The 56503-nt window shown below is 60.8% G+C and carries 53 protein-coding genes and 2 pseudogenes; 32 read left to right on the top strand and 23 right to left on the bottom strand.

Annotated elements, in window-relative coordinates; genetic code table 11:
* Positions 1 to 186 precede the first annotated feature (186 nt).
* Together VNS12_RS06280 and VNS12_RS06275 are read left to right on the top strand one after the other, a co-directional pair.
* Positions 187 to 600, top strand: coding sequence for a helix-turn-helix domain-containing protein (locus VNS12_RS06280; protein WP_325486988.1), 414 nt, complete (start codon positions 187 to 189; stop codon positions 598 to 600).
* Positions 587 to 1078 carry a DUF6456 domain-containing protein gene (locus VNS12_RS06275; RefSeq protein WP_325486987.1) on the top strand — a complete coding sequence of 164 codons (492 nt, stop codon included), beginning with the start codon at positions 587 to 589 and terminating at the stop codon, positions 1076 to 1078. The genes VNS12_RS06280 and VNS12_RS06275 overlap by 14 nt, the downstream gene beginning before the upstream one ends.
* A gap of 8 nt (positions 1079 to 1086) precedes the next feature.
* Here VNS12_RS06275 and VNS12_RS06270 read toward each other — a convergent pair whose 3' ends face one another.
* Together VNS12_RS06270 and VNS12_RS06265 are read right to left on the bottom strand one after the other, a co-directional pair.
* Positions 1087 to 1518, bottom strand: a complete 432-nt coding sequence (locus VNS12_RS06270; RefSeq protein WP_325486986.1) for a SufE family protein — start codon at positions 1516 to 1518, stop codon at positions 1087 to 1089.
* A gap of 47 nt (positions 1519 to 1565) precedes the next feature.
* Complete coding sequence (locus VNS12_RS06265; protein WP_325486985.1) at positions 1566 to 1871, bottom strand: hypothetical protein; 306 nt, start codon at positions 1869 to 1871, stop codon at positions 1566 to 1568.
* 311 nt (positions 1872 to 2182) lie between these two features.
* Between VNS12_RS06265 and VNS12_RS06260 the strand changes: the two genes are divergently transcribed.
* Genes VNS12_RS06260 through VNS12_RS06250 form a run of 3 tightly spaced genes read left to right on the top strand, consistent with a single transcriptional unit; the run spans position 2183 to position 5363 of the window.
* A complete protein-coding gene (locus tag VNS12_RS06260) occupies positions 2183 to 3991 on the top strand; it encodes a PAS domain-containing sensor histidine kinase (protein ID WP_325486984.1) in 1809 nt (602 codons plus the stop codon).
* Positions 3955 to 4974 carry a peptidoglycan-binding domain-containing protein gene (locus tag VNS12_RS06255; protein ID WP_325486983.1) on the top strand — a complete coding sequence of 340 codons (1020 nt, stop codon included), beginning with the start codon at positions 3955 to 3957 and terminating at the stop codon, positions 4972 to 4974. The genes VNS12_RS06260 and VNS12_RS06255 overlap by 37 nt, the downstream gene beginning before the upstream one ends.
* A 53-nt stretch (positions 4975 to 5027) precedes the next feature.
* Positions 5028 to 5363, top strand: a complete 336-nt coding sequence (locus VNS12_RS06250) for a DUF1491 family protein (RefSeq protein ID WP_325486982.1) — start codon at positions 5028 to 5030, stop codon at positions 5361 to 5363.
* Between the two features lie 5 nt (positions 5364 to 5368).
* Here VNS12_RS06250 and VNS12_RS06245 read toward each other — a convergent pair whose 3' ends face one another.
* Complete coding sequence (locus VNS12_RS06245) at positions 5369 to 6559, bottom strand: DUF2336 domain-containing protein (protein ID WP_325486981.1); 1191 nt, start codon at positions 6557 to 6559, stop codon at positions 5369 to 5371.
* 348 nt (positions 6560 to 6907) lie between these two features.
* On the opposite strand from VNS12_RS06245, the gene VNS12_RS06240 reads away from it, so the two are divergent.
* Positions 6908 to 7738 carry a hypothetical protein gene (locus VNS12_RS06240; protein ID WP_325486980.1) on the top strand — a complete coding sequence of 277 codons (831 nt, stop codon included), beginning with the start codon at positions 6908 to 6910 and terminating at the stop codon, positions 7736 to 7738.
* A 21-nt stretch (positions 7739 to 7759) separates the two neighbouring features.
* Here VNS12_RS06240 and VNS12_RS06235 read toward each other — a convergent pair whose 3' ends face one another.
* From VNS12_RS06235 to VNS12_RS06225, 3 genes are read right to left on the bottom strand one after another with little or no spacing between them, the layout of a single operon-like run.
* Positions 7760 to 8305 carry a DUF1254 domain-containing protein gene (locus VNS12_RS06235; protein WP_325486979.1) on the bottom strand — a complete coding sequence of 182 codons (546 nt, stop codon included), beginning with the start codon at positions 8303 to 8305 and terminating at the stop codon, positions 7760 to 7762.
* A complete protein-coding gene (locus VNS12_RS06230) occupies positions 8302 to 8877 on the bottom strand; it encodes a DUF1214 domain-containing protein (protein WP_325486978.1) in 576 nt (191 codons plus the stop codon). The genes VNS12_RS06235 and VNS12_RS06230 overlap by 4 nt, the downstream gene beginning before the upstream one ends.
* A 4-nt stretch (positions 8878 to 8881) precedes the next feature.
* Complete coding sequence (locus VNS12_RS06225; RefSeq protein WP_325486977.1) at positions 8882 to 11038, bottom strand: transglycosylase domain-containing protein; 2157 nt, start codon at positions 11036 to 11038, stop codon at positions 8882 to 8884.
* 151 nt (positions 11039 to 11189) lie between these two features.
* Between VNS12_RS06225 and VNS12_RS06220 the strand changes: the two genes are divergently transcribed.
* The 7 genes and pseudogenes from VNS12_RS06220 (at position 11190) to VNS12_RS06195 (ending at position 15912) form a co-directional block, all read left to right on the top strand.
* Positions 11190 to 11639, top strand: coding sequence for a YcgN family cysteine cluster protein (locus VNS12_RS06220; protein WP_325486976.1), 450 nt, complete (start codon positions 11190 to 11192; stop codon positions 11637 to 11639).
* A 194-nt stretch (positions 11640 to 11833) separates the two neighbouring features.
* Positions 11834 to 12154, top strand: a pseudogene (locus VNS12_RS06215) (curlin); the annotation flags it as partial.
* A complete protein-coding gene (locus VNS12_RS15420) occupies positions 12085 to 12360 on the top strand; it encodes a hypothetical protein (protein ID WP_414693076.1) in 276 nt (91 codons plus the stop codon). The pseudogene VNS12_RS06215 and the gene VNS12_RS15420, both read left to right, overlap by 70 nt.
* Positions 12336 to 12746 (top strand): curli-like amyloid fiber formation chaperone CsgH, encoded by a 411-nt coding sequence (csgH, locus tag VNS12_RS06210; protein ID WP_325486974.1) that lies wholly within the window; start codon positions 12336 to 12338, stop codon positions 12744 to 12746. Before VNS12_RS15420 ends, csgH begins: the two co-directional genes overlap by 25 nt.
* Positions 12747 to 12871: 125 nt before the next feature.
* Positions 12872 to 13273 (top strand): curlin, encoded by a 402-nt coding sequence (locus tag VNS12_RS06205; RefSeq protein WP_325486973.1) that lies wholly within the window; start codon positions 12872 to 12874, stop codon positions 13271 to 13273.
* A 261-nt stretch (positions 13274 to 13534) separates the two neighbouring features.
* Positions 13535 to 14758, top strand: coding sequence for a lytic murein transglycosylase (locus VNS12_RS06200; protein ID WP_325486972.1), 1224 nt, complete (start codon positions 13535 to 13537; stop codon positions 14756 to 14758).
* 104 nt (positions 14759 to 14862) lie between these two features.
* The gene (locus tag VNS12_RS06195; protein WP_325486971.1) at positions 14863 to 15912 is read left to right on the top strand and encodes a GGDEF domain-containing protein; all 1050 of its coding nucleotides are present in this window, start codon (positions 14863 to 14865) and stop codon (positions 15910 to 15912) included.
* A 24-nt stretch (positions 15913 to 15936) separates the two neighbouring features.
* On the opposite strand, the gene VNS12_RS06190 is transcribed toward VNS12_RS06195, so the two are convergent.
* Both VNS12_RS06190 and ilvD read right to left on the bottom strand, forming a co-directional pair.
* Positions 15937 to 16869: a DMT family transporter gene (locus VNS12_RS06190; protein WP_325486970.1), complete on the bottom strand. Its 933-nt coding sequence runs from the start codon at positions 16867 to 16869 to the stop codon at positions 15937 to 15939.
* A 59-nt stretch (positions 16870 to 16928) separates the two neighbouring features.
* On the bottom strand, positions 16929 to 18773 hold the full coding sequence (ilvD, locus tag VNS12_RS06185; protein WP_325486969.1) for a dihydroxy-acid dehydratase: 1845 nt from the start codon (positions 18771 to 18773) through the stop codon (positions 16929 to 16931).
* A 222-nt stretch (positions 18774 to 18995) separates the two neighbouring features.
* Here ilvD and VNS12_RS06180 point away from each other — a divergent pair, with 222 nt between their 5' ends.
* Positions 18996 to 20306, top strand: a complete 1311-nt coding sequence (locus tag VNS12_RS06180; RefSeq protein ID WP_325486968.1) for a PQQ-dependent sugar dehydrogenase — start codon at positions 18996 to 18998, stop codon at positions 20304 to 20306.
* A gap of 21 nt (positions 20307 to 20327) precedes the next feature.
* Here the strand turns inward: VNS12_RS06180 and VNS12_RS06175 are convergent, their stop codons facing one another.
* The gene (locus VNS12_RS06175; protein WP_325486967.1) at positions 20328 to 23231 is read right to left on the bottom strand and encodes an insulinase family protein; all 2904 of its coding nucleotides are present in this window, start codon (positions 23229 to 23231) and stop codon (positions 20328 to 20330) included.
* Between the two features lie 192 nt (positions 23232 to 23423).
* Here VNS12_RS06175 and VNS12_RS06170 point away from each other — a divergent pair, with 192 nt between their 5' ends.
* On the top strand, positions 23424 to 24029 hold the full coding sequence (locus VNS12_RS06170; RefSeq protein WP_325486966.1) for a type VI secretion system-associated protein TagO: 606 nt from the start codon (positions 23424 to 23426) through the stop codon (positions 24027 to 24029).
* Positions 24030 to 24156: 127 nt separating this feature from the next.
* On the top strand, positions 24157 to 26010 hold the full coding sequence (locus VNS12_RS06165; RefSeq protein ID WP_325486965.1) for a glucose/sorbosone family PQQ-dependent dehydrogenase: 1854 nt from the start codon (positions 24157 to 24159) through the stop codon (positions 26008 to 26010).
* 186 nt (positions 26011 to 26196) lie between these two features.
* Here VNS12_RS06165 and VNS12_RS06160 read toward each other — a convergent pair whose 3' ends face one another.
* The 4 genes from VNS12_RS06160 to ilvA all read right to left on the bottom strand — a co-directional run bounded on the left by VNS12_RS06160 (position 26197) and on the right by ilvA (position 29395).
* Positions 26197 to 26826, bottom strand: a complete 630-nt coding sequence (locus tag VNS12_RS06160) for an SCO family protein (RefSeq protein ID WP_325486964.1) — start codon at positions 26824 to 26826, stop codon at positions 26197 to 26199.
* A gap of 3 nt (positions 26827 to 26829) precedes the next feature.
* Positions 26830 to 27387, bottom strand: a complete 558-nt coding sequence (locus VNS12_RS06155; protein ID WP_325486963.1) for a copper chaperone PCu(A)C — start codon at positions 27385 to 27387, stop codon at positions 26830 to 26832.
* A 44-nt stretch (positions 27388 to 27431) separates the two neighbouring features.
* Entirely contained in the window at positions 27432 to 27791 is a 360-nt protein-coding gene (locus tag VNS12_RS06150) for a hypothetical protein (protein WP_325486962.1), read from the bottom strand.
* Between the two features lie 89 nt (positions 27792 to 27880).
* On the bottom strand, positions 27881 to 29395 hold the full coding sequence (gene ilvA / locus VNS12_RS06145) for a threonine ammonia-lyase, biosynthetic (RefSeq protein WP_325486961.1): 1515 nt from the start codon (positions 29393 to 29395) through the stop codon (positions 27881 to 27883).
* Between the two features lie 135 nt (positions 29396 to 29530).
* On the opposite strand from ilvA, the gene VNS12_RS06140 reads away from it, so the two are divergent.
* The 4 genes from VNS12_RS06140 to VNS12_RS06125 all read left to right on the top strand — a co-directional run bounded on the left by VNS12_RS06140 (position 29531) and on the right by VNS12_RS06125 (position 31682).
* Positions 29531 to 30016 (top strand): TlpA family protein disulfide reductase, encoded by a 486-nt coding sequence (locus VNS12_RS06140; RefSeq protein WP_325486960.1) that lies wholly within the window; start codon positions 29531 to 29533, stop codon positions 30014 to 30016.
* A gap of 192 nt (positions 30017 to 30208) precedes the next feature.
* Positions 30209 to 30394, top strand: coding sequence for a hypothetical protein (locus VNS12_RS06135; RefSeq protein ID WP_325486959.1), 186 nt, complete (start codon positions 30209 to 30211; stop codon positions 30392 to 30394).
* Between the two features lie 15 nt (positions 30395 to 30409).
* Complete coding sequence (locus tag VNS12_RS06130) at positions 30410 to 31243, top strand: hypothetical protein (protein WP_325486958.1); 834 nt, start codon at positions 30410 to 30412, stop codon at positions 31241 to 31243.
* Positions 31227 to 31682: a hypothetical protein gene (locus VNS12_RS06125; RefSeq protein WP_325486957.1), complete on the top strand. Its 456-nt coding sequence runs from the start codon at positions 31227 to 31229 to the stop codon at positions 31680 to 31682. The genes VNS12_RS06130 and VNS12_RS06125 overlap by 17 nt, the downstream gene beginning before the upstream one ends.
* Positions 31683 to 32320: 638 nt before the next feature.
* Here VNS12_RS06125 and VNS12_RS06120 read toward each other — a convergent pair.
* The 7 genes from VNS12_RS06120 to VNS12_RS06090 all read right to left on the bottom strand — a co-directional run bounded on the left by VNS12_RS06120 (position 32321) and on the right by VNS12_RS06090 (position 42698).
* Positions 32321 to 32827 carry a hypothetical protein gene (locus tag VNS12_RS06120; protein ID WP_325486956.1) on the bottom strand — a complete coding sequence of 169 codons (507 nt, stop codon included), beginning with the start codon at positions 32825 to 32827 and terminating at the stop codon, positions 32321 to 32323.
* Position 32828: 1 nt separating this feature from the next.
* Positions 32829 to 35810: a type III restriction-modification system endonuclease gene (locus VNS12_RS06115; protein ID WP_325486955.1), complete on the bottom strand. Its 2982-nt coding sequence runs from the start codon at positions 35808 to 35810 to the stop codon at positions 32829 to 32831.
* Positions 35807 to 36322: a gamma-glutamylcyclotransferase family protein gene (locus VNS12_RS06110; protein WP_325486954.1), complete on the bottom strand. Its 516-nt coding sequence runs from the start codon at positions 36320 to 36322 to the stop codon at positions 35807 to 35809. The genes VNS12_RS06115 and VNS12_RS06110 overlap by 4 nt, the downstream gene beginning before the upstream one ends.
* Positions 36322 to 38253: a site-specific DNA-methyltransferase gene (locus VNS12_RS06105; RefSeq protein WP_325486953.1), complete on the bottom strand. Its 1932-nt coding sequence runs from the start codon at positions 38251 to 38253 to the stop codon at positions 36322 to 36324. The genes VNS12_RS06110 and VNS12_RS06105 overlap by 1 nt, the downstream gene beginning before the upstream one ends.
* Positions 38254 to 38276: 23 nt before the next feature.
* The gene (locus tag VNS12_RS06100; RefSeq protein WP_325486952.1) at positions 38277 to 39050 is read right to left on the bottom strand and encodes a DUF4391 domain-containing protein; all 774 of its coding nucleotides are present in this window, start codon (positions 39048 to 39050) and stop codon (positions 38277 to 38279) included.
* Positions 39047 to 42247: a helicase-related protein gene (locus tag VNS12_RS06095; RefSeq protein WP_325486951.1), complete on the bottom strand. Its 3201-nt coding sequence runs from the start codon at positions 42245 to 42247 to the stop codon at positions 39047 to 39049. Before VNS12_RS06095 ends, VNS12_RS06100 begins: the two co-directional genes overlap by 4 nt.
* Positions 42248 to 42374: 127 nt before the next feature.
* Entirely contained in the window at positions 42375 to 42698 is a 324-nt protein-coding gene (locus VNS12_RS06090; RefSeq protein WP_325486950.1) for a HigA family addiction module antitoxin, read from the bottom strand.
* Positions 42699 to 43025: 327 nt separating this feature from the next.
* Here VNS12_RS06090 and VNS12_RS06085 point away from each other — a divergent pair, with 327 nt between their 5' ends.
* Entirely contained in the window at positions 43026 to 43304 is a 279-nt protein-coding gene (locus VNS12_RS06085; protein ID WP_325486949.1) for a phosphoglycerate kinase, read from the top strand.
* Positions 43305 to 43431: 127 nt separating this feature from the next.
* Here the strand turns inward: VNS12_RS06085 and VNS12_RS06080 are convergent, their stop codons facing one another.
* Positions 43432 to 43785, bottom strand: coding sequence for a hypothetical protein (locus VNS12_RS06080; RefSeq protein WP_325486948.1), 354 nt, complete (start codon positions 43783 to 43785; stop codon positions 43432 to 43434).
* A gap of 230 nt (positions 43786 to 44015) precedes the next feature.
* On the opposite strand from VNS12_RS06080, the gene VNS12_RS06075 reads away from it, so the two are divergent.
* The 10 genes from VNS12_RS06075 to VNS12_RS06030 all read left to right on the top strand — a co-directional run bounded on the left by VNS12_RS06075 (position 44016) and on the right by VNS12_RS06030 (position 53449).
* Entirely contained in the window at positions 44016 to 44504 is a 489-nt protein-coding gene (locus VNS12_RS06075) for a hypothetical protein (RefSeq protein WP_325486947.1), read from the top strand.
* Positions 44504 to 46561 (top strand): type IV secretory system conjugative DNA transfer family protein, encoded by a 2058-nt coding sequence (locus VNS12_RS06070; protein WP_325486946.1) that lies wholly within the window; start codon positions 44504 to 44506, stop codon positions 46559 to 46561. Before VNS12_RS06075 ends, VNS12_RS06070 begins: the two co-directional genes overlap by 1 nt.
* Before the next feature lie 621 nt (positions 46562 to 47182).
* Positions 47183 to 47344, top strand: coding sequence for a hypothetical protein (locus VNS12_RS06065; RefSeq protein ID WP_325486945.1), 162 nt, complete (start codon positions 47183 to 47185; stop codon positions 47342 to 47344).
* A complete protein-coding gene (locus tag VNS12_RS06060) occupies positions 47341 to 47799 on the top strand; it encodes a MobC family plasmid mobilization relaxosome protein (protein WP_325486944.1) in 459 nt (152 codons plus the stop codon). The genes VNS12_RS06065 and VNS12_RS06060 overlap by 4 nt, the downstream gene beginning before the upstream one ends.
* Positions 47800 to 47802: 3 nt before the next feature.
* Entirely contained in the window at positions 47803 to 48477 is a 675-nt protein-coding gene (locus tag VNS12_RS06055) for a relaxase/mobilization nuclease domain-containing protein (protein ID WP_325486943.1), read from the top strand.
* Positions 48441 to 49295, top strand: a complete 855-nt coding sequence (locus tag VNS12_RS06050) for a hypothetical protein (protein ID WP_325486942.1) — start codon at positions 48441 to 48443, stop codon at positions 49293 to 49295. The genes VNS12_RS06055 and VNS12_RS06050 overlap by 37 nt, the downstream gene beginning before the upstream one ends.
* A 14-nt stretch (positions 49296 to 49309) precedes the next feature.
* On the top strand, positions 49310 to 49759 hold the full coding sequence (locus tag VNS12_RS06045) for a hypothetical protein (RefSeq protein WP_325486941.1): 450 nt from the start codon (positions 49310 to 49312) through the stop codon (positions 49757 to 49759).
* Positions 49760 to 49833: 74 nt separating this feature from the next.
* Positions 49834 to 50145 (top strand): hypothetical protein, encoded by a 312-nt coding sequence (locus tag VNS12_RS06040; RefSeq protein ID WP_325486940.1) that lies wholly within the window; start codon positions 49834 to 49836, stop codon positions 50143 to 50145.
* A 200-nt stretch (positions 50146 to 50345) separates the two neighbouring features.
* Positions 50346 to 51383 carry a hypothetical protein gene (locus tag VNS12_RS06035; RefSeq protein WP_325486939.1) on the top strand — a complete coding sequence of 346 codons (1038 nt, stop codon included), beginning with the start codon at positions 50346 to 50348 and terminating at the stop codon, positions 51381 to 51383.
* 29 nt (positions 51384 to 51412) lie between these two features.
* Positions 51413 to 53449: a calcium-binding protein gene (locus VNS12_RS06030; protein ID WP_325486938.1), complete on the top strand. Its 2037-nt coding sequence runs from the start codon at positions 51413 to 51415 to the stop codon at positions 53447 to 53449.
* 65 nt (positions 53450 to 53514) lie between these two features.
* Here the strand turns inward: VNS12_RS06030 and VNS12_RS06025 are convergent, their stop codons facing one another.
* The gene (locus tag VNS12_RS06025; protein WP_325486937.1) at positions 53515 to 53703 is read right to left on the bottom strand and encodes a hypothetical protein; all 189 of its coding nucleotides are present in this window, start codon (positions 53701 to 53703) and stop codon (positions 53515 to 53517) included.
* Between the two features lie 634 nt (positions 53704 to 54337).
* On the opposite strand from VNS12_RS06025, the pseudogene VNS12_RS15415 reads away from it, so the two are divergent.
* Positions 54338 to 55237 (top strand): annotated as a pseudogene (locus VNS12_RS15415) (ArdC family protein).
* Between the two features lie 639 nt (positions 55238 to 55876).
* On the opposite strand, the gene VNS12_RS06010 reads toward VNS12_RS15415, so the two are convergent.
* Positions 55877 to 56368, bottom strand: coding sequence for a copper chaperone PCu(A)C (locus VNS12_RS06010; RefSeq protein WP_325486936.1), 492 nt, complete (start codon positions 56366 to 56368; stop codon positions 55877 to 55879).
* Positions 56369 to 56503: the final 135 nt, after the last annotated feature.

Here is a 56503-nt window from a genome sequence, read left to right as displayed (position 1 = left end):
TTTGATGACACTGCAAAAAAGGGCTGCGGCAGCGGCCCTTTTTTGTTGGCGATGGCAAGGCGGTTCGGGCGCAAGCAACCGCACCGTGCCGATTTGAACTCCAGCGCAAATTGGTAGGGGCACTTATCCCCGCGGCTCGCTCTCTCGGCTATAGGAATTATATCCTATTTATGAGAGAGTGTTCCTATGACGATTTGGGTGTCCACGACAAGCCGGATGGAGCGGAACCTGCTTTCGCCCGCTCTCCGGCGCGAGTGTCGGCTTGTTGTCCGCATTGTATCTTCTACCACTGGGGTGCGGTATCGGGATTTCTTCGCCCCCTCCCGCAAACAGCTCCCCACGGCGGCGGCCCGCCAACTGGCGATGTATCTGTGCAATGTGCTGCTGGGGATGACCATGACCCAGGTGGGACAGTTCTTCGGGCGAGACCGCACAACCGTGGCCTATGCTTGCGCCCAGATCGAAGATGCCCGCGACGAGGGCAGTCCGGAAGACATTCGAATCACCGCTTTGGAACAAGAGATCGAGAGGGCCAGACACTCCGGTCTGCGGTTCCCGCTCCATCCGGATTTGGCAGGAGCGATCCATGTCGGACGATAGCGTGCTGAAAAACGATACATTAAGATCGCTCGCGCGGCACAAGGCCGGTCTGCCCGGCTTTCTCCAACCCCACCATCTCGAAGCCGGGCAGCGCATTCAAGTCTTGTTTGAACGCAGTCAGTTACAGCCGCGGACCACGATGTATTACGGCCCGCGCGTCGGTGGCAACCGGGGAGGGGCAGGTGCGCACGACATCGGCGATATGGCAGCGGACGCGCGGCGCAAGCTGGCCGAAATCTGGAAACTCTTGCCCTCCGACTGCGCCGGAGTCCTGATCGATGTCTGCGGCTTCGACAAGGGCCTGCAACAGGTCGAAGTAGAGCGACGATGGCCGCGCCGCAGCGCAAAGCTGGTGCTGCGCATTGGATTGGAGGCAGCGGCAAGGCATTTCGGCCTCACATCAGACGCCGTGGGACTGCCTGCGACCGGAAACAGCAACTGGATGGAAGCCAGCGCAAGACCAAGCGAATTTGGCTGAGGGGCGGCTCAGGCCAGCGTGGCCGCCTGAGCATCCCCGCGAAGGCGGGCCACCATGGCGGCCAGGCCATTGGACCGCTGGGTGGACAGGTGTTCGCGCAGGCCGATCGAATCGAGGATCAGCAGGGCGTCGGTTGCGGCGATGTCCGCGGCGGTGCGGCCCGAATAGAGCGCCAGAATGATGGCGACCAGCCCCTTGACGATCATTGCATCGGAATCGCCGCGAAAGGTCAGTATGGTTCCGGTGTTACCAACGGTACTTTCGGTAACCAGCCAGACCTGCGATGCGCAGCCATGGACCTTGTTGTCCGCAATATATTCATTCGGAGACAGCGGCTTGAGGGCCTGGCCCAGTTCGATGATGTAGCGATACCGATCCTCCCAGTCGTCGAGCAGGGAGAGATTTTCGGCGATTTCATCAAATGCGGCTGTGGTGTTCATCCCCAATATCTAGCCCCTTGGCACCGGCAAGAAAAGGGGAAACCGGCTCAATATGCCCAATCCGGACGTGGGGGCGGGAAAGCGGCATATGCATCCGGCACGTCCGCAATAGTATCAAGCAAAACCGAAACCGGTTCACCCGCTTCTGCAACATGGCCGATGATGCTGCGGCCCACCACGCATTCGATGGCGGTGCAGCTTGCCGGCAGAAGAGTGTCGCCCACCATCTGCGCACCCTGACTGACCAGGTGTTCGCCGCCCGATCGGACCGACGCGCCCACGTCCATGCCAACGCCCGGCGCCATCACGATGAAGGCGGCGGTGAGCCAGAAGGCTGAGCGAACCAAAAACATGCACTTCCTTTCTTCGCTCGATGGCCGGCAGATCATTGCGCGCAGATTGCACGTCCCATGTGAAGCATTGGGCTCAAATTTGCTTAAAATTTTACACAAAGGCGATGCAGCCGATCAGGCGGCCATTAAGCAAGACTCTATTTACGCTACTCCGAGAAAGGCCCGCCAAACGTTGTCGGATGCGGGGGCAGAGGACCGGATGCCGTTCAGACTTAAGGGTGTTTTAGGGCTTGAATGGAAGGGTGGACCCGCCCGGACGATATTTCCGGATGCACTGCCGCAGCGTATCGCGGCATTCAGTTGAGTGTTTCATGCGTAACTCTTTCTCAGACTTGATCCCTAGTCACCTGGAGATGGCATCCGGCATCGCCGCAGCGGAGGCCGGTGCCGGGCTGCGTGGTGTGCTGGTCGGCAACACCGTGGCCATGATGGCGGGTCTCGGTCTGGCATTCGCATGTGCGCTGATGATTTTTGTAGATGGGAACGCCGCTCCCCTGTTTGCTGCCGTCGCCGCTCTGGCCTTCATGGTCCTGAGCGCTGTGCTGGTCGGCCGAAACGCATCTGAAGCGGCAATCGCCACCCATGTCGCCGCCCTTGCCATCGCGGGGTCGGGCCTTGCCTTGATGGACGGCGCGGTTATCAATTTCGGGGTTGGGCTTGGAGTGCTCGCTGGGGTGTATGGCGTGGCGCTGGGCCGTTCGCGTGTCCGGATGTTTGCCTGGGGCGCTCCTGCCATGGTCGTGGCGGTCAGCGGGTTTGGCAACTGGGCGTCAATTGCGCTGGGCGGGTGGCCCGCGAGTGTTTTCCCCGTTATCGCTATCGCTGTCGTTGCTGCCATGACGCTGATCACTTTTCGGCACCTCGATGCCGCGCGTCAACAGCTTGCCACTGATCAGACGCAGGTGTTTGCGACCCTCGCCGACACCATGCTGGGTGCCGTGGTGCGGTATCGCGAAAACGGTACGCCGACTTATATTTCCCGCTCAGCCAGCCAACTGCTGGGGTGCCGCCCGTTTGAACTGGACCATACCGGGCTTTTTGAACGCGTGCACGTGATGGACCGGCCAGCATACCGTAAGGCCATTGCCGATGTGTCGCGCAATCGCGTTCCGTTCGTTGTTGAATTGCGCCTGCGGCGCGACGATGCACAGGCCGGGGCAGGGGGGCGCTATATCTGGACGGAGTTGTCGCTGGCGCCATTGAGCCTGCCGACGGGATCGGACGATCAGCCTTGCGAAGTCCTGGGCGTCATGCGCAACATCAGTGTGCGCAAGGATGGCGAGAGCCAACTCGAAGCCGCCCGCCAGGAGGCCGTGGATGCCTCGGAGGCCAAGTCACGGTTCCTCGCCACCATCGGCCATGAACTGCGCACGCCGCTCAACGCCATTGTCGGCTTTTCCGACATGATGGCCGAGGGGATCGGGGGCGATCTATCGCCCACTCATCAGGAATATGCGGGCCATATCAGCCGCAGCGGTCACCATCTGATCGACGTGGTCAACATGCTGCTCGACATGTCGAAGATTGAAGCGGGCAAGTTCGAAGTCCACACAGAATTGTTTGCGCCGCAGGATCTGGTCGAGCCCTGCCTGCAAATGGTCGAGAAACTGGGCCGTGACCGCAGGATCGACATAGACGCCCGATTGCCGGAGCGCCTGCCCAATATCGTGGGTGATGAGCGGGCCTGCCGGCAGATCCTGATCAACCTGCTCTCCAACGCCCTTAAATTCAGCCACGAAGGCGGCAAGGTTATCCTTTCCGTCAAGCGGCAGGGTAAGATGCTCAACATTTCTGTGTCCGATGGCGGCATCGGTATGCACCCCGATACCATCCGACGGATCGGTGAGCCGTTCCTTCAAGCGCAGGCGGGATTGGCCCGCCGATACGAGGGGACCGGGTTGGGGTTGTCGATTGTGAAGGGGTTGGTGGCGCTGCATGGGGGGCGGCTGGAAGTGCTGTCGGAACAGGGGGTGGGCACGACTGTGACCGTGCTGCTGCCCATTGATGGCCCCCAAAGTTTGGCAAAAGTTGGCGGTACAATTGAGCACCTTCCCGCGAGAATGCGCAAAAATGACGAAGAAAAATGGCTAGAAGACGAAAGAAGAAGCGCAGCACTATGACCACCGGCATTGCTCAGATTCCCCTTGCGATTGGCGCCAGCGCGGCCGGGTTCGCCGCAAAAGGTTTTGCCTGGGGGTTCGCTCAGTTCGCGCGCTCGCCAATGGCCTCGACAGGTCTTGTGCTGGCTTCGGGGCTGATCCTGATGGCGGGGACCAATGCGCTGTTCCTGCAGGAGACGCGCCACCCGGCCCCCATGTTTGCAGCCGGGGCGCAAAAGAGCGTGGATATCCCCGAGCCCATCGCGCCCGTGGTGGTGCAGCCCGAAAGCGTGCCCGCGCGGCCCGCGATGGAACAGACAGCCAGCGTTGTGGCTGCAGAGCCGGCGCCGGTGCAGCCTGCGCCGGTGTCCGAACCTTCGGCCATCGGTAATCAGGATATTGCCGATTTGCAGGGCAAGCTAATGGCGCTGGGCATGTTCAACGGGACCGTCGACGGCTATTATGGCCCCAAGACCGCCGACGCTATCCGGCTGTTCGAATCCCGGTCCGGCTTGCCGCGGACCGGGGCGGCCACGCCGCAGGTGATCGAGGCTGTGAAAAGGGCACCTTTAGAAACGTCCCAGACGCCAGCGCCGGTGAACACGGCTCCGGCCCCGTTGGTGGCGGCGGAACCTGCCGCCGACGAACTTGGTCCGCTCATCGCCCAGATGCAGGAAGATTCGGCGACCGCCATGGCAGCAGCGGAGCGCCAGACAGTGGCGGACTTGTCCCCGGACGTCCCGCAGGCCGCTCAGGCCACAGCGCCAGTCACCGCCGCGCCGAGTCGGGCCGATGTGGCCCCGGTCCTCAACGAGGACCTGGTCAGCGAAATCCAGCGCGGTCTGACGCGGCTCGGGTTCCTGCAAGGGGCGGTAAACGGGGTTGCTGATGAAGCGACTGCCCGCGCCATCCGCCAGTTCCAGATCTTCAACAACTTTCGGCCCACCGGAGAGGTGAGCCCCATGTTGCGGCAGATGCTGGTCGAAGCGGGTGCTTTCCTCTAGGCTTTGGACGAGCGCGATTTGCCGCGTTCGCATCCGGGTCCAGTCTTATTGCCATGCAACAATTGCGTTCCGACATCTGGTGCGCCGCATTCGTGCGGCGGCATAACGACAACGGCAATTTCTGCGTGGTGTCACGGCGCGGTGATTCGATCGCGGGCCAGATCTGGATCGAGGTCGATCATCTGGACGGTACGGTATCGTTGTTTACGCCGGCACCGGGTGCCTTGCTCGATGAGCAACCTGTCGACCGGGTATTCCAAAAGCGCTTCGACCGTGTCGATCCGCTGACGGTGGTCGAGAGGATCGCGCAGGAAAGCAAATTCGATCCCGATTTCTGGGTGCTGTCGCTCGATATGCGCGGCGATGACCCGGGAATCGACCTAGTATAAGAAAATTATCCCGCCTGGCGCGAGGTGCTCAGCTGATCGAGCGCCTTGAGGGCCTCGTCGCCCGCAGAACGACTGCGCTGTGCAGGCCGAGTTTCACCCGCGCGCTGCCTGGAGGCGGGAACACCGGCATATTCAGGCCTGGCGAGTTCGGCGGGTTTCACGTCGCCACGCCACGCGCTCATCACATACACCATGGCGGAAACGCTGATCTCTTCGAACATGCGGGCGAAACCGGCCAACTGCCCCGAGCGATCCGAATCATGGCTGGTTGCATGAATGAGGACCTTGAGACCTTCCTTGGACGTGCATCCAAAGGCCCGGAGCACGACAAAGAGCGCGGCTCCATTGGTGTCGTGGGCAATCTCGGCGCAGCGGAATTCATCAAGGCCGGTGATCTGGGTCAACAGCCGGGTGATCCTGGGCCGCCGGTTTTCCGAAAACAGCTTCATCAGCGCACCGGTGAATTCATCGGTTGCGACCGAAATCTGCTCAAAGGTGCGCATCATCGGCGCTTGCGGCAGATTGCGCCCGGCATAGGCCCGCAGAACGCTGGTTCGGCCTTCTTCAGAAAGATCGAAGAATACATTGGTCAGCAGGGCGGCGTCGAAATCCCCGCGTTGTGCGAGGGTGGAGGCCACCTGATGATCCATTTCAGCAGAGCGCAACAGGGCATCGAGATGGGCCCCGCGCGGCGCGATGGCGGTGTTGGTTGCGAGGGCCCGATAGACCTTGCGGCTGTTGATGGCGAACAGCCGTGCCAACGCGCCATTGGAAAGATCGTCCCTGTGGGCGATGGCGGCGGCAACATCGATATTGCCCTTGTCGATCAGACGCAGCACGACATCATTGGACAGCGACGAGGCCTGCTCCACATGGGGGATCAACCCGGTGCCCAGATGCTCATAAACGAGGATTTCGAGAGCCGGTGTGAGGTGCCCGGCGCTGGCCAGGATGCCAGCGGCCCTGGCGCGTGCGGTTGGCGCGGCGGTGGGGAACAGCCGCTGGGCCAACACTTCGAACTGCTCGATCTCTGCGGCGAGTGGGCGAGCGCGGCGCGCATAGGCATCGCACGCGGCCACCAGCAGCGTGTTGGCCCGCTCGACACCGCCATTTTCAATCAGCAGTTGGAATGTTTCATATGGCTGAAAGCCGATCATCTGGTCTGAGCCGATCCGGTCCCCTGTCTCTATCGTCACTATTGACCGCAATTCGTTAGCGGACTGTTAACCTTGACGAAGTCTTAATGGCGTATGACAGGCGGGTCGCCGGACGTGGGACAGGGAAGAGCCACGCGCCGGAAAACTGCACCGAACGGATGAGGCCACACATGGGCAGGGTGCTCAAATTCAGTCTCAGGGAGGCGCGTTCAGCGCCGGTGACCGCCAAGGGTCATACGGCAAAAATCATACTGTTCATGGGCGTCCGCTATGAGCGCGCCACCGCTGTCTGCGAGTCGGCACAAAGGCCGCAGATGGGACGGACGCGAAAGGGCTGAACTGGTGATCTCCCGTTTCGTTTCATCGTTTCATCGTTCCACGGAAACGGTGAAACGAACCAAGCCGTTGTTTTTGCGCATGTCCTGGAATTGCTCTGGCGTTCTCATCGCCCTGGCTTGCCTTGCCGTTGCTGGCTGCGCCCGGCCCACGGGCGATTTCGGCCGGGCAGCACCAAGCGTGCTCCACGACGAACTGATGCCGCACATGGGGGCGGCGCAGGCCGCCGGGCGGGGCGAAGCGGTCTCTAATTTCAATCTCACCGACCAGGAACGGGAAATGGAAGATCGGGTGTGGCGGTTTCTGGTTGCGCCCCACAGCCGGGACTGGTTCTATGACACCGCGGTCGAACTGCAACGGACGCGCATATCCGCCGCGACCGATACGCAGTTTCTAGCTGATCGCTATTACCAGTATTTGCGCAGTACCCGCTTCCAGTCGTCCCGGGTGCGCTACAGCAAGATTGCCGACGATATCACTGCCGATATCGCCACCATTCCTGCGACCTTTGCCGCCATCTGCCGGGTGATCGAAGTGGACCGGCAGCGCCAGATTGCCGTGGGCAATGTCGGCCTGGCGGCCCCCGACGCCCCGCAACAGGTGGCGGCGCGCCGCATCGAAAATAACCGCAAAATCAATTGGTTCACGCGTGCGCTGGGCTATCGGCATCTGTCCTATTCAACGGCATTGGAGCGGTTGCTGGTCGAGACCCCGCACGAGGAAGCGCGTTCGGTCGATGCGCTGTTGACGCACATGGCCGCCTATGTGCAGCGCGCCGAGGCGGGGGATTTCTGCCTTGCCGGTGGCGGAGGCGTGGTGTTCAAGGACAGCGCGCTTGCCTCGCGATTTGAGCAGCCGGTGGAGGCGCTTGTCCGCAAATAGCGGCGCTTGTCGAAGGACGCCCTAGCGCAGCGTCCGGCAGGCAAGACCGGCGAGGATATCCCGATAGCGCTCTCGCATGGAGGGATGCGGCGGGGCCAGCCGGATAACGGCGATCGCGTCGTCGCCGCCGGTTTCCACAATCAGCAGGCCTTCGTTGATCTCGAAGCGCTGTTCGGCCAAGAGCCGCGTTTGGGACGGATTGAACAGCCCCATATCGAGCAAGTCGCCGGACCCGGACCGGTTGGTGGTCGAATAGATCACATGGCCGCTGGGATTGAAAACCGCAACAGACCAGAAGGCGAGGGGAAGCGGGCCGCTGACGATGCCGGGGCCATCGTTGAGCTCCAGCCGGCACACGCCATAGAGCAGTTCGGGGTCGAGCCCGAGCGGGTTGGGCGCATTGGGGCCGATATCGTCGATAACCACCAGCGTTTCCGCCGGGGCGATGGCGCTGAGCCGATTCCAGACGCCCCGCGTCGCCGCATCGGGCAGGGTGATGATGACGATGAGATGGATCAGCCCGCCCAGCACAAGGCCGCCCGCCGCCCAGAACAACAGCCGGCTCATGGGCACACCAGTTTGCGGATGGATGGCATATCGCCAAGTGCCGAATTGCCACCAGAAAAGGCGGTAGCATCATAGAGCGTGAGCAGGATCACGAATTCACCTTTGCCCGCCGTTTCCAGCCAGTTGCCGGGCGAAAGATGCGGGCCGACCGCAGCGACAAGGTCACCAGCGCCGCTGCGCGCGATCCGCTCGCTGTGAAGGGCGGGGAGGGCATCGGACGCGGCAATGTTGGTGCCGTCAAGGGCGGTGGCAACCAGCGTCCAGAAGCTGGCGCCGGGAACGGTGCCCCTTATTTCGTAAGTGCATCGGGCATCGAGGGCTTCGCCGTCATCATCGCTGAAGGCGGAGAACTGGATGCCTTCGGCATGGCCGAGTTGCAGGTGGCCGGTTCGGGCCAGATAGGCGCGGGTGTAGGGATTGGGCGCAGCCTGCCCGACATCGGGCCAGGCAACCCATGGGCCGACCCGGACAGCGGCAAGCAGCCGACCATCGGTCAGCGCGTAGTAACTGGCGCCGAACCCCGTGCCGAGTGCAATCGCAAGGCCGAACAGCAGTCGGAAAAGCAACCCCAAGACGTCAAAGACTTTCGTTTGTGTCCAGTGACGGGACCGCAGCCTGATCCAGTCCGGCACCAGTGCCAGTCTGTAGTGCCTGACGCATTTTTTCCGACAGATCAAGGAGCTTGAGGGCGGCAGCAGGGGTGAGATTGGGGGCGCGCATCACCGCAGCCTCGCCATCCTCGTCGCTGTCGGCGCTGGCGATGACAAACGGCCTCGGCTCCATAGCGACACCAAACAGGGGCTTCACCTCGATATTTGAGTGCGCGAAGTCCATGAATTTCTGCCAGCTCATGGCGGGCAGGGTGCCGCCGGTGAGGTTGTTCATCGCGGAGTAGTTATCGTTTCCATACCAGACGGCAGCGACGTAATTGCCGGTGTAGCCGACATACCAGGCGTCGCGATACGAACTGGTGGTGCCGGTTTTGCCCGCGCTGGGCACACCCTCGACCACAGCCCGGCCACCGGTGCCGCCATAATTGACCGCGTTGAGGATGTCGTTCATCGCCAGCACGATCTGCTCGTCGAGGACGCGCTCGTGCGAGTCCTGGGCTTCGAACACGACTTCTCCCCGCAGGGTGGTGATGCGGCTTATGCCAAAGCCCGTGGCGCGATAGCCGCCATTGGCGAAGACGGCGAACGAGGAGGCCATGTCGATCACGCTCACCGAGGCAACCCCGAGCGCGAGCGAGCGGGTGACGGGAAAGTCGTTGCGAATGCCCAGACGGTGCGCCATTTCGGCTATCGGCTCGCGCCCGGTCTGGATCGAGAGGCGGACCGGCACAGTGTTGATCGAGGAGGCCATCGCCGCGCGTATGGTCGTCGAGCCGCGATAGGAGCGGCCGTAATTCTGCGGGCACCAATTGCCGATGCACACCGGACTGTCGGAAATCGCCGAACGAGGGGTGATGTCGAGCATTTCGAAAGCGGTGGCATAGACGAACGGCTTGAACGCCGAGCCCGGCTGCCGGTTGGGCGCAGTGGCACGGTTGAACTGGCTCTGGCCATAATCGGTCCCGCCCACCATAGCCCGGACGGCGCCGTTGAGATCCATGGCGACCATCGCGCCCTGATTGACCTTGTAGGCCGCACCTTGCTCGCGCAGCACCGAGATGATCGCGTCTTCGGCATGCGCCTGCAATTCGGGATCGATCGTGGTGCGGACCACGAAGCCGACCTCGTCGCTGTCGCCGACGATGCGCTTGGTTTCAAAAAACGCCCAGTCGAGGAAATAGTTGGGGGAGTTGATCTCGTCGGAGCGGTTAATCGGCTCGGCGGGGCGGCGACGGGCGGCGGTGACCTGTCCTTCGGTGAGGTAGCCCGCGTTGACCATGTTGGAGAGCACCACATTGGCCCGACCGCGCGCGGCGGCCACGTCGACATGAGGCGCAAAGCGGGTGGGGGCCTTGTACAGCCCGGCCAGCATTGCCGCTTCCGACAGGTCGACATCCTGCACCTGTTTGCCGAAATAATACTCGGCGGCGGCGACCACGCCGAAATTGCCACCCCCCATATAGGCGCGGTCCAGGTAGAATTTTAAAATCTCATCCTTGGTGTAATTGGCCTCCAGCCAGAACGAGAGGAACAGTTCCTTGATCTTGCGCTCCAGCGTGCGCTCGTTGGAGAGGAACAGGTTCTTGGCCAGTTGCTGGGTGATCGATGAGCCGCCCTGAAGGCTGGAATCGCCTTCGGCGTTGGAGAGCAGCGCGCGCACTGTGCCCCACACGTCGATGCCGAAATGGGTGTAGAACCGCCGGTCTTCGGTGGCCAGTGTTGCCTTGATGAGGAAGTCGGGTATTTCGGCCAGCGCCACGGAATCATCGGCGCGAATGCCGCGGCGACCGATTTCATTGCCGTACCGGTCGAGAAAGATCACCGAGTAATCTTCCGCCCGATTGAACTCGCCCGAGGCGGTCGCATCCATGGCAGACAACGCCAGAGCGGTCATCAGCACCGCGCCCATGGCGCCAAAGCTCAGGGCGTCTGAGGTGATCTCGACAAAGAAGCGCCGCAGGCCGCGCACGGAGAACAGGGCGAAAAAATCCTGAATCCTGGTATAGAGTCGTCCCGACGAGCGCATTCCGTCATAGAGGAACGAATCCAGCCACGCGTCTGCTTCGAGCAGCCGATTTTTGCCCCTGGACTGCTTTTCCTTGGTATAAAACGGATCCTGCACCTTGGCCCTTCGGTCGCTTGGGTCTCGTCCGCGCGCACCAAGGGTGCGCCCGATCCGGATTTTTTTATTGTATTGCCAACCGGCGGCGCGGGTCACCACAATTTTATGCAAGAAGGCCCGGTTGGTTAAAGGCACGGAGTTGATATCGCCGATGGCGTTCTGGGATGAAAAGCCGCTGGAGGCAATGACGACCGAAGAGTGGGAAGCGCTCTGCGATGGGTGTGGACGCTGCTGCCTGCTCAAGCTCGAAGACGAAGATACCGGCCAGATCTTTGCTGCCAATGTCCGCTGCAAGCTGCTCGACGATGAAACCTGTGCCTGTTCGGACTATCCCAACCGGCAGGCCAAGGTGCCCGATTGCATCAAGCTGACCCCCGAAAAGGTGCGCGAAATCCACTGGATTCCAAAAAGCTGTGCCTATCGCCGCATTGCCGAAGGGCGCGGCCTGGCCTGGTGGCATCCGTTGGTCTCCGGCGATCCCAACACCGTTCACGCCGCCGGGATTTCCGTGCGGGGGCGCACGGTCGCCGAACAGGATGCCGATATCGATGACTGGGAAAGCCACATCATCGACTGGGTCGACTGGGAGCCCGAAGAATAACGCTTCGATGGAATATGGGTATCAAAATCAAAGGTTTGTGCCGCGATTAGCCCGGATTTGTAGAAGATTTCGGGCGATGAACGTTTTCTGAATATCCGATTCAGGGCCGGTTCCTGCGGCCTGTCCTAATTCTGATCCTGCAAGAGACAAGAGGCGGTACGCAACACCCGCCAGTCCAAACCAGGAGACGGAACATGATCAGGAAATTCGTTATCGCAGCCACCATCGCTGTCAGCGCCGCTGCCGTGGCAGCCCCCACTCTGGCCAATGATATCTTCATCAACCAGTGGGGCTATGGCCACTCCGCAGGCGGCACCCAGAATGGCTGGGGCAACCAGATCGGCATCTTCCAGGATGGCTGGTGGAACGCGACCACCAACACCCAGCATGGCCACGGCAACGTCGCCGCGAGCGGCCAGACCGGCTGGAGCAATAATGCGCAGAGCTGGCAGAACGGCAATTTCAACGAAGCGGGCGTAGGCCAGTTTGGCTCCAACCACACCTCGATCCTGACCCAGGACGGCAACGGCAATATCGCTGCCGGGGTGCAGGTGGGCAATGGCTGCAGCGCCAATGTCGATCAGTATGGCTCGGGCAACGTCGCCGCTTTCGTTCAGGTTTGCCCGTAATTTCACCGATTTTCGCACCGGCCCGGGTCGCGTGCCCGGCCGGAGCGCCACAGCAAGGAGAAATCCAATGTCTGGGCATACTCACAAATTGAGCGGCTATCTGTTCCCCGCCGCCGGTGCCGTCCTCGCCCTGGGCCTGATCGCAAGCGCCGGCTACGCCCGCTCCGCAGATGCAGCGACGAGTGCTGGGGCTCCTCTATGCGAGGTGGCCATCACAAGTGCAGGCGGGGCGACGGTGCTCGAAGCGCTGTACAATGGCGGCCCTGCTTCTGGAACCTACCGGTTTTCCGCCCGATCCATCGGCGGGGCGGGCACGAGCGTCGTCAATCAGGGCGGCGGATTTACTGCGCGGGAACCTGGTCCGACCTCGCTGGGCCGCATCTCGATGGGCAACGGCGCGCGCTACGAGATCGAGTTCACCATCGAAATCGACGGCATGACCTTCGATTGCATGCAGGCCGGGAGCCCTCTCGCCTGACGCGTCGCACGCGATGGCAAGTCTTAACGACAGATAAACGCCAGCGTCCGGGGCGGTTCAGCACAACCCGGGCATGGTGGAAACAAGGGCGAAACGAGCCCTTTGCAAGCAACAGGAGCAGGAACATGGCACTCACCAAACTCAAGCTGGCCAGCATCGTCGCCGTGATGGTTGCGGCAGGCACTGTGGCAACGCCGGGCATGGCGGGACAGGTCTCGATCAATCTGGCGCCTGCCAATGCCAGCCAGCAACACATGATGCAGGCGGGGCTGGGGATTTATGCGCTCGTCAATGGAATCCAGAACGGTTCGATCTCTCAGAATGGTCTGAACAACGTTGCCGGGTTGATGCAGGGCGGTGGCAACAATCTGGGCGTCGTGCATCAGGACGGAAACGGACACAATGGCAGCCTCAGCCAGCAGAACGGCAATAATAGCTATGGCCTGTTCCAGTTCGGGAATGGCACCAACGCCCACGTCAATCAATATGGCGGGCAGACCGGGCTGGGATTTGTCTTCGGTTGGTAAGCCGGCCCATGTTTGACCCGATTTTGCGCCGTGCGCGAGCAGATCGCGCGCGGCGCGATCACGATGGATTGATCGAAGAACCGACCATGAAGAGTTTCCAAAGCAACGTGCTTAACGCGCTCTTAAGTCCGATCGGGCATTTTTGGGGCTGAGTTGAGTACCGCAGGCAAATCGCCTTGTTCTTACCGGGGGCGGGGACAGGGTCTCGCCATAATGGCGCGATAGGGTTTGCTTGCGACTGGAAGCCGAGAAGGTTGGTCCATGCGTAAAGATGCCCTTTCATCCGTTTTTCCCGTTCTGTCGCGCCGTCGCGCCCTGACATTGGCGCTGGGTGCCAGCGCCAGCCTGATGCTGGCCCGGCCAACATTCGCCAATGTGCCGAATTTCGTTGCGTCCCTTTGGCCCGCCGCGCAGGCGCGTGGCGTGTCACGCGGTATTTTCGATCAGGCCTTTTCGGGATTTGTCCCGTCTGACCGGGTCATGAGCCTGACGCGGACCCAACCCGAAATGGTCAAGACCACCGGTCAATATGTGGCCGATGCGGTGAGCTCGGCGCGGATCAATACCGGCCAGCGCATGCGCGGCGAGTGGGCCCAAACCCTTGGCGGTGCGCAACAGCGCTGGGGCGTGCAGCCCGAAATCGTGCTCGGCATCTGGGGCATGGAGACCAATTACGGGTCCTATATGGGCGGCAACAACGTGATCCACGCCCTCGCCACCCTGACCTATGGCAATTATCGCTACGAGTTCTTCAAGGGCGAACTGCTGACTGCGTTGCAGATCCTGCAGGCCGGTCACGTGAGCGCACCGCAGATGGTGGGTTCGTGGGCCGGGGCCATGGGGCACACCCAGTTCATGCCGTCGAGCTTCATGGCCTATGCCGTCGACTATAATGGCAATGGCAAGCGCGACATCTGGAACTCAATTCCCGACGCGCTCGGATCTACGGCCAACTACCTCAAGGCCCATGGCTGGCGCGCCGGGGAAACCTGGGGCTATGAAGTGCAGCTTCCCTCGGGCTTTGACTATGGCCGCGCGTGGGATGTCGGCAAGCAGTCGCTGGGTGCATGGGAAGCGATGGGCGTCCGCCGCACCGGGGGCCGCTCGTTCCCGAGGTCCGGCGACATGGGCCGTATCTTCATGCCTGCGGGCGGCAACGGGCCGGTGTTCCTGCTGCTGCACAATTTCGATGTGATCAAGCGCTACAACAATTCTGACAATTACGCCCTTGCTGTCGGCCATCTGGCTGATCGGATTTTGGGTGTCGGGACGTTCATTCGTCCGTTCCCGGCCAATGAGACCGGCCTGACCCGCGATCAACGGCAAGAATTGCAGGCTCAGTTGAACCGCCGCGGTTACAATGTCGGAACACCGGACGGCATTATCGGCCCCAAGACCCGCACTGGGATCATTGCCTTCCAGCGCGCGGCGGGACTGCTGGCGGATGGGCATCCGTCCGGGGCGGTTCTATCGGCCCTGCGCTGAAATCACCAAGAGTTAGAACTGTGTAACCATATAAACCGGTGAAACTCCGCATCGCGCCTATCCGGGTTACAGTCAATGCTGGAGGAATGGTGTCCGGAGCGCTTATGACCGTACATATGCCGACCGACGAAGACGGGCGCCTCGCCGCGCTGCACCGCTACCGGCTTGTGGGGCTGGGGCCCAGCGAGGCACTTGAGCGCATCGCCAGAACCGCTCATCTTGCGACGGGCGCGCCGCGTATTGCCATATCCCTGATCGGGCGGGACGCGGAAACGATGCTCGCCGCCTGGGGGGACGTGGCGCGAAACATACCCCGGAGCCGGTCGCTGGGCGCGATTGCGATCTGTGATGATGGCCCGATGGTCATCGAGGATACGCTTAGCGATCCGCGAACGGCGGGTCTTTTCTCGGGGGATGAGTCGGAAGACGGCATCCGGGGTTATCTCGCAGTGCCCCTTAGAACCGCCGATCACCACAGTGTCGGTGTTCTGGCGCTGATGGACACGGTCCCGCGACGCTTCACCCATGAGCAGATCACGCTGGCGGTGAATCTGGCGGAAATCGCCATGGCGCAGCTGGAAACCCATCAGCCGGACCGGTTCGACTATCTGACCGGGGCGCTGACCCGGCACCGGTTCCAATCCGAGGTCGAGCGCGAATTCGCGCGGTCACGGCGTTACGAACGGCCAGCCTCGTTGATTTTTCTCGACATCGACCGGTTCAGCGCGGTCAACGCGGCACTGGGCATGGACACCGCTGACGAGATTCTGCAATCGGTGGCAAATCTCGCCATCGAAAGCTTGCGGGCTACGGATTCCTTTGGGCGGATCGGGGGTACGCAATTCGGCATTCTGCTGCCCGAGACGCTGGCTTATGAGGCCAGCCAATGCGCCGAGCGCCTGCGCGATGAAATCGCCCGCCTGCGCTTCCGTAATGAGCGGGGGGTGCTCTCGGTGACCGGGAGTTTTGGGGTTGCGCCCTTCGACCGGACACTGGCGTCAGCTATCCAGTGGTTCGCCCAGGCCGATGTTGCGCTGTATGCCTCCAAGCGGGCCGGGCGCAACTGCGTGAGCTTTGCCCCGCCGATGAGAGAACCTGGGCTTTTGGGGCGCGGGGAGGCTCCAGACACGCGCGAAAACGATCCGGTGCATTAGAGCATCGGACTGAAAAGGGCTCTGTTAAACCCGGAGTTCGGCTTCGGCGGGTGAAATCGGGCTTACGCTTTCGCGCGCCAGGCGGCGCTCGCGCATCCAGATATACAGCCCCGAGCCGATGACGATCGGGCTGCCGACCAGCAGCCACACGGTGGGCGGTTCGTTAAAGATCAGCCAACTCGACGCCGTCATCCAGATGATCTGGCTATAAGCGAACGGCGCAAGGACCGACGCGGGCGCGTAGCGGTGGGCGGCGATGGAAATTTGGTGGCCGATCATGGCTGTGACGCCGACGCCGAGAAAGACTATCCACGCCAGTCCGCCCGAGGGCCATTCCCAGTTCCACAGCGCGAAGGGCAGCAGGCAGACCGTGCCCACAAGGCCGGTATAAAGTTGCAGGCTGATCGTCGATTCCGTGGCGGTCAGTTTGCGCGTCAGGATAAAATAGATGGCCGCGGAGGTGATGCTGGCCAGCGACAGAATTACCGCCCAGTGGAAGCTTGCGTCCCAGGGCTGTACGACGATCAGGATGCCGATGAACCCCACCAGAATCGCCACCCAGCGCCGCCAGCCCACATGCTCACCCAGAAGGGGAACGGAAAGCGCGGTGATCAATAGCGGCATGCCGAAGGTGATCGACGAGGTCAGCGTCAGCGGCAGATAGGCGAGGGCGAAAAAGTTGAAGGCAGTCATGCCCAACAGCCCCAACGCCCGGACCACCTGCAGCACAGGGCGTTTGGTTTTCAGCGCAGCAAACCCGGAATGGGGCAGGGCGAGCCCGGCCATGAAGGCAAATTGCAGCGCGTAGCGACCGAATGCTACCTGGAGCGGCGGCATGCCCGACACGGCCATCCACTTGGCGCAGGTGTCGCAAAGCGTGAAGAAGATATAGGTGACCAGCCCCAGCCCGATGGCGAACAGTCGGCGATCCTGATGCCCTTGGACGGGACTGGTCATTGCAGCACCATGAAGGAAAAAGCGCCGCTCCGGACCGGGAGCGGCGCTGAATGACTGGGTTACTCGGGCAGAATCCGCACCGCGCCCAGATCGGCGCTCGACGCGAACGCCGCATAGGCCTTGAGGGCGGTCGTGACTTTGCGCTTGCGCTGTTCGGTCGGGCGCCACGCGTCTGCGCCTTTGGCGTTCATCGCTGCGCGGCGGGCTTCCAGTTCCGCATCCGACACCAGCAGGTTGATGGTGCGATTGGGGATGTCGATTTCAATCTGGTCACCCGCTTCGACCAGCCCGATTGCTCCGCCATTGGCCGCCTCTGGCGAAACGTGACCGATCGACAGGCCCGATGTGCCTCCGGAAAACCGGCCGTCGGTGAGCAGCGCACAGGCTTTGCCCAGTCCCTTGGATTTGAGATAGCTGGTCGGATACAGCATTTCCTGCATTCCCGGGCCACCCTTGGGGCCTTCATAGCGGATGACGACGACGTCGCCTTCCTTAACCTTGCCGGTGAGAATGCCCGAAACGGCAGCATCCTGGCTTTCGTAAACCACAGCCGACCCGGTGAACTTGAGGATGGAATCGTCGACCCCCGCCGTCTTCACCACGCAGCCATCGAGGGCGATATTGCCCTTGAGGACGGCGAGGCCACCATCCTGCGAGAAAGCGTGTTCGGCAGAGCGGATGACGCCGTTCTTACGATCGGTATCGAGTTCCGCCCAGCGGTTCTGGGTCGAGAAGGCCTGCGTGGTGCGAACGCCACCAGGGGCCGCCATGAAAAGCTGCCGGACGCTTTCATCATTGGTGCGGGTGATGTCCCAGCGATTGAGCCCTTCGCCCAGCGTGCGACTGTGAATGGTCGGCAGGTGGTTATGGATGAGCCCGGCGCGGTCGAGTTCGCCCAGAATGCTCATGATGCCGCCGGCCCGGTGGACGTCTTCCATGTGGACGTCCTGCTTGGCAGGGGCGACCTTGCACAGCACCGGAACGCCGCGGCTCAGCCGGTCGATGTCGTCCATGGTGAAATCGACTTCGCCCTCATAGGCGGCGGCCAGAATGTGCAGCACCGTGTTGGTCGAACCGCCCATGGCGATGTCGAGCGTCATGGCGTTTTCAAACGCTTCCTTGGTGACGATCGAGCGTGGCAGAACGCTTTCGTCGTCCCCCTCATAATAGCGCTTGGCCAGTTCGACGATCAGGCGGCCCGCTTCGAGGAACAGCTGCTTGCGGTCAGCGTGGGTGGCAAGGGTCGAGCCATTGCCCGGCAATGACAGGCCCAAGGCTTCGGTCAGGCAGTTCATGGAGTTGGCGGTGAACATGCCCGAGCACGAGCCGCAGGTGGGGCAGGCCGCTTCTTCGATGGCCTGAACTTCCGCATCGGAATAGTTGTCGTCAGCGGCGACGACCATGGCATCGACGAGATCGAGCGCCTGCAACTGGTCGCCGGTGATCAGCTTGCCCGCTTCCATCGGGCCACCCGAGACGAACACCACCGGGATGTTGAGGCGCATGGCGGCATTGAGCATGCCGGGCGTGATCTTGTCACAGTTGGAAATGCAGACCATTGCGTCGGCGCAGTGGGCGTTGACCATGTATTCCACGCTGTCGGCGATGATCTCGCGCGAGGGCAGGGAATAGAGCATGCCGTCATGGCCCATGGCGATACCGTCATCGACCGCGATGGTATTGAATTCCTTGGCGACGCCACCGGCGCGTTCAATCTCGCGCGCCACCATCTGCCCCAGATCCTTGAGGTGGACGTGGCCGGGAACGAACTGGGTGAAAGAGTTTACCACAGCAATGATCGGCTTGCCGAAATCCTCGTTCTTCATGCCCGTGGCGCGCCAAAGTCCACGCGCGCCTGCCATGTTGCGGCCATGAGTGGTTGTCCGGGAACGATATGCGGGCATAAAGATCACCTGCTGAAATAAGACTGGGCGGGGTGTGAATCCCGGCGGCAAAATGGAGTGCGGGCGGGTATGGCCCCAATATCTAGCCCGGCGGGTCAAGACTGTAAAGCAAATCCGTACCGTAACGTACGGTACGGAAATAAGTGATGCAGATGAGTGCTCAACGTGTTGTGATGGATGTGAAGCATTTGGGAATAAGCCAGGACGCAGGCGAGGGGAAACATGTCGGTGGGAATGTTGTTGTGGGTGATCGTGGTTGTGGCGATCGCAATCGTCGGGGCGGTCTATGTCTGGTGGAAGACGCGGGTGAAATCTCATCAGCCCCAGTTCGGGACGGCGCCGGCGATTCCCGAGGCCGTGCCGCAAGGCGCCATTCCGATATTGAAAATGCCCACGGCGCGGGGCTGGGAATTGGGTGGCATGCCAAAGGTGGCAGCCGGGCTGAAGGTTTCGGCCTTTGCTGAAAACCTCAAGCATCCGCGCTGGATTTATGTTTTGCCCAATGGCGATGTGCTGGTCGCTGAAGCCGCGACGCTGCCGCGCAAGATCGAAGGGTTCATGGATTTTGCCATGAACCGCACCATGAAGCGCGCCGGAGCGACCTACCCGAGCGCAAATCAGATTACCCTGTTGCGCGACGCGGATGGCGATGGGGTGCCGGAGACGCGCGAAGTGTTCCTCAAGAACCAGCACCAGCCCTTCGGCATGGCCCTGATCGGCTCGACGCTTTATGTCGGCAATTCCAACGCGGTCGTCGCCTTTCCCTATGAGGAGGGGAAGACCAGCATCAAGGGAGAGGGGCGGACCATCTTCACCATGAAGGATGGCGGGCACTGGACAAGGAACCTGATCGCCAGTGAGGATGGCAAGAAGCTTTATGTGGCGATTGGATCGCTGTCCAATATCGCCGAAGACGGGTTCGAGGCGGAAGAGGGGCGCGCCTGCATCGTCGAGATCGACCTCGAAACGGGCGAGAACCGTGAATTTGCCGGCGGGCTGCGCAATCCGGTGGGGATGGCCTGGGAGCCGGTGGACGGAAAGCTCTGGACCGTAGTGAACGAGCGCGACGGTCTGGGCGATGAAACGCCCCCCGATTATCTCACCTCGGTGACGGATGGCGGGTTTTACGGCTGGCCGTATTCATATTGGGGGCGCACGGTTGATGACCGCGTGCAGCCGCAACAGCCTGATCTTGTGGCGAAATCCCTCGATCCCGACTACGCGCTGGGCGGGCACACGGCGTCGCTGGGCCTGTGCTGGATCGAGGACAACACCTTGCCGGGCCTGCCTGCGGGCATGGTGATCGGCCAGCATGGCTCGTGGAACCGCTCGAAACTGTCGGGCTATAAGGTGATCCTGGTGCCGTTCAGCGATGGAAAGCCCAAGGGAACGCCGATCGATATTCTGAGCGGCTTCCTGTCGGCGGATGAAAAATATTCCAACGGTCGCCCGGTCGGGGTGACCATCGCCAGCGACGGAGCACTGCTTGTCGCTGACGACGTTGGCCATGTGGTCTGGCGGGTCAGCGCCTGAACGGCGCTGACTATCAATGACTTAGAGCACCTTTGACACGGTCATGAACCCGTTGCGCTCGCGATTGGCGGCGCTGATGGATTGTTCTGAACCCATGGCCACCACATGCCCATTGCGGGCCACCTCATCGAGCAGGTCGGCGGCGGCGGTGAAGTCTGCTGCGCTGGTGCCCAGAACCTGCTCGCGGCGCTGCTGGCGATAATCATCGCTGACGCCGGTGAGGGCGCGCACCAGAGCAGTGTAACCCTTGGCATCCGGGAGCATATAGCTGTCCAGATCGCCAATGGTGCCGATGATCGAACGCTCGATATCGGATTGCGAGACCCCCTTGCGCAGGAAGGCCGGGGCGGCGTCATACACGTCGAGCGTCGCGACCAGATTGGGATCGCGATAGGAGCCGAAGGCATAGGTGTCGGAGAGCGGGTTGAAACTGGCGAACCCGCCATAGGCACCGCCCTCGACCCGGACCTTGTCCCACAAATAGCTGGTGCCCAGATATTTGGTGACCACCGAAAGCGCACCCGTGGGGGCGTGGCCGGAGGCCTTGAGGTTGACGCCCTTGGCGACGTAATTGACCTGGGCCGGAATGGTCAGTCCCTCGTTTTCCGGAGACGGCAGCGGTGCCCAGCTGAAGGTGCTGAACTCCTTGCGCGGCAGACGATTGAGGAATGATTCCAAGGCGTTGGAAAAGTCCGGCCAGGCTGCGCGATCGGTCGTGACGTTGACGATGGCGGCTTGGGCGTTGATCAGATGATCGCGGATGGCGTTGAGTGCTGCTTCGACGGCAGGCCAGTCATCCTCGATTTTTCCGGCGAGATCACGCAGGAAGAAAATCTGGCTGACGCCGCCCAACTGTTCGGCGAGCCAATCGGCTTCATGCAGGCTGGAGCGCAGGCGGCTGAACACATATTGATGGCCTGACGGCACCAGCGATGCCTCGGCGCGGGCCTTGTCCTCGGCGACGATCTGACGGATGCGATCGCGGTTGTCGAGCCGGGCGTCGGTGAGGATGTCGTGGATAATGTCCAGCATTTCCGGGGCCTTATCGGCTGTCGCCTTGGCACGGACCAGCAGATGCGCGGTGGAGTCGGCGCTGTCGAGAACGGGGGAAACGAGGCGCGCGATATTGATGCCGCCGGTCGATCGGCCAATGCGCTGGGTCAGCGCGACGAAATCGGATTGGGAGGTGCCGGTCTGCTTGAGGGCGCGCGAAAACAGCGGGATGTAGGAGAGCAATTCGCGCGGCAAGCTTTTGAAATCAAAGCCAAGATCGAGATAGACGATGCCGTTGGTGGGCAGGTCGTGATAGAGCGTGCGAACCGAGGCGACATTGGTTTCCTCGGTCGGAATGCTGGCCCCTTCGCGCGGCAGATCAGCAAGCTTAAGCGTTGGAATCTTTGCCAGATTTTGCGGATCGTCCGGCGCGTTCTGAAGATCCTTGAGGCGCTTGGTGGTCTCAATGACCGCGGCGACATCGTCGGCGCTCATGGCGGCGCGGACGGCGTCGAGCCTGCTGCGCTCGGCGGCCTGCTCGCGTTCGGCCTGCGCGGTATCGGCCCGCAGCACGAGTGTGGTGCGGTGGGAATTGTCCAAGAGCAGGGTGCGGATCTTGGATTCGATGACCTTCTCGCCCTTGGCGATGCGCGCCTTGAGATCGGCGAGCGCTGCTTCAAAGCGCAATCCATCCAATGGGTTACGACCATAGAGCCAGTTGTTCAGCGCGCCGAAGAAATAGATGATCCCGCGGGGATAACCGCCGGTGTTGCGCTCGCGCAGCTCGAATTCCAGCGAGTTCAGCGTGGCCTCAAGGGTGGCGTCATCGATGCCGTTATCGGCCAGGTCGGTGAGGGTTTCTACGATCAGCGCTTCTACGCGATCGGCATCCTTTGCATCCACGCCGCGCAGCCCGAATTGCAGGGTTGGCTGCGAAAGATCGGAACCGGACGAAATTACCGCCTCTCCGAGCCCCGATTCCGTCAGCGCCTTGTGCAGCGGCGCGGCGGAATTTCCTGCGAGCGCCCGGCGCAGGACGGTGCGTATAAGCTGTTCCTCAATGTCACCGGTCGCGTCGAGCATCCAGTTTAACGTAACGAAACTGGTGCGGGGATTAGCGTCGTCGGCGGGATAGGTCTTTTCAACGCGACGGGGGGCGGAAAAACGCGGTTGCGGCGCGATCTGGGGCGCTTTTTCGCCGCGCTCGAACCGGGACAAGACAGTATCGAGCAAGTCGAGGCGCTGTTGCGGATCGTCATCGCCGTAAAAAATGATCTGCGCGTTCGAGGGGTGATAGTATGTTTCGTGAAACGCCTTGAATTTTTCATATGTCAGGTCCGGCATGACTTTGGGGTCACCGCCAGAATAGTTGGCATAGAGCGCATCGGGAAACAGCGACTGCATCGCAAAAACGTGGTTCACGTGGTCGGGCGAGGACGTCGCGCCCTTCATTTCGTTGAACACGACCCCCTTGTAGATCAGCGGGTCATCGGCGTTTTCCAACTCGTAGTGCCAGCCCTCCTGCTCAAAGGTCTCGCGGGTGAGCAGCGGAAAAAACACAGCATCGAGATACACTTGCGTGAGATTGTAAAAATCCGCGAGGTTCTGGCTGGCCACCGGATAAACGGTCTTGTCCGGAAAGGTCATGGCGTTGAGGAAGGTGTGCAGCGAGCCCTTGAGCATCTCGACAAACGGCTTTTTCACCGGGAATTTTTCCGAGCCGCACAACACGGAATGTTCAAGTATATGGGGCAATCCGGTCGAATCTGAGGGCGGGGTGGCAAAGGAGACGCCGAACACCTTGTTTTCGTCATCGGCGATGAGGGACAGCACTTCCGCGCCGGTTTTCCTATGGCGGTAATGCCGCGCCAACGCATTGACCTCACTGATCATTTCCTCGGCGATCAGGTCATAGGCAGGATGGTGCGACATGGTGGTTCCTCATTGGCGATAAACGTGGAGGGAATGTAGGTGCGCCGCCGCGCCCTGCCAACCACCTGCAAACATTGACGGTAAAATGTATGGACTTGCGGACATTCGGACACCACATTGACTGCAAAATCGAAAACAGCATCGGAGCTTGATGGAATGGGACGACATGGGGTGGCATTGGCGGTTTTGACGATGGGTCTTTTACTGCCCGCCTTGCCAGCCTATTCCCAACCGTCGCCCGAGCGGTGCGCGGCGATCGGCCCGGCGACCGAACGGCTGGCCTGTTACGACTCAGTGTTCCGCTCGGACGTCTTTACCGGCGACCGGGATGAAGAAGTGACCCCCGATCAGGGCATGTGGGCCAGCGGGGTGGAGATCTCGCAGATCGAGGGGACGGAACTGCCGTTCGCGACACTGCAATCGGAACAGCTGATCCCGGCCTTGCCGCGCGGACGGGCACCGGCCCGGATGACGATCCTCTGTCTCGACGGGGAAACCGTGCTCCAGTTTTCGTTCGCGGGGCAGTTCATGGGCACCCCGACTTCCCAGAGCGGAACCATCACCTTGCAATATGACCGGCAATCGCCACGCAGCCAGTCGCTGGAGTTGAGCGCCGACCGCACGTCCATTGGCTTTTTCAATGAGGCCGACGCGCGGGCCGCAATCGACCAGCTGCTGGAGACCGAACGGCTCTATGTTCGTGCCACGCCGCAGGCCCAGCGCTCGGTGACCATCAGCTTTTTAATGGAGGGCATCGAAGCGGCACTGGTGCCGGTGCGCCAAGCCTGCGGCTGGTGATCCCGCGGCCCTCGTGGTGGCGCCTGCCCATCCGAGGAACCGGGACCCGCGTGTAACGTTGGTTCTCAAGATCCTCTGCCCCCAGGGCGGCATGATTCACCCCAGAGACTGTATAAGGAGAGTTCTCATGGCGATTCGAAACAGTGCAGGCACGGGTGTGGCCAAGGCCGCACGTCTGGTGGCGGGAGGCGCGCTGGCGCTGCTGCTGTCCACCAGCCTGACACAGGCGCAGGAAAATCCCGTCGAGGTGCCCCAGGGGCAGGACGAGCTGTTCTCGGCCCGGGTGCTGACCACGGGCCTGTCCAATCCCTGGGAAATTACCCTCGGCCCTGACAACCTGATCTGGGTGACCGAGCGCTCTTCGGGCGAGGTGACGCGGGTGGACCCGTTCACCGGCGCGCAGCAGACGTTGCTAACCCTTGAGGATTTCAGCGTCGACGTGCAGCATCAGGGCCTGCTGGGCATGGCGCTGCACCCCGAATTGCTGACCGGAACCGGCAATGATTATGTCTATCTGGTGCATACCTACGAGACCGGGACGGCCGAAGCGCCCGATCCGCGCGCCAAGCTGGTGCGCTACACCTATGACGAAGCCAACCAGCAGCTGATCGATCCTGTCGATCTCTTGACCGGCGTGCCCGCCTGGAACGACCACAATGCCGGTCGGGTCAAGGTCGGCCCGGACATGAAGCTCTATTATACGATTGGCGAGCAGGGCTCCAATTTCGGCGGCAACTACCAGCGGCCCAACCACGCCCAATTGCTGCCGACACAGGAACAGGTGGACGCCAAGGATTGGGAAGCCTATTCGGGCAAGGTGCTGCGTCTCGAACTCGACGGGTCGATCCCCGACGATAACCCGGAAATCGAGGGTGTGCGCAGCCATATCTTCACCTATGGCCACCGCAACCCGCAGGGCATCGATTTCGGGCCCGACGGGACCATCTATGTTTCCGAGCACGGGCCGGACACCGATGACGAACTCAACATCCTGCACGCTGGCGGCAATTATGGCTGGCCCAATGTCGCAGGCTTTGTTGACGACAAGGCCTATGTCTATGCCAACTGGAGCGAAGCGCCCCAGGATCTGCGCTATTCGGGCCGCAACATTCCCGACGCGGTGCCGCAATATCCTGAAACCGAATTCGATCAGGATATCATCGAGCCAATTGCCACCTATTGGACCGTCGATAATGATTTCGACTTTGCCGGAGGCTGTGGCTGGATCTGTAACCCGACCATCGCGCCGGGCTCGCTGGAATATTACGCAGCGGGCGAGGATGGCATTGCCGAATGGGATAACTCGATCCTGCTGCCAACGCTCAAGCACGGCGTTCTCTACGTCCAGCATCTGACCGAAGACGGGCAGGCGGTGGATGGGCTGCCGACGGCATGGTTCAGCACCCAGAACCGCTATCGCGACACCACCATGTCCGAGGACAACCGGACGGTGTTCATCGCCACCGACGGGTTCGGCACGGGCGCTGAAAAGTTCGGCGAGACCGGGTTCACCAACGTGCTGCACAACCCCGGCGCGATCCTGATGTTCACCTATGGTGGCGAAGAGGGCGTCAGCGACAGCATCACCCTCGCTCCGGCGGCTGACGATGGGGCCGCAGGCGATGAGGCGGCGGTTGCTCCCGCTGAAGATGCGGAAGCCTCTGACCAGACCGCAGCGGTTGCGGACGATGATGCGGACTTCGACACGCTGTATGCCCAGGGGCAGACGCTGTTCGGAACCACATGCGCTGCCTGTCACGGACCGGCGGGGCAGGGGGCACAGGGCCCGGCACTAGCCGGCAACGAAGCGCTCGGCGATACCGCCTATCTCGCCACAACCGTTGTGCACGGGTTCGGCTATATGCCGCCGTTTGGGTATCTCGAAAACGAGCAGATCGCTTCGATCACGACCTATATCCGCAACAGCTGGGGCAATGAGTTCGGTATTCTCACCCCGGACGACGTAGCCGCACAACGTTAGAGCGTTTCCAGAACAGGTGGATACCGCCTGTTCGGTTCGGAAGCGCGACAAAGCAAGGACTTAGGGCGCCTGATCTGATTCAATCAGATCAGGAATTGCTCTAGGCGTTGTTGAGGCACACATAAAAAAGGCCCCCTTTCCTGTGATGGAAAGGGGGCCTTTTTGGTTCTGAAAGAACGGACTGCTCTAACCCTGCGAGACCAGCCGCCGCAGTTTGCCGATGGCGGTTTCGGAGCTTTCCTCATAGGCGATGGTGCCGAAGAAGCGCCCGGCGCTGTCGAGGAGGAACACCGAGGCGGTGTGGCTCATGGTGTAATCGCCATTTTCAAGGGGAATCCTGTCGGCGTGGACGCCCCAGGCCTTGGCGGCGGCCTCGATCTGGTCGGCCTCGCCGGTGACGCCGACGATACGGTCATCGACCCAGCCCACATAATCGGCCAGCACCTCGGGGGTGTCGCGCTCGGGATCGATGGTGACGAAATAGGCACCCAGATCGCCGGCTTCATCGCCCAGTTCAGCGAACCAGTGCTTCATGTCGGCCAGCGTGGTGGGGCAGACATCGGGGCAATGGGTGAACCCGAAAAACACCATGGACGGCTGGCCGACAAACAGGCTGGCGTCGGTCTCGGTGCCATCATGGGTGACCAGCCGATAGTCCCCGGCGCCATAAGGCGCCGAGGGTGCTTCCACCAGCCGGGTCGAACTGGTCGTCGGGGCGGACTGGCCGGTGTACCACAGCGCGCCAGCGCCCACGGCGGCAACGCCCACCAGAGTCCACAGAACGGTCCGTACGGTCTTCAAAGTCGATCCGGCCATGGGTCAGTGTCCTTCGTGCGCGGAGTGATCGTCATGGCCCGACGCGCCGAACGCGCCGACGGCCAGGTCGATATCGATGCGCCCGGCAGTCTCGAACACCAGGGTGACGGGAACGGTTTCGCCTTCAACGAAGGGCTGGGCCAGCTGCATGAACATCAGATGCAGCCCGCCCGGCGCGAGGGTGACCGTTTCGCCAGCGGGGATTTCGATGCCGTCCGGCAATTGGCGCATTTCCATCACGTCGTTGACCACCGACATTTCGTGAATCTGCACGTCGGGGGAGAAGGGCGATTCGGCGTCGATGAGGCGCTCGGCGGTATCACCGGAATTGGTGATGGTGAGATAGCCGCCGGCGACCGGGGCGTTGGGAAGGGTGGCGCGGGTGAACGCTCCGCCCAGGATCAGGTCGCCAAAAATGACCTCGGGAGCATGGGCGACATCGTGGTCGGCGTGCGCGGCGTGGTCGGTATGCGCGGCTGCGTGGTCATCAGCAAAGGACGGGGCAGCAAGAAGCGCGAGGGACGCTGCGGCAAGGGCAGCGGTGGAAAACATGCGGATCATGAGTGATCTCCAGCAAGATTGATCGTTGAAAAAACTTGAATCGATCAGGCTGGGCGGGGTGGGGCGCGCGGATTTGCCGATGTGACAATGGGCTGAGGCGCGAAGGCGATGTCAAAAATGCCGAAAACGGCACGGGTAAATTCAAGGGGCGCGTCAATGGCGGCGCAAGGCGGAGGGGGCAGGGCGGCACCGCCGACCCGGCAGGCGTGGCACGGTAAATGGCCGCCGCCCTCGTCACCGGCTGGCGCGCCGCAATAGGACAGATCGGCAAGGGTCCAGCCGCTGTCGCCATCGGTGGCCAGGGAAATGGTGACGGGCTGGTGGGCGAACGACAGAAAGATCAGCGCCAGCACAGTCAGCGCCTTGATCATTTCCCTGCCGATGTCGCGTGCCATTACCGGCATGAAGCCCGCTCCTTCATTACCGTCCTTTTACACCAGACGCCCGCCAAGCCAATGCGTCATATTGTTTTTTGGCTGTCTGGCCCGCCGGGTCAGGCGGAGGCGAGGAACATGGTGTAGGCGGGATTGTCGCTTTCATCCCAATGGGCGTAGCCCAGCGTATCGAGATAGGCCTCGAACGCTTCACGCTCCCCGGGCGGGACCTGAATGCCGGTGAGGACGCGTCCGTAATCGGAGCCGTGATTGCGATAGTGGAAAAGCGAGATGTTCCAGTCGGGTGCGAGGCCTTCGAGGAATTTGAGCAGCGCGCCGGGGCGTTCGGGGAATTCGAAGCGATAGAGCAATTCGTTGCGCAGCCCTTCGACGCGCCCGCCGACCATGTAGCGGATATGGAGCTTGGCGACTTCATCGTAGGTGAGATCGAGCACGGTGTGGCCGTGCTCGCGCAGCATGGCGATGATCTCGGCCTTTTCCGCATCGCCGCCCTTGAGGCCGATGCCGACGAAAATCTGCGCGTTCGAGCCCGGCGCGATGCGGTAGTTGAACTCGGTGATGGCGCGCGAGCCCAGAAGGCGCATGAAGGCGCGATAGGAGCCGGGCTTTTCCGGGATGGTGACGGCAAGGATCGCCTCGGCGCGTTCACCCAGCTCGGCCCGCTCGGCCACGTGGCGCAGGCGATCGAAATTGATATTGGCGCCCGAGCAGATGGCAATGGCCGCGCCGGGGACATCGAGGGTGGGAGCATGCTTGCGCAGCCCGGCCAGCGACACCGCTCCCGCCGGTTCGGCAATGGCGCGGGTGTGCTCGAAAATATCCTTGATCGCGGCGCAGATGGCGTCGGTGGAGACGGTGATCACCTCATCGAGGGTGTCCTTGAGGATTGCGAACGGCAATTCGCCCGCCTCGCGTACCGCAACCCCATCGGCGAAGATGCCGACCTCGTTGAGGGGGACGGGATGCCCGGCGGCCAGCGCCGCCTTCATCGAGGCGGCGTCCTCGGGTTCGACGCCGATCACCTTGATATCGGGGCGCAGGAACTTGGCATAGGCCGCGATTCCCGCCGCGAGCCCGCCCCCGCCGATCGGCACATAGAGCGCGGCTATGCGTCCGCCATGCTGGCGCAGGATTTCCACCCCGATGGTGCCCTGACCGGCGATCACCTCGGGATCGTCATAGGGATGGACGAAGCACAGGTTTTCGCGTTCGCACAGATCGAGGGCATGCAGGCGCGCATCATCGAAGGCGTCGCCATAAATCACCACCTCGCCGCCCAGCCGCTTCACCGCCTCCACCTTGATCGAGGGGGTGGTGGTGGGCATGACGATCACCGAGCGCACCCCCATGCGGGTGGCGGAATAGGCAAGGCCCTGGGCGTGATTGCCCGCAGAGGCGCAGATGACGCCGCGCGCCCGATCGGCATCCGAGAGCGAGGCGAGCTTGTTGTAGGCCCCGCGCAGCTTGAACGAAAACACCGGTTGCAGATCTTCGCGCTTGAGCAGCACCGGGCGACCAAGCCTGTCCGACAGCGGCCCCATGCGCTCCAGCGGCGTCTCGATGGCGACGTCGTAAACGGAAGAGGACAGGATGGAGCGGATGATTTCAGGCATGACGGGACTTTCGGTTGGTCGGCCCAAGTCTTAAAGCCTTTCGCGGGAAAATGCAGGATATTTCCGGGGTCGCGGCAAACCGTCCCGCCGCGTGCTGTCACCGCCCGGTCATCTGCGGGCGATAGCGTTTGGCCCATGATGATGAAATCGATTGCTGCGATTGCAGCCTTTCTGGGGCTGGCCACCGGAGCGGCGGGGGCCGATCTGAGCAGCGTTGTCGTCGAGGACGGGGCCGGGGCGCGCATCGTGCTGGCGGATCTCGTGGACGGGCCGACTATCCTCCATTTCTGGGCCACATGGTGCGGGCCGTGCCGGAAGGAATTGCCGGAGCTGGAGAGCTTTGCCCAAGGGATCGACGCGGAGCGGCTGGTGCTGGTTTCGGTCGACACCGTCGATTTCGCAGTCGTTGAGGCGTTTCTGGACGAACTGGGGGTCGGGTTGACGGGTTATCGGCAGGTCGAGGGGAATGTGGGGAGCGCGTTCGCGATCCTGGGGTATCCGAGCACGGTGGTGGTGGATGGGGCAGGAGAGGTGCTGTTTCGGCGGCAGGGGGCGATCGCCTGGGAGGATGCAGGGGAAGCCGGGGAGGTGATGGCATTCATCGAGGCCGCCCGGCGCTGAGATCGCGGCGAGGCTCCTCATCCGACCGCTTCGCGGCCACCTTCTCCCCGGGGGATGATAGATATATCATAAATAATTAGAATAACACAATATTTTTTCTATGATTGTCCGCACAACACCTGCACAGGTCTGGCAAATCAACCACTTACGCGCCCGGCCTACACAAATTCTGCACAGGCACAAGGCGGCGACATGGCATCGGACGGCAGCAAATTCATCATCGACAAGGAGGAACTGAAGCCCGGCCTCATCCTCTTCCGGCGTTCGGACGTGAAGCACCGGAACTGGTGTTGCCGCGTGAAGGTGCCGAAGCAGGACCGCTACAAGATGGTTTCCCTCAAGACCGAGAACATCAACGACGCCCGCGCACTGGCGTGAGATCAGGACGGTGAGGTGCGCTACGCCGTCAAGCACGGCGTAGCCCTCTTCAACCGCCCCTTCCGTGAAGTAGGCAAGGAGTATCTGGAAAAGCAGCGGGTACGCGCCAAGCGCGGCGAAATCACCACGCAGCGGCTGGATACCGTCCGCAACATCATCGAAGGGCCGCTTAATGACTACATCGGCTCGGTGCAGGTGCACCTGATCGCCGACGAACGCTGGTCCGACTATCCGTCATGGCGGCGCGAGCACGGCGAGGGCCGGATCGAGCGCAACGGCTCGCGCATGGTATCGGAGGAAATCGCCACCAAACTGGTGAAGGCCGAGTTTGAGCGGCGTCGGAAAGTATCGCAGACGCGCGGTATTCGTCCGAAGCCCCTCAGTCAGGAGCAGTTCGCTGCCGCCTTGAAAGCCAAGATGGAAAAGCTGGTGCCGTATGTGAGCGACGACACCATCCGCATGGAAATGAAGCTCTTTTCCGCGATCATGAAATTCGCGGTCAAGAAACAATACGTGCCTGCCAGCCATCGGTTTGACGACCTACCCGCACTCAAGACGATGCAGCGGGAAGAGTTCACCGTGGAGGAATACCGGAAGCTGCACACGGTTGGCAGGTCATGGGTGAAGGCAGCGACCACAGAGGCCAGCCGCTGGCAGCGCACCGTCACCTACAACATGGTACTGATCGCCTGTAACACTGGTATGCGTCCGCCGGAGTTGCGCAATCTGCGCTGGCGCGACGTATGGCCCGCCAAAGACCGCGAAGGGCGCGACATTTTCGTGCTCTTCGTGCAGGGCAAGGGAAAATCGCGCAAGCTCGTCCCCCAAGAGCGTGGGCGACTATATTGAACGTATCCGCGTGATTTCCAAGGCGACGGAGATGGACGACCGTGTGTTTACGACCATCACCGGTCAGCCCGCCAAAACGCTTTATAGCTCGCTGATTGAAGATTTACTCGACAAGGCCGCGCTGCGCAAGGGCGCGGACGGGACGATCCGCACGACCTATTGCTTCCGCCACACCTATGCGACCTTCCGTTTGCAGATGGGCGTGGACGTGTATTTCCTCGCCGAGCAAATGGGCACGTCCGTCCAGATGATCGAAAAGCACTACGGTCATGTGAACACCATCAAGCATGCCGACCGCGTTCTTGTCGGCATGGAGGGATGGGACCCGGTATCGACCAGCCCCGATGAAGCCCTTGCCGGTGGCAAGGTCAAGGTGCGTGACAAGACGGCGAGGCCCGCGCCGTCCAAGCCCCAAGGGCAGCGCAACAAGCCGCGCTGACCGTCAGAACCCGCGTCCGGCCCGGACAAACTGGCGGGTTCCCTGTTCGCCGATGCGCCGCTGGCGCACCTGAATCGGTGAACGACCGTTCCACCTGACCGGCTTATGCCGCGTCGCTGCTGCGCTGCGGTGCAGTTGCATCGTCTGCGCTTCTATCCCCCTCGACCAAAAGAACAAATGATCCTGACAAGGCGCAATCCGTTCAGGGCATGACCGCGCGCGGCGCGGAACAGCATCCTCGGTGCGGCGGCTACGTCGCCCAGCTTGCTTTTGATGCTCCCCATCACCCCCGACGCATTGGATTCCATCGTCGCCCTGCCATTTCCCTTGTCACGTTTGCATTCCCATCGGGCAGCTTGATGCCCCCTGCCATGCGCGGGCGCTACTGGCGTCAACAGGAAGCCTCGGCTCCCCCGTCCGCAGGCGTTCGGTGGCGCTTGTGCGCACATGGCTCGACGAGGAAGCCGCCTCGCCGGATTGGCGGCGACATGAAGCCGCCGCCCGCCAGCTCACCCTCTTTTGAGGGTGGCGCTGGTGGTAGGTAAACGAGGCAGCGCATCTGCGCCGCCTATAAAATTTCAATGTGTCAGAAACGAACCCACGTCCCGCACAAACGGTTTAGGGTAGTATAATTGCCGCTATTTTTCTTCGACTTCTGACCAGTTGATGCACAAGCGATTGTTCCGCATTTTTCCTGCGGGAAGCGCCTTGCGGTCAATCAGCTTACCCCGCACCTCAAAATTGGCATTAACTTTAACGATCAGGACTGTACTGAAATTTTGATCTATGTTGATCTCGACCACATCGCGATTCTTGAAAGGCGTAATGGTTTTCACTTCTACAAAATAGTTGCCAAGCCGACCGTCCGATCCCTGCGCATAATTCCGATGCAGCTTTATGCCATGGGTGATCGCCCCATAAAGTTCACCTATATCACCATACACTTGGAGGTGGCTGCCGGTGAGCTGGTAATATTCTTCGGCAGCGCCGATTAACGATTCAAATATCGGGACAAGCGACAGGTCGGCATTGGGATAGCGGGCGCGCCATTCCTTGTATTGGATTTGCTGGTTAATCTCATCCCAGCTTATCCATTCGCCATCGTCCCAGATGCCATCGCAGATGTCGGTGGGAACGTCGCCCATATCAGCAATGCTCCATGAGGTCGTCGATCTTGGTGGCTTTGACGTAGCGGGCCGGATTCGCGTCAACGGCGAGCGCCTTGAAGTGCGCTTCGCCGCAGGCGATCTTCGCGGCCTCGTTGTCGCGCAGGTCGTCGGTGAACAGACTGCCTTTCGTCTCAACAACGAAATACAGGCGTTCCGCGCCGTCCACCTGCACCAGCACCGCCCAATCGGGATTGTAGGTGCCGAGCGGCGTGGGGACTTTGAACCAACCCGGCAGCTTGGCGTAAACCTTCACCGCCTCGTTCTTTTCAAGCTGTTCGGCGAAGGTGCGTTCGACGCCGCCGGAGTCGTAGATGACATGCTCGAACACGGATTTCTGCGTATCCTGAAGCATATTCTTCAGATAGCCGGTCAATTCCTCCTGCTCGAATAGCTCCTGCGCGTAGAAGTGATCGTCGCCGACCCGCTGGTATTTTATACCGTCCACGAGCGCGAGGCGTTTGGTGCGGTTGATGGTTTCCGCCGCCAGCTCGATGAAGGCTTGGGGGTTGCGCTTGAAATCGCCAAGCCTGCCGCTCTCGGTCAGGATGGTGACAAGGCTGCGGCGCGTAAGCTGGGTGCGGTCCTGAAGGTCGGTCAGCACGTCAGGAAGGGCAATATCGCCTTCTTCGATGGTGACGGGGCCGGACATAGCGGTTTCGGTAGCAATCACGCCCCCCTGACCGATGGCGAGGTCAGCCTTGCGGATGACAGCTTTCGCCTTGGTGATGGGCGGCGCGTTGGAAATCGCCTTGGTGCAATCCTCGATCAGCTTGGCGTTGTCGAAATGAACGCGATAGGTCGTGCGGTGCTTGATGCGGTCCCATAACGCCTGAAATTCTGCACTGTGCAGGACTTCCTTGCGCACGCGCACGGCCTTGCGGTCGTCGGCGTTCTTGATGTCGAGTTTCCCAGCGATCTTACGCAGGATTTCCTTGATCTGCGGCAGGTGCGCAGCAAGCTCGTCGGGAACGGTCAGCGTTCCGTCTTTCAGCGCCGTGCGCAGCTTGTCCTGCACCTTGCCCTTGGCGTCGATGAAGTCGGCACCTTTGAGATATTCGTGAATCGCGGTGGACTCCTCGAATCCCAGCATGGCGAGGGTGCCGTCCTCTTGCTGGACGGAGATAGCCGCGAACTGGTGCTTTTCGACGATGCCGAAACGGATGCCGGTATCGGCCTCGATCTCTTTCTGTAGGTTTTCAGCAAAGGCTTCGTAGCTCTCGGTGGCGATTACGGTCAGGGTATTGATCTCGAAGCCGCGCAGCCGTTCGCCCTGCTGGTTGACGCAGAGGCGCAGGCCGCGCCCGATGGTCTGGCGGCGTTCGCGCTCGGTGCCGATTTCGCGCAGCGCGCAAATCTGGAACACGTTGGGATTGTCCCAACCCTCTTTCAGCGCGGAGTGGGAGAAGATGAACTTGAGCTTCGTATCGAAGCTCAGGAGCTTCTCTTTGTCCTTCATAATGAGGTTATAGGCGCGTTCGGCGCTGTCGCGATTGGCCTGATTGTTCTCGGCGGTGTCGGTCCATCGCTTGTTCTTGTCGATGGAGAAATAGCCGTCATGCACTTCTCCGGCGTCGGTTTCGAGGCCCACTTCCTTGAACAGGCTGGCATATTCGGGAAGCTTTGCGGCACGGCGATATTCTTCCTCGAAGATTGCCGCATATTTGCCTTTCACCGTGTTTCCATCCTCGTCGTAGGAGCGGTAGTGCTCCACGGCGTCGATGAAAAACAGGCTGAGCACCTTGATGCCGAGCGGCGCAAGACGGCGCTCTTTCTCAAGGTGTTCGGTGATCGTGCGGCGGATCATGAGCCGCCTAACGGCATCGGCGTCAACATCGCCGATGGCTTGCCCAACAGCGAGGAAGGATTCCGAACCGGCGGTTTTCACTTCGAGCAGAGAATCTTTGCCCGCGACCCGGATTTCGCCGATGCGGCAATCCTTATAGATGGCGCGACCCGTCGTATCCTCCAAGTCGTCGCCATCTTGCACGGTGACTTCCTTGCGGCGAACCTGCCCACCTTGCTGCACGTCGATTTCGACCTTGGCGGTAACGGCACCGCGCGCATTGCTGGCAGAGAGGAAACGCAGATAGGCTTTGTTGTGCCCGCCCTCGACTTCGAGCGAGGCCACTTCGATCTGCTTGACCAGCTTGCGCTCATAGGCGTCCACGGCGTCCAGCCGGTAAACCATGTGGTGCTTGTCAACATGGGTTGCGGAATAGCGTAACGTGCAGAGCGGATTCATGGCGCTGAGGGCTTCTTTACCGCGTCCCTCAAGGCCGCCGTCCACGGTTTGCGGCTCGTCCACGATAATGACAGGGCGAGTGGCGCGTATCAGGTCGATGGGCGCTTCGCCGCCGGTTTTTTCGCTGTCCTTGTAGAGGTTGTTCACGTCTTTCTTGTTGATCGCCCCCACGGTCACAACCATGATCTGAATGGTCGGGCTGGTGGCGAAATTGCGAACTTGCCCCAGCTTCGATGAATCGTAGAGGAAATAGTCGAAGGGCTGACCGGAATAGAGGCCCTTGAAATGGTCCTCGGTGATTTGGAGCGTCTTGTAGACGCCCTCCTTGATGGCGACGGACGGCACCACGATCACGAATTTCGTGAATCCGAACCGTTTGTTCAGCTCGAAAATCGTGCGGAGATAGACGTAGGTTTTGCCGGTGCCCGTTTCCATTTCGACGGTGAAGTCACCTGACGCGAGGCTGACGGACGGCGGCAGGCCGTTCTTGAGCTGGATTTCGTTCAGGTTGGAAATGATCTCGTCGTCGAGCAGGGTCAGGCGGTTGCCGATGCCCAGCGCGTTTTCGACAAGGCCAAGCTCTTGCTGCGCGCCACCCCCCGCTTGGCGGGTGACGGTAAATTCGGTGCGGTTGATCTCCTGCCCGCGAAACAGGTCGCAGACGGATTCGATGGCGGTGTGCTGATAGTCGAGGTTCGGCTCGAAATGCAGTTTCATGCCTGCACCCCCTCGATCAGCGCCATGTGCTTATCGTGGCGCGAGCGGTTTTCGTCCTCGTCGGCAGGCACGGATTCCAGCCCCGCGACATAGGACGCGGGAAACCCGTGTTCCCGCGCGCCCGCGATGACCAAGGCGCGATACCATGTATAGGGGCGAAGCGCGGGATCGGTATCGGTCGCTCTATATGCTTTGGCTGTTATCGGATTGCCGCCGCAAAGAACCTCGATCTCGATTTCTTCGTAACCGACGCCCAAGCCTTCGGCGCGGTCAAGCGCGCGTTTCTCGTGCACCGCGATCTCATAGAGTACGCCAAACACGGCAACATCGGCGGCGGCGCTGGCGGCAATATCGCACTTGCCCGACCCGTCCCGACTGCGCTTGTGCCAGCGCAATTCATAGCCGGTCAGTTCGGCAATACCGATTGCGCGCGCGGAAGGGCACCGTTCCCGCAAGCGCGCGGCGGGCATGTTGGAGCCGTAGGCGAAGGTAACGAAACTTTCCGTGCTCATCACAGACTCCTCACGTCGAGGATGCCGTTCTGGTTGAGAATCGCCGCCATGTTGGCTTTGGCTACGTCATCGGCAAAGCCGGAATCCTTGAACACGACACGGGTATCAACGGCGGGCGCGAGTTCCTTCCACCATGCGACGATGCCATTGGCGACGGTTTCAACCGTATTAGTGGTGATGCCATCGGCAAGGCAAACGATCAGTGCGCCGCCACCGACAGAATGGACGGCCTTCCCTGTAATGTCTTTCTTCTCGATAGGAACGCACAGGTCGAGTCCCAGCTTAAGCAACAGCTCATAGAGCACGTCCTGTTCGGTGCGGCCCGGCACAAGGTGCTCGGCATTGGCGAGCAAGGTGCCTTCGAGGTCGGTCGGTTCCGGCTCCCATGCGACAATGTTGGAGGGAGAGAGCTTGAAGACACGGAAGCCGAGATCGCCTGAAAAGGTAGGGTTCTCCTTCTTCACGGCCTTTGCTGCGCGCCGGATTCGTTCTTTGGTCAGCTCGGCCACATTGAGAGGTTTGCCAAGCTCTTGGCAGAACGTGGCCGCTGATTTTTGCTCGTCTGCGTCCGTCGAAAGCGGCTCTGGAATTTGTACAAGTATGTAACGTCTGTGCCCGTTGTCCGCTGCGTTCTGTTGCAGAACTGCATGGGCAGTTGTTCCTGAGCCAGCGAAGAAATCTATAACAAGGCCGTCGTCGTTTTTCAGACCGACCTGCAAAACCTGTTGGATCAAACGCACCGGCTTTGGGCTATCAAATACAGCCTTCCCATCAAATAACTTGTTCAGCGATTGTCGGGCCTCTTGATTGTGACTCACTTCCTCATGAAACCAAATACTATTGGGCCGTAGCCCGGCTTGCACCTCACTCAAGAACGTTTTCAGTCGCGGTATTCCATCGCCCTTGGCCCCAAACCAGATTCGATTGTCGCTTATCAATACCTTTAGTCTTTCTTGCGAGACGCCCCAGTACCGGCCCTGCGGAGGGAGGCATTTTCGGCCGGATGGGGTTATGATTGGATAGATCAACTTATCCGTGCCGGATTTTGCCGAAAGAACGACAGAGGTCCACGGACCACGAGGATCATTGTCAGGGTTTCTGTAGCCTTCTTGATCGGATTCGTTTCTGGGAAGAAGTTTCAGCTCCCAGCCATCGGGATCAAATCTTTTCGAGTTCTTTGCATAGCAGAGCATGAAGTCGTGCATTGTCGAGAAGTATGCAGCGTCATTCTGGCGAGCAAATTTCTTTTGCCAGATGATATTGGTGACGAAATTTTCCTCGCCGAATATCTCGTCGCATAGCATTCGGAGATTACCTTGTTCACCGTCGTCAATCGACATAAACATCACGCCGTCTTGATCGAGTAGCGTCCTAGCTGCTCTCAGGCGCGGATACATCATATTCAGCCAGTCCGTATGGAAACGGCCTGATGATTCAGTGTTGGATGAAGCTTTCGCTCCACCGTCGTCAATCTGGCCGGTCAGGCTGAGATAATTCTTGATGCTATCCTGAAAGTCGTCGGGATAAACAAAGTCCCTCCCGGTGTTATAGGGCGGATCAATGTAAATGAGTTTGACCTTGCCCGCGTAGCTCTTCTGCAAGAGTTTCAGCACCTCAAGGTTATCGCCCTCGATCATGAGGTTTTGCGTCGTATCCCAATCCACGCTTTCATCCGGACACGGGAGCAACGTGCCGGTAGACGGCGTCAGGGCGATCTGCCGCGCCTTGCGCTTGCCGTGCCAGTTCAGCCCGTATTTCTCGTCCTTTTCATCGACGGCTCCGCCCAGCAGTTGCCGGAGCACGTCGAAGTCAATGCCGCCTTCCTTGAAAGCATCGGGAAACAAAGCTTTCAGAGCATCGACATTTCCGGCGACAATGTCGGCGCTCTTGGTGGCAGGGTCATCCAGAACGAGTTTTTTGATTTCAGGCATGTGAGATGGATTCCCCCTTGGCGTCATAGTTGGTTTGCATAGGCGGCGAGATCAGCCTCGCGCCGCTGGATTTCGAGGTTAAGGTCCACGCGGCGGCTAAGCTGCTTCTCGCGCTTGGCCTTGGCGCGCAGACCTTCGATTTCTTTAGTGATCCGCACATGCGCGTCGAGCGCGGCGCGGCGGCGGGCGATGGCTTCCTGATCGTCGGTCGGGGCAAACGCGCCCGTCAGGCGGGCAGCGTTGATGGCCTCGATCCGGGCGATCCAGCCCGCATAGAGGGCGAACAGGTCGGTACGCGGTTGTTGCGCCAGAGCGAGACTTTTCAGGAAGGCGACCTGCACGGAATCCACCGCATCGGCCCGCAGGCCGCTTGCCACGACGACATGCTCGATCACCGTGCGGCCCGCCTCGTTCTGCGCATGGCGCTTATGTGCCGCCGATACGGCAAGGCCGCTTTCGTCGGCGGTGGTGACGAGCAGCAGGGGGTAGGGAATGGCGCGGTGGATCAGCTCGATCAGCCGCGCCGCCTTCGCACCGGAACGGAAAGCGCAGCCGACAACGGCAATCTCAAGATACTCGCGGGTATCGTCGGAAAACACCGGAACGCCGACGGTGGCGGGCTTGCAGGCAGCGAACCATTGCAGCTCGTCGATGCCGTCCTGAATAGCGCGCTTGTCGGCGGCGGTCGGCGCACCTTGCTCGACCAGCAGCTTCTTCGGGACGCGGGAATCGACGCGCGCGCCGGGCGGAAGGCCCAGCGCGTTGACGATGGCGAGGAAATCCGCACTCGCCGTCATGCAGCCCCCATATCCGGCAGGATGACAAGGAAGGCGACAACCTCGAAATCGTTGATACCGGCAAACTCGCCTTTCAGCGCGTGAGTGCCGCCGGGGCTGAACAGGCTGGCGACGGCGCGCTCCTCGCTCTTGCCAGCGATGGAGGCGACGGCGCGTGCAAGAAGCGCCTGATAATCCTCCATGTCGCGGCCATATCGGGTGGCCTTGTCGAAGCGTGCGCAGGCTTCGGCATCGGGCAGGTCGCGCCCGATGGCGGCTTTCTTGAGCCGGTCGAGCACCTGTTTGGCCTGCGTATAGGGTAGCAGCATCTCGCCATCGCCGCCGACATGGACGACGAAATTGGGACTCAGCGGGTAGCCGGGTTCGGCGGCGCGCTCCGCCGCCTCGCCAACAGCCCGCAGGCAGAAAATAGCGCCGGGCGGCAGGTCGCTTTCTGGCGCAGATGCATCGGGCGCGGGCACCACAGCATAGGTGCCGGGCGGCAGGCTTTCGAGCCGTTCGCGGTGTTCGCGCATATATCCGGCAAGGTCGATGCGGAAATCATTGAGCGTGAGATCGGCGATGGAAACGCCGCTCGACAAGTCCTCAAGGTCGATCACCGCGTCCTGCAATTTTTGCAGTTGAGCGCGGCGATATTCGAGGTCGTTCATCTGGTTTCCGGCCTGAAACTCGATGACGTTTTCCTCGCCCGTCGCGGACACGTCGAGCAGCACCATGCGCCCGCTGACGCGGGATTCGAGGTCGAGATATTCGTCCAGCTCCATGTTGGGCCAGAAATTGACCAACTGGATGCGGGTGTTGGTCGAGCCGATACGGTCGATGCGCCCGAACCGCTGGATGATCCGCACGGGATTCCAGTGAATATCGTAATTGGTGAGGAAGTCGCAGTCCTGAAGGTTTTGCCCTTCGGAAATACAGTCGGTGGCAATCAGCAGGTCGATCTGGCCTTCGGCGCTCATTTCCTCCGGGCGCTCTTTCGAGCGTGGCGAGAAAGCCGAGAGGATCGAACTCATATCGCCGCGCAGCCCGCGCAGGCTTGTCTTGTTCGCGCCCGTGCCGGAGACAACGGCGGTTTCAAGCCCAAGCTCGTTCTTCGCCCAGCTCGCAAGCTGCGCGTAGAGATAATCCGCCGTATCGGCAAAGGCGGTGAACAACAGGATTTTGCGGTTCTCGGCATTGATCGGGGCTGCGGCCTTGCGAGCGATCACGTCTTTCAGTGCCGCCAGCTTGGCGTCGCGTTCCGGCGTGACGGCCTGTGCTGCGGACAGCAGCGTGGCAAGGCGGTTGCGGTCCTCGATCAAATCCTGCCGCCAGCGAACGCGGTCAACGTCGTGGAGCAAGACCTTGACCTTGCGCCCTATCAACAGGGCCTCGAAAGCAGGATCGTCTATATCGACATCGTCGATAGAAACCTCGTCCACGCTTTCATCGTGGGCGTCGATCTTCGCCAAGAGCGCATTCACATCGGCAAGCTGGCGCTTGATGGTGAGCGCGAAGGACGCGACCGAGCTTTCCATGCGCTTCAAGATATTGACGCGCAGCAGGTGGATGAGGCTTTCCTCGCGGTCCACCTGCCGGAAAAAGCTTTCGCCGCCTCTGATCTTGGTGCTGTATTTCTCGTCATAGACGGCCTGTTTGTGCGGCAGGACGTAGCGCAGCGGCGCATAGGCGGCGAGCGTGAGCCGTCTGATTTCGTTGTTGATGTCGCGGATAGGCCGGAACTCTCCGGCAAGGTCCACGTCGGCCTTGATGTTGACGGGGCGCAGACGCTCCGGGAACTGACCGGTTTCTTCGGTGCCGTAATAGCGTTGGACGTGCTTGCGCGAGCGGGCGATGGTCAAAAGGTCGAGCAGCTTGAAATAGTCGAAGCCGAGCATATCCATCAGCCGCGCGGGGCGGCGGTCGGTTTCGGGCAGGTCCAGCCAGCGGTTGAACTGCGTTTGGGCCTTGCGGATGGTGGCCTCGATGCTCTGGATGCCGTGGCCCATGAGGGCGAGGTCATTACCTTCGGTCATGAAGGCGATCTGGTTCTTGAGGTCGGCAAGGCGATTGTTGACCGGCGTGGCTGACAACATGAGCACCTTGGTTTTGACGCCCGCTTTGATGATGCGCTTCATCAAATGGTCGTAACGGGTATCGCGGTCCTTATGGGTCGCCTTGTTGCGGAAGTTGTGGGACTCGTCGATCACGACAAGGTCGTAGTTGCCCCAATTCACATGGCTGAGGTCGATGTCGCCGGACATGCCGCCGTCGCGCGACAGGTCGGTGTGATTGAGCACGTCATAATTGAAGCGGTCGGACGCAAGGATATTGCGCCGGTCGTTGGCCTTATAGAGCGTCCAGTTGTCGCGCAGGCGCTTGGGGCAGAGAACAAGAACGCGGTCGTTGCGCAGCTCGTAATATTTGATGACGGCAAGGGCCTCGAAGGTTTTGCCAAGGCCGACGCTGTCAGCGATAATGCAACCGCCTATGCGTTCCAGCTTGTCGATAGCACCAACAACGCCGTCACGCTGGAACTTGAAAAGCTTGTTCCAGACGGTGGTGTTACGAATGCCGGTGGCGGATTTGATAATCCGTTCCTCGTCAAGCTCGTCGCCCAAATCCTTGAACAGCTCGAAGAGCACTTTGAAATAGAGCAGCGATGGCGGGCGATGGCTCGACGCATCGTCGAGGCGGGTAGCAAGCTGGCCTCCTGTCGGCTTTAGGCCGTTCCAATTCGCCTGAAACCAATCGGCATAAGCCGCCGCTTCCGCGTCCGTATCGGAGAGCTGAACAAGGCCCAGCCGGTCGCCGGGCGTGATACCCAGACCTTCGGTCGTGAACGGACATGTGCCGGTCAGGACATGGCGGTCGTCGTCGCCGGAAACGACAATCATGGATTGAGGTGGCGCTGTCGGGACGTGCCGCACTTCGGCATGCTTGTTCAGCCATTCACCGGCAACTTTGGCAAGCCAACGCCCTTGCAGTTTGCCGCGCGCGGCAATGTCACCCGATCCACCGTAGAGGGAATCGGCAAGGGCAGTGTCGGCACCGAGAAGAATACGGCAGCGTCCGGCCTTCTTCAGATGATCGCGCACTTCTGCAAATGCGTAGAGCGAGAAGTCCGGCGACATGAGATCAAACGCCGAATCCGGCTGAAGCCAGTCTCGGAGCCGATCAATGACGCGCTCATTTCCGGTATTGCGCAGAAGTTTCATTAGCGCGCCGCTCTATTGATAGCGGACTGCGGATCGAAAGACCTGCCTTCATCGGGCACAGGCGGGCAGAAGGGCGCTGCCAGATGGTGGCTACAGACAAACTCTTTGCCCTTGAAACTCGATTCCGTCATGCCCGCCCCTTCGTATTCATTCCCGTGTACCGCTCGACCTTGATTTCTCCCGCCCGTTTGCGGGCTTGAGCAATATCGTAGCTGTTCTGCATCCGCATCAGCGTCTCCATCGAGACGCCGAACGCCTTTTCGATCCGGAGCGCCATGTCCGGTGACAGGTGCGCCCGCTCGTTCAGAAGCGCCGACAGCGCAGGCCGTGTGACGCCGAGGGCGTCCGCTGCTTCCGTCACGGACAGGCCGAGCGGTTGCAGCACCTCATGCTTCACGAAAGCGCCCGGATGGGCAGGCTTCTTAAGCCGAAGGTCATCGTCGTCCGTCATCGTTGCGCTATCCGGTTGAAACGCCCCTTGAGTCGGTTCCCAGCCTATAGGGCGGCTCGTTGCCTGTAAAGCTACGCTTTACGTAACTTGGGCTATGCCTTCGCCGGTTCCCACCTCTGACATGCACAACATACCGACCCTTCCGCTCCGGTGGGGTTGATCGCCCTCAGACTATGCCGCGCAACCTTGCGTCGGGCGCTTTGCCGTCAATGGGCTGCCCGCACCACCCCTTGCGGGCCGTGTTGCCCATGACGGCGGCAGCTTGGTCCCGCCGCTCCGGGGTTCGCGTCCTTCGGGACGATCAACCCCAACAAAAGGAGCAATCACATGGGATTGGATATGTATGCACACACGACCACTGAGAAACCAGCGGTGGCCTTCGGCTTCAAGGCCGACGACGCCGACCGAATCCACTACTGGCGCAAGCACCCGAATCTGCACGGCTGGATGGAAGACCTTTACTTCCAGAAGGGCGGCACAGAACTGTTCAACTGCATCACGCTGACCCTGACGACGGAAGACCTCGACCGGCTGGAAGCCGATGTGCGGGCGGGCAATCTGCCCCCGACTGCGGGCTTCTTCTTCGGCGAGTCGGACGGCAGCTAGAACGACGATGACCTCGCGTTCATCGCCAAGGCCCGCGCCGCCATCGCCGAAGGCAAGACGGTTTTCTATGACTCGTGGTGGTAGGCCCCCGTGACCGGGGCGCGGCATAGCTGCGCTCCGGTGCCTTTCATGTCTTCACGAAACGCGAACCCAGAACAGCGGCACGGGCGGATTCGTCGCTCCGCGGCAACCGCTGCACCTTGCCTTGTCCGATCTTGCCGCGCTGGCGGCGAATGGATTCGCCGTTGTCGAGAGGGACAATAGGTCGCGCCCACTGGGGCGCAGGCTCGACGGTGCATGCCGTGACCTCGATATGCACCCATCCGGCGCGGTCGATCTTGACGACTTGGCCTGTGATGGTGCGCTGCCCGATGATGGAGGGCTTCTTTTTGGAGGTGCGTGGCTGCGGTTTCCAGACTGGCTCGCGCCAGCGGATGACGTCCGCCACGATGAAATCAGTCCCGCAGGCCAGCCATTTCACGTGTCCCCCGATCCGGGGGCGCATGTCATACGCTGCCGCTATGTGGCATGGTAAGCTTGACGCGCCCCCTCACTCTTTAGATTGTGACAGGGAAAGGTGTTTGTGCGCAAATAGATATGTAGTTCGCTCCCGCCGCATGGTGTGTCTTGCCGGGCATGCGCAAGGTTCTTTGAGTCCGGATTGCCGTCACGCGCAGGCATAAGGACGCATGACCATTCGAGGGGAGCAGCATGGCGGAAGACGAGCGCAGGGCAGAAGGTGACGACGCGGCGCTATCTGCTTGGGAACAAAAGGAAGGCAACACGCCTGATACCCCACCGCACCCGAAGCTGGCCCGCCTGACAGAAGCCTTCGAGGCGCATACGGATGTATGTGCTTTGCAAGGCGTTCTGGACGCTGCCATGAATGATGCCGCCGCCCCCGTGCCGGTGACGGTGGAGGTGCAGCCGGGCTTGCTCGCGCTGCTGATGCACACCGAGGGAATCGACGCTGCCCGTGCCGGACGTGCCCCCGATTCGCCGGAGCATGTTCTGGCGCGGCGTGTCAGCAATCAGCTTGAGCACCTGCTGCATGGCTTCGCCATCGACCCGACCAGCCACCCGCATTTTGCGGCAATCTGGAACGGCCTTTGCGCCGATGCAGGTGCGCCCGAACTGGTGGTGCCAAACAGCGATAGAGCGGCAAAGGACATGCCGCCCGCCGAACGGGGGCCGTTCTGATGGTGCGCGTGGCAGGCGCCCGCCTTGCCGCGCTCGCCGTGTTTTTCGGGCTGCTTCTGGCCTTCGCCCTGCCAGCAGCGGCGCAATCGCTTTCCCCCGCGCAGGCCGTGGAAATGGAGCAGGACGCCGACCGCCTCGCCACGCTTATGGTGGAGGACCGCAATCTGTTCCTTGGGCAGAATACCCAGCTTGATGAAGCCGGACGACAGGCACGCCGCGCCGCGATAGACCACGATATTGCAGCCATTCGCGCCAAGTGGCGTGAACGTGCGCCAGCGTGGGAAAGGCAGCTTATCCAAAGGGCGGAGGCGCTTGCGGCCCCGCGCCATGCGGCGGAGCGGGCGCGATACGCGCCCGCAGCGGAGCCGGAGCCGCCTGCGCCTTCCGGCACAGAAAGCGCATGGCAATCTGCCCGCGATGCCGTGGCAGGCTTCCTTTCCCGCCTTGGCGAATACGGCTTCATGATTGCGCTGGCGGTGTTCATCGGTGTTCCGGCGTGGCTGCTGCTGCGCCACCGGAAGCCGCCGCCCAAGGAGGCACCGCCGCCGCTGTCCGATAACTACGGCACGGCGCGTTATGCCGACATGCGGCCCGACATGCCGGGTTTCTTCTATGCGGTGCGGGCCGTGTTTTTCGGCAAGAGCAGCGCCCCCGAACTCGACAAGGTGCCGCTGGACGCACAGCCCGGCGCACCCATCCTGTCCACGCCGGAACATCATACCTTGATTGTGGCGCGGACACGGACAGGCAAGGGAACGCGGGTGATCGTGCCCACGCTCCTGCGCTATGCGGGTTCCGCCATCGTGATTGACCCCAAGGGCGAGAATGCCGCCATCACGGCCCGCGTCCGTCTGGGTATGCTCAACCGCGCCGTTCGCATCGTCAATCCGTGGGGCGAGCTTGCCAGCACGTTCAAAGAGCGCGGCCTGACGCCCGCCACGTTCAACCCGCTCGATGTGCTCGACCGCAACGACCCCAATGCCGTGGCGGTTGCGCAGGCGCTTGCCGGAGCCGTCTGCCCGTCACCCCCCGGCGACAAGGACCGTTTCTGGCAAGGCAGCGCCGCCAATGTGCTGGCGGCGGTCTTGCTCTGGATTACCGACCAGCCGGGCGAGACAAAAACGCTCGCCCGTGCCCGCGAGATTGTCAGCCTTAGCCGTAAGGACTTCACCGATAAATTCCTTGCGCCCATGGCGGCATCCAGTGCCTTCGGCGGAGCGATCAGCGAAATGGTCAGCCCGTTCCTGGACCTCGCGCAGGAAACCTATTCGGGCATCATGTCCAACCTGTCGGAAAGCACGAAGTTTCTTTCCGACCTGCAAGTGAATGCCGCGACCGCCACGTCCAGTTTTGACATGGCGGACCTTATCCGCGACCCGGTGACGGTCTATCTGGTCATTCCGCCCGACCGCATCGACACTCAGCGCACATGGCTGCGGCTGATGACCACGGCGGCGATGCACACCTTCAAGCGGCATCCGCTGGAAGAGCGCCCCGCACACCGCTGTATGATCCTGATGGACGAGTTTCCGGCGCTGGGGCGGATAGACGACATGCCCCGCGATATTGCGACCATGAGCGTCTACGGTATCGACTTCACCCTCATCGTGCAGGGCCTTGACCAGTTGAAAGACCTTTACGGCGCGGCGGCGGGCACCATCCTGTCCAACTGCGCCTATAAGTGGTTCTGCAACGTTAATGACCTTGAGAGCGCGAAATACCTCTCCGACACCCTTGGCAAGCAGACCGTGCGCACGATCGGGCGCGGCGAGTCCGAGAACGAGGGGCCGGGCGGCGCTGGCAAAGGCGAGAGCGTCAATTACGGCGAGACGGGCAGATCACTTCTCATGCCGGACGAGGTGCTGGCCCTTGGGCGTGACATTGCCATCCTTATCAACCCCGAAGACCGCGCCCATTATCTCCGGCCTGTCGATTACTGGCGCTTGCCCGAAGCCTTCGCCAGTCTCGCGGAACGCTACCCCAAGCTGTATTGGGAGCCACCGCTGGCCTTTGACAGCAACCCCTACGTCCGCGCCCCGAAAGAGGCGGCGTCATGATTGTGGCGGCGCAACATCTGGGATTGTGCTATACTCGACGCCGCACCTCTCGGCTGATTCCGTGGTGCAGCAGTGGCATTGAAACAAACGGCACGGCCCGCATCCGCCCCGGATTTTCTCCGGCTGCATGCGCTGCTACCCCGCGCCCGTCCCGTGCTATCCTAAAGTGTGGTTTAGGAGAGTGTGTAAGCCATGGACGGGGTACCCGTCCCCGCGCCCCAAAGGGGGCGCTGGCTTGGCAAGGGCGGCGCTTCGCCCTCCCGTTGCATCCCTCCAGAGCAGGGGTTTCACACCCCATGCACCCGTGCGGGGAGCCTTCGTGCTCCCTCCGACCCAAGACCGGGGCTTTGCCCCGGACCCACCAAGGCGCATCGCCCTTGGAACCCGACGAGGGGCTATCGCACCCCTCGGCCCACTCGCCGGAGACTATCGCGTCCCGGCACCCACGACCAGAGCTTGCGTGCTCTGGACAACGCGCAGGCGGCTTTCATGCCCCTGCACCTTGACGAGGGGTTGCGCCCCCTCGACCACACGCAGGACACGCTGTTCCTGCACCTCAGCCGGGTTTCGTCCCGGTGACGACAATGGAGCGGCATTGTGCCGTGTAGCAAAGGAGGAGGTATGGCCCCAAACGAGAATGACGGCCCGACGGCAGCGCCGCCGTCCGATCCTCTGGCCTTCGCGCGCATGCTGGCCCGCGCCACCGGATACGGTGACGACGTGGCGCGCTATATCGTTCACCGCGCCTTGGGGAGCCTGCCCCATATCGGGGGCACGGCATGACGGATGACGCGCCCGACCGGCCCCGCGCCGACAGGCGCAAATCCGAGAAGCGGCAACGCACCCGGCAGATCAAAGCCCGCATGACCGAGGACGAACATGCGGCTTTTCTGGACCGTGCCGACAAGGCCGGGCTTGCCGCCGCCGCCTTTCTGCGGGCAGCCGCCATCGGCAATGCCGGTCCCCGCGCGCAGCGGCGCTTGCCCGCCGACGCCGCCGCGCTCCGTGAGGTGCTGGGGCACCTCGGCAAGATCGGCAGCAACCTGAACCAGATCGCCCGATACCTGCATACGGGCGGCATCGCGGAAACCGTCCTGCCGGACCTTCGCGCCGCGCTGACCGATCATGCCCGGCTGCGCGGCCTGATCTATGACGCGCTCGGCAAGGAGCCGGACGGCGCTTCGCCCGCCAGCCCATCGGCGGCGTCGAAATTCATCCCGCCGCCACCGGAGGCGTGACGCATGATTATCAAGGGGGGATCACGCGCCGGACCACGCCAGCTTGCCGCCCACCTTGAGCGCACCGATACCAACGAGATGATGAAGGTGCTGGAACTGGATTCCGGCCTCGATGATCTCGCCGCCACCTTCCGCGACTGGCAGACCCTCTCCGAAGGGACGCGCGGGAAGAAGGGCCTCTATCACGTCAATATCGACCCGGACGCCCGCTATGACATGACGCCCGCGCAATGGGCGCGGGCCGTGGAGGTGCTGGAACAGGAACTAGGGCTGGACGGGCAGCCGCGCGCCGTCGTCATGCACGAGAAGAAAGGCCGCCAGCATATCCATGTCGTCTGGGCACGCACCGACCTTGAAACCATGACCATGCGCAGCGACAGCAACAATTATCTGGCCCATGAACGCGCCAGCCTGAAACTGGAACGCGAGTTCGGGCATGAGCATGTGCCGGGTAAACATGCCAAACGCGACCGCACCAAGCAGCCGGAGTTTCCCCGCGCAGGCGTCAGCCATGCCGAACACCAGCAGGCCGAGCGCAGCGGCCTTTCCGTGCCGGAGCGGCGGGCGCGGATCGCCGCCATAAGGAGTCCTGCGACAGCGGCACGGCATTCAAAGCCGCCGTGGAAGAAGCGGGCTATATCTTGGCGCAGAGCGACAGGCGGGATTTTGTGCTGGTGACGGCTGAAGGTTCCGTGCTCAGTCTCGCCCGCGAACTGAAAATGAAGGTGGCGGACACGCGCAGTTTCATGGCGGACGTGGACCGCAACACGCTGCCCACCGCCGCCGAAGCCAAAGCGCAGCAGGGCGTAAGGCGGGAAGCGGCGCAGCCGCCACCGCCACCTTTCGAGATGCAGCGCCCGCCCGTGGAAGATCTTGCGCCCGTGCCGGACACGCGCAGCGAGATCCCGCCGCCGGAAGAAGAGACTCCGGCAGCAGCCATCCTTTCCCCCGCCGTGGCGCAGGCGCTTGCCGAGCGCGAAAAGGCCGATGCCGCGAAACTTGCCGCATGGCATGCCGCCGAACTGCGCCAGATCGCATACCTCAAACTGGATGACGAACCCAAAATGGAGGGCCTTGCGCGTCAGCATAAAGCCGAGCGCGACCGCCTGAAACGGGAGCAACGCGCCGTCGCCAGCGGCATGGAAGGCTATATCGAAGCCCTGCAAAACCGCCTCAATCCGGGCCGTGGCGCGGAGAAGCTTGCGGCGCGGAAAAAGGAATGGCGGCAGATGTATTTCCGGCAGGCGCATGAGAAGGCCGACATGGAAATGCTGCTCGCGCAGAACCGCGCCGAGGAACTGGACGCCCTGCAAGAACGCCACGCGCAGCAGCGCCGCGACCAGCAGGCGGGATTCGAGCGCGAACGCCAGCGTTACGCAGCGGACGCCGCCTGCGCCGCGCGTTTGCTGGAACAGATCGAGGAAGACCGCCGCGCCGCCGAACAGGCGCGGCAGCAGGGACGCGGGCCGGACGGCCCGCCATCAAGGACAAAGTAAACGGCTCGCGCTTCTTGCAACCAGAACCGGGCCGGACAAAAAAGAAAAAGGTTGCCACGGGAATAGCGGGCGAAGGCAGCGCCGACATACTGGCAACAGGGGATTCACGCTTCCTGCCCCTGTCCGGTATCTTCTCGCAGTTTGCGCGGGCCTTCACAGCGCGGGACGAAGAAACCGAAAAAGACGGCGGCGAGTTTGAAACACCGCCGGAACTGGTGCCGGGCTTTATGCCGACCGTGCGCCGCGTGCTCTCGCGTTTCCTGAATCCAAGGAAAAGACAGAGTGCCAAGAACCGCCGCAAGCGCGGCTGGCGGGCGCTATTGGCGCGGTTCGCCCACCGCTCGAAATTTATGACGGCACCAACTGCGCCGAAGCCATCACCGCAGCCGAAAGCCGCACCTGCATCATCATCACCATCACCAAAGCCATTGCGCGGCACATTTAACAAACCGAAGGGGCCTTGATCGCTCAAGTATTGGCTGCCGCGAACACCAAGGTATTATAGAAACATAATATCTATTGAATTTAAGTAGTTTCGATGAAATTATTTCAACTTAGAATGGAAACGAAAGTAAATATCATCATGAAGAAAACTATATTAAAACTTATCCCTATTTTATTGATGGCGCTTCTCGCGGGGTGCGGAGAAGGTGATCCGATTCCCGTGCCCGTGGGAACAAAGCTTCCCGGTGGATTTGTTGTAATAGACAGTCGAATGTTTAAAAGTTTGGAGGCCTGTATAGAGAATACAAAATATGAACAGTCTAAAATAAATGCAATTCAGATTGACGATATGGTCGGCAATGTCATGTATACTGCTCAGATACGCTTACATAGCGGAGATACGTAATTGCATGCCTGAATGAACCGTGTAAATAGAATGATATATTTTACATCTGCAATCAAAAATAAATAATATAGGTTTTAAATTCCATTCGATCATGCAATATACATACAAGGCTTCGTTATATATTTGTTAATACCGCAGATTGAGTCTGGAGCAATCCTAATTACGGAGACGATTTAAAAGAGGCTGTAACTGGCATCGCTTTGGCTGGAACCCTTCCGTTCTCGTCTGCCTCATATGGCGCAGATGCGGTTTTTACATATGAAGCATATTGGAACGCTATAAATAATGTTCCAGCCGTTCATGGCGGAGGAGCGCGGGAGGATTTTTACAATGAATTATCAAATCTGTTCCCGGATATATTCAAAATTGGGGTGGATGGAAATCTTGTCAGACCCCTATTCATGGATTCATGGGCGGTGCAGCCCACGCAACAGGAAATAATAGACGCTTTCTCCAACGTAAATCCCGTGGAACGAAATACCGGAACCCTTGCGCAGAAGGTAACTGATGACATTGCCGCGTCCCGCCCTAACGGCTCACCTCTCGTATTGGATATAGCGGGAACCGGAATTTCCCTCACCAACGTAGATGGTAACGACGCGGTTTATTGGGATATAAATGCCGATGGATTTCGGGAGCAATCCGGCTGGGTTGGAGCCGGTACCGGGCTTCTGGCTATCGACCTCAATGACAACGGCATCATTGATGATAATTCGGAACTGTTCGGCAATCAGATTGATGGTGCTGCGAACGGCTTCCAAGCCCTTGCAGCCTATGACACCAACAACGATGGTGTGATTGACGCCAACGATACCCAGTTTGGTGACCTTCGCGTCTGGCTGGATGCGGACGGTGACGGGTTTAGCCAACCGGATGAGCTATACACCCTTGCTTCTCTCGGTATTTCGAGCATCAACCTCAACTATACGAGTGTCAATTATTACATCGAAGGAAATCACGTCCGCCAAGAAGGAACCTTTACGATCAATGGGCAAACCCAAACCATCGCTGATGTATGGTTTACCTTTAACCCCACGAACACGATCTACAATCATGACGTTGAAATAAATCTGAATAGCCTGTTCCTGCCTATGCAGCGCGGATATGGAACGCTTCCCGATCTTTACATTGCCATGAGCCTGAATGAAGACCTGTTCGATATGGTTGAGGCTCTTGCCGCGAAATCAGCGCAAGACCTATTCTCATCTGGCTTTGACCTGAAGGCTGCGCTGCGCTGACCAACATCATGTATGAATGGGCGGGCGTGATGGATATGGACCCGACCAGCCGTGGCACGGCACTTGATGCGCGGATGGTAGCCTTCCTTGAGAAATTTGACGGAACGATCATAGGCAACGGCCCGAATACTATTATTGCGGGCCTCACCGTGGCACCCATTCAGAGTGCATGGAATTACGCATTCACTCTGGTTGCCACGCATTTTCTTGCCCAATCCGGCATGAAGGATTTGCTTGGTAAGCCGCACTACGACACTTGGACCGACAACCTTTCTGGCGGGTATTTTGGGGAAGATTTGGCGCTTCGGTTCACAACGCCGTTTACAACCGGATATTGGGCGCTCAACGATTCCGGTTTCAACGATGTTTATGTGTTCCGTGCAGGCGATGTGCCTCACAGCCATAGCCTTAACATTTACGAGACAATCAATACGACAACAGACGCCATTTTCCTTGGTGGCATTGACCCGGCGAATGTTCGCCTTTGGACGAACAACTACGGCGGCTTGGTTGTGCGCTACACCGATGATGACTCTTTTACGATCAGCGCATCAAAGGACAGTTCCGGCGCTTCGCGTGTCAGTGAATATGTCGAGTTCATCATGTTCGATGACGGCACGACATGGGATTTGCGCGAAGGGCTTTACCTCTGGAACGCCGATAGCCGTAACGCGGGGCTTTTTGGCAGCGCCTATGGCGATCTTATCAAGGGCGGCAGCGGCGGCGAACAACTGTATGGCTACGCCGGAAATAACACGCTGATCGGTAACGGCGGTGCCGACAATCTTCACGGCGGCACAGGTGACGATACCTATGTGTTCAAAGCCGGGGACGGTCTGGATTCCATCTATGAATATACTGGCGAAGGTATCGACACGATCCGCCTTGAGGGTATCCTGCCCGAAGATGTTTACATCTGGAACCACGTATTGGTCAGCGGCACGCAAAGTCAGCTTATCATCCAGTACGGTGCAACCGACAAAATCACCGTCACCAACGGCACCTACAACGCCAGCACGGGCGCAACTGTGGGGCATATTGAGCGGATTGTGTTTGATGATGAAACCGTTTGGGACTTGACGGGCGGATTATTGCTGCGCCTGCCGGGCGCTGGCTCTGTGACGGCATATGGAACTGCCCACGATGATACAATCATTGGCGGTTCGAGGACCAACCATATCATAGGCAGCGCTGGCAACGACACCTTGATTGGCGGCGCTGGCAGCGATCAGCTTCATGGCGGCACAGGTGATGATACCTACGTGTTCAGGGCCGGAGACGGCTGCGATACGATCTATGAATACGCTGGCGAGGGCATGGATACCATTCGCCTTGAAGGCATTTCACCGGACGATGTGTATATGTGGAACACGGTGCTGACGGGCGGCGTCATTTCCCATCTTTATATCCAATATGGCGCGAACGACAAAATCACCGTCAACAACGGCACCTACAACGCCAGCACGGGGGCGACCGTGGGGCCTGTCGAACGGATTGTGTTCGATGATGATACGGTGTGGGATTTGACAGGCGGTTTAGTGATGCGCCTGCCCAATGGCAGCACGACCGCCTTTGGCACGGCTTATGATGACACCATCATCGGCGGCAACGGAAACGACCACATTGACGGCGGCGCGGGCAATGACACGCTGATCGGCGGCGCAGGTAGTGATAACCTCATGGGCGGTGCCGGAGACGATTTCCTAAGCGGTGGCTTTGGCAGCAATTATCTCAATGGCGGCTTGGGTGCCGATACCTTCCATTTCGATGCAACGGCACTTGATGGCGCATCCGGGCTGGTTGATACCATTGCCGATTTCTCTATGGCGCAGGGCGACGTGATAGATATACGCGACGTGCTCAACGGTGCTTACGATCCTCTGATTCACAACCTCGCGGACTTTGTTAAGTTTCAGGTTTTTGGCTATTCTGGCCTTCGTCTCAACGTCGATCTGGACGGCCTTGGGGCAGGGCATGGCTGGACGCCCATCGCAAACATGTCCGGGCACGCTTCATTGCCTGACGTGGATACGCTCGTCGCGAACGGGTATTTGCTGGCGGCTTAGGCCAGCATGCTCTTCGAGGGTGAGAAGCCGCCAGTATCCCCTACTGGCGGCTTTTGCTTGCGGGCTTAAAACCTCGGCCCTTTGAGGCGGCGCGTGATGATTGCGCGGTTGATGTTTTCCAGCGAGGCCAGCGCATTGGCGCGGTCGGTGGTGGCGAGCTTGGTGCCCGCCAGTTCCTGATTCACGCGGTAGAATTTGGAGTGCAGGACGGTTTCCGGCAAGTGATCGAGTTCGGCGGCGGTGATGAGGCGCATGGGATTGTCTCCTGTTGCTTGAGGCCGCAACCATCACGGCCTTTCATACCCCCGATCACGCCAGCGCGGATTTCCGGGCGCACCCACTGGGCCGCAACGCAGAGAAGGAGCCTGCCAAGGCTTGCGCCCATGAGGAATGACCGCTGGCAGGGTGCATGATGAATAGGACGCTATGGGGGAGGACTCGGACAGGACGGCCCGCCCCGTGTCAGAATCGCCGCTGTTCTCGCCGGGTGGAATTATCGTCGGTGCCCCGATGTTTGTTCCCGTGACATAACCAGATCAACAATCGCCATATCGGGCGTGTCCGACAGAGCCGGATGAGGCTCTATGCCTTGCAGCACCGAGCCGCGTGCCGCGTCTCGTCCATCCGGTGACGATCCTGCGCGCAAAGAATGTGCGGCCTTCTGCCGCCATTTGCTTGTCGTCGGCAGTGCCGCTTTTTTCTGGTTTCGGGCCTGCGGCCCCTTCGCTGTCAAGACCAAGCCCCAAGGGGCGGAAAACGGGGGCCGTGTAGTCGCTGCGCTCCGGCCCGCGCCATCCCCCGTTTTCCGGTCCTGACAGCAAATCCCCGCTCATTGCCGCGTGGCTAGTCGGTTGCATGCGCAACCCCTAAGTCCAAAGGAAAAAGGCAATGAAACAAGATGTTTATGAGAGAGTAACCCAAACCATCGTGACCGCATTGGAAAGCGGTGTTCGCCCGTGGTTCCAGCCGTGGAACGCCGAACATGCCGCAGGCCGCATTACCCGCCCTTTGCGGTCAAACGGTCAGGCGTATCGCGGAATCAATGTGCTGATGCTCTGGGGCGCAGCCTGTGAGCGCGGTTATAACGCGCCGATCTGAATGACCTACAAACAGGCGCAGGAACTTGGCGGCAATGTCCGCAAAGGTGAAAAAGGCAATCTTGTTGTTTACGCCAATACCATCACCAAGACCGAAACCAACGAGAGCGGCGAGGAATCCGAGCGCGATATTCCGTTCATGAAAGGCTACACCGTCTTTAACGTGGAGCAGGTGGACGGATTGCCCGCGCATTTTTATGCGCTGGTAGAGCGTCCCGCCGATACCGTGCAGCGCATCACGCATGCCGAAACATTCTTTGCCGCGACTGGCGCGGATATTCGCCACGGCGGCAACCGCGCATTCTATAGCCCCGCAGAAGACAAGGTGCAGATGCCGCCCTTTGAAGCTTTCCGCGAGGCAGAAGCTTATTACGCCACCCTTGCCCATGAAATGACCCATTGGACAAAAGGCAAAGACAGGCTTGAACGCGATTTCGGGCGCAAGCGGTGGGGTGATGAAGGCTATGCGATGGAAGAACTTGTAGCCGAGCTTGGCGCCGCCTTTCTTTGCGCCGATCTTGCGATCAGCCCCGAACCCCGCGACGAACATGCCGCCTATATCGGCAACTGGATCAAGTTGCTGAAAGAGGACAAACGCGCCATCTTCAGCGCCGCCGCACATGCGCAGCGCGCCGCCGACTATCTCCACGGTTTGCAGCCGCAGGCCGCAGAGCAGAAGGAAGCCGCCTGAAAGCGGCACGCCGGAGGGGAAACCCTCCGGCGCTTTGCGGAGCCGCCGTCATGGTGACGGCGGCTATTCTTTTGATCCCGCCCGACCCACCCCAAAGCAGAACGGCGCGGCCTTTGGGGCCGCGCCGAAAGGGGGCTTTCAGCCCTGACCCTCGAAGCCGCGCTCCCGTTTCGGGGGCACGTCCTTATGACCGCTGCACAGAAAGCAGGAACATGGGCGGCAATGCGTGGAGGCATTGCGCCCGACCGCGCGCGCCGAGTGTTCCGGCGCGGACAGGCCGCGCGACCACAGTGCCATGACGCGCCGTGCCCGCGCCTTCATGCGCTCTTCGTCCTGTCTGCGCCTTGCCCGCATGGTGTCGTCCTGCCGCTTCCGTTTTGTGCGGTTCCCTCCGCCATGTAGCGCCTGCGCGAGTCGCTGCAACCACGTTGCAGCGACTCGGCCTTTCGGGCACTATGAGGGGCAGAGAAAAGGATCATCTGGGCAGAATCTCCTGCACAGTTCCTGCACAACCAAAAATAGGCTATTTTTACGATATTAATTCAAGGGGTTATAGCTCTCTGCATACCCAAGGGGGAGAAGGGAAGACGGGCGCGGTCGGGAAGGCGCTCTCTTCCCCGGCAGGGAGGTAAACCCTCGCTAGTGCTGGTGTCCGGCGTGGCTGTGCTGGGTGGCGGTGGCGGATTCGATATCGACCATGGCATGCAGGTCGAGGTCCCCGAAGAGGAATTCGATCTCGAACCGCTCGCCCTGCACCAGCGGCTGGGACAGGCCGTCGAGCTGGATGGCGAGGCCATTGGGGGCGAGAAGCAGCGACGAGCCCGCCGGCATCGGCATTTCGGGGATGGCCACGAACACCAGTTGGCCGCCGGTATTCTGGAGGCCGACCAGCCCGGCGGAAGCGGCGAGATTGGATACCGCGCCGGTCAAGACGACATCGGTTTCGGCGGTGTTTTCCAGCTCGACATAGACCAGCGCGCTCGATCCCGAGGTCGCGTTGGTCCAGGCATGGACGGCGCGGACGCCCCCGGTTTCTGCGACATGCTCGTCGTGGTGGTCGTGATCGTCATGGTCTTTTGCGACAGCCGGGGTGGCGAGGAGCGCGAGGGTCAGCAGGGCAGCGCGGATCATGGATAGTCTCCAATCGGTTGCAGGACTTCAGCCGCGCAGATCAGTAACGATGGGCCGTGACAGGGCGATGAAGGCCGGGGCCAGCGCCAGCAGCACGGTGAGGCTGACAAAGGCGGCGACCAGATGGAACTCCGG

The sequence above is a fragment of the Pelagibacterium sp. genome (genome assembly GCF_035555455.1).
Classification (GTDB): Bacteria; Pseudomonadota; Alphaproteobacteria; order Rhizobiales; family Devosiaceae; genus Pelagibacterium.
Note: the sequence above shows the minus strand (reverse complement) of the source record. Positions and strands in the feature narration are given on the sequence as shown.

Bases quoted from the DNA above. Each gene is read 5' to 3' on its own strand.
- VNS12_RS06140 (WP_325486960.1), top strand. From the start codon at position 29,531: ATGATGATGAAATCGATTGCTGCGATTGCAGCCTTTCTGGGGCTGGCC.
- VNS12_RS06255 (WP_325486983.1), top strand. From the start codon at position 3,955: ATGGCTAGAAGACGAAAGAAGAAGCGCAGCACTATGACCACCGGCATT.
- VNS12_RS06170 (WP_325486966.1), top strand. From the start codon at position 23,424: ATGGGTCTTTTACTGCCCGCCTTGCCAGCCTATTCCCAACCGTCGCCC.
- VNS12_RS06260 (WP_325486984.1), top strand. From the start codon at position 2,183: ATGCGTAACTCTTTCTCAGACTTGATCCCTAGTCACCTGGAGATGGCA.
- VNS12_RS06265 (WP_325486985.1), bottom strand. From the start codon at position 1,871: ATGTTTTTGGTTCGCTCAGCCTTCTGGCTCACCGCCGCCTTCATCGTG.
- VNS12_RS06065 (WP_325486945.1), top strand. From the start codon at position 47,183: ATGGCCCCAAACGAGAATGACGGCCCGACGGCAGCGCCGCCGTCCGAT.
- VNS12_RS06100 (WP_325486952.1), bottom strand. From the start codon at position 39,050: ATGACGGCGAGTGCGGATTTCCTCGCCATCGTCAACGCGCTGGGCCTT.
- VNS12_RS06075 (WP_325486947.1), top strand. From the start codon at position 44,016: ATGGCGGAAGACGAGCGCAGGGCAGAAGGTGACGACGCGGCGCTATCT.
- VNS12_RS06095 (WP_325486951.1), bottom strand. From the start codon at position 42,247: ATGAAACTTCTGCGCAATACCGGAAATGAGCGCGTCATTGATCGGCTC.
- VNS12_RS06175 (WP_325486967.1), bottom strand. From the start codon at position 23,231: ATGTCGCACCATCCTGCCTATGACCTGATCGCCGAGGAAATGATCAGT.
- VNS12_RS06250 (WP_325486982.1), top strand. From the start codon at position 5,028: ATGCAACAATTGCGTTCCGACATCTGGTGCGCCGCATTCGTGCGGCGG.
- VNS12_RS06155 (WP_325486963.1), bottom strand. From the start codon at position 27,387: ATGATCCGCATGTTTTCCACCGCTGCCCTTGCCGCAGCGTCCCTCGCG.
- VNS12_RS06280 (WP_325486988.1), top strand. From the start codon at position 187: ATGACGATTTGGGTGTCCACGACAAGCCGGATGGAGCGGAACCTGCTT.
- VNS12_RS06115 (WP_325486955.1), bottom strand. From the start codon at position 35,810: ATGAAACTGCATTTCGAGCCGAACCTCGACTATCAGCACACCGCCATC.
- VNS12_RS06220 (WP_325486976.1), top strand. From the start codon at position 11,190: ATGGCGTTCTGGGATGAAAAGCCGCTGGAGGCAATGACGACCGAAGAG.
- VNS12_RS06110 (WP_325486954.1), bottom strand. From the start codon at position 36,322: ATGAGCACGGAAAGTTTCGTTACCTTCGCCTACGGCTCCAACATGCCC.
- VNS12_RS06085 (WP_325486949.1), top strand. From the start codon at position 43,026: ATGGGATTGGATATGTATGCACACACGACCACTGAGAAACCAGCGGTG.
- VNS12_RS06205 (WP_325486973.1), top strand. From the start codon at position 12,872: ATGGCACTCACCAAACTCAAGCTGGCCAGCATCGTCGCCGTGATGGTT.
- ilvD (WP_325486969.1), bottom strand. From the start codon at position 18,773: ATGCCCGCATATCGTTCCCGGACAACCACTCATGGCCGCAACATGGCA.
- csgH (WP_325486974.1), top strand. From the start codon at position 12,336: ATGTCTGGGCATACTCACAAATTGAGCGGCTATCTGTTCCCCGCCGCC.
- VNS12_RS06180 (WP_325486968.1), top strand. From the start codon at position 18,996: ATGTCGGTGGGAATGTTGTTGTGGGTGATCGTGGTTGTGGCGATCGCA.
- VNS12_RS06190 (WP_325486970.1), bottom strand. From the start codon at position 16,869: ATGACCAGTCCCGTCCAAGGGCATCAGGATCGCCGACTGTTCGCCATC.
- VNS12_RS06275 (WP_325486987.1), top strand. From the start codon at position 587: ATGTCGGACGATAGCGTGCTGAAAAACGATACATTAAGATCGCTCGCG.
- VNS12_RS06025 (WP_325486937.1), bottom strand. From the start codon at position 53,703: ATGCGCCTCATCACCGCCGCCGAACTCGATCACTTGCCGGAAACCGTC.
- VNS12_RS06150 (WP_325486962.1), bottom strand. From the start codon at position 27,791: ATGCCGGTAATGGCACGCGACATCGGCAGGGAAATGATCAAGGCGCTG.
- VNS12_RS06120 (WP_325486956.1), bottom strand. From the start codon at position 32,827: ATGGGCGACGTTCCCACCGACATCTGCGATGGCATCTGGGACGATGGC.
- VNS12_RS06070 (WP_325486946.1), top strand. From the start codon at position 44,504: ATGGTGCGCGTGGCAGGCGCCCGCCTTGCCGCGCTCGCCGTGTTTTTC.
- VNS12_RS06135 (WP_325486959.1), top strand. From the start codon at position 30,209: ATGGCATCGGACGGCAGCAAATTCATCATCGACAAGGAGGAACTGAAG.
- VNS12_RS06040 (WP_325486940.1), top strand. From the start codon at position 49,834: ATGAAATTATTTCAACTTAGAATGGAAACGAAAGTAAATATCATCATG.
- ilvA (WP_325486961.1), bottom strand. From the start codon at position 29,395: ATGCCTGAAATCATCCGCTCCATCCTGTCCTCTTCCGTTTACGACGTC.
- VNS12_RS06055 (WP_325486943.1), top strand. From the start codon at position 47,803: ATGATTATCAAGGGGGGATCACGCGCCGGACCACGCCAGCTTGCCGCC.
- VNS12_RS06105 (WP_325486953.1), bottom strand. From the start codon at position 38,253: ATGCCTGAAATCAAAAAACTCGTTCTGGATGACCCTGCCACCAAGAGC.
- VNS12_RS06010 (WP_325486936.1), bottom strand. From the start codon at position 56,368: ATGATCCGCGCTGCCCTGCTGACCCTCGCGCTCCTCGCCACCCCGGCT.
- VNS12_RS06030 (WP_325486938.1), top strand. From the start codon at position 51,413: ATGGATATGGACCCGACCAGCCGTGGCACGGCACTTGATGCGCGGATG.
- VNS12_RS06235 (WP_325486979.1), bottom strand. From the start codon at position 8,305: ATGAGCCGGCTGTTGTTCTGGGCGGCGGGCGGCCTTGTGCTGGGCGGG.
- VNS12_RS06195 (WP_325486971.1), top strand. From the start codon at position 14,863: ATGACCGTACATATGCCGACCGACGAAGACGGGCGCCTCGCCGCGCTG.
- VNS12_RS06200 (WP_325486972.1), top strand. From the start codon at position 13,535: ATGCGTAAAGATGCCCTTTCATCCGTTTTTCCCGTTCTGTCGCGCCGT.
- VNS12_RS06160 (WP_325486964.1), bottom strand. From the start codon at position 26,826: ATGGCCGGATCGACTTTGAAGACCGTACGGACCGTTCTGTGGACTCTG.
- VNS12_RS06165 (WP_325486965.1), top strand. From the start codon at position 24,157: ATGGCGATTCGAAACAGTGCAGGCACGGGTGTGGCCAAGGCCGCACGT.
- VNS12_RS06090 (WP_325486950.1), bottom strand. From the start codon at position 42,698: ATGACGGACGACGATGACCTTCGGCTTAAGAAGCCTGCCCATCCGGGC.
- VNS12_RS06270 (WP_325486986.1), bottom strand. From the start codon at position 1,518: ATGAACACCACAGCCGCATTTGATGAAATCGCCGAAAATCTCTCCCTG.
- VNS12_RS06060 (WP_325486944.1), top strand. From the start codon at position 47,341: ATGACGGATGACGCGCCCGACCGGCCCCGCGCCGACAGGCGCAAATCC.